Origin of the sequence: Paenibacillus cremeus (assembly GCF_007786445.1) — a bacterium.
Lineage (GTDB): Bacteria > Bacillota > Bacilli > Paenibacillales > NBRC-103111 > Paenibacillus_G > Paenibacillus_G cremeus.
This window is the reverse complement of the sequence record NZ_VNJI01000025.1, coordinates 1-55,624: the sequence shown is the minus strand read 5'-3', so window position 1 is coordinate 55,624 and position 55,624 is coordinate 1. Positions and strand designations below refer to the sequence as shown.

The 55,624-nt window shown below is 52.8% G+C and carries 59 protein-coding genes and 1 other RNA gene (1 of these 60 cut by a window edge); 21 read left to right on the top strand and 39 right to left on the bottom strand.

Annotated features, from left to right (window positions below; translation table 11 throughout):
- The 3 genes in view from queC to queD are tightly spaced (at most 30 nt apart) and all read right to left on the bottom strand, a layout consistent with a single transcriptional unit that may run on beyond the window.
- A protein-coding gene (gene queC / locus FPZ49_RS19580) for a 7-cyano-7-deazaguanine synthase QueC (protein ID WP_144850053.1) crosses the window boundary here: on the bottom strand, positions 1-87 show its 5' portion. Its footprint begins 600 nt before the window's first position; the window shows 87 of its 687 coding nt (coding positions 1-87); its start codon is at positions 85-87; the stop codon falls past the left edge of the window.
- 30 nt (positions 88-117) lie between these two features.
- Positions 118-807: a 7-carboxy-7-deazaguanine synthase QueE gene (locus FPZ49_RS19575; protein ID WP_144850051.1), complete on the bottom strand. Its 690-nt coding sequence runs from the start codon at positions 805-807 to the stop codon at positions 118-120.
- A complete protein-coding gene (queD, locus tag FPZ49_RS19570; protein WP_144850050.1) occupies positions 804-1,280 on the bottom strand; it encodes a 6-carboxytetrahydropterin synthase QueD in 477 nt (158 codons plus the stop codon). Before queD ends, FPZ49_RS19575 begins: the two co-directional genes overlap by 4 nt.
- A gap of 142 nt (positions 1,281-1,422) precedes the next feature.
- On the opposite strand from queD, the gene FPZ49_RS19565 reads away from it, so the two are divergent.
- The gene (locus FPZ49_RS19565) at positions 1,423-2,808 is read left to right on the top strand and encodes an RsmF rRNA methyltransferase first C-terminal domain-containing protein (protein ID WP_144850048.1); all 1,386 of its coding nucleotides are present in this window, start codon (positions 1,423-1,425) and stop codon (positions 2,806-2,808) included.
- Positions 2,809-2,858: 50 nt separating this feature from the next.
- Here the strand turns inward: FPZ49_RS19565 and FPZ49_RS19560 are convergent, their stop codons facing one another.
- On the bottom strand, positions 2,859-3,899 hold the full coding sequence (locus FPZ49_RS19560; RefSeq protein WP_144850047.1) for a hypothetical protein: 1,041 nt from the start codon (positions 3,897-3,899) through the stop codon (positions 2,859-2,861).
- 188 nt (positions 3,900-4,087) lie between these two features.
- Between FPZ49_RS19560 and FPZ49_RS36900 the strand changes: the two genes are divergently transcribed.
- Positions 4,088-4,183, top strand: coding sequence for a sporulation protein YjcZ (locus tag FPZ49_RS36900; protein WP_144850046.1), 96 nt, complete (start codon positions 4,088-4,090; stop codon positions 4,181-4,183).
- 72 nt (positions 4,184-4,255) lie between these two features.
- Here the strand turns inward: FPZ49_RS36900 and FPZ49_RS19550 are convergent, their stop codons facing one another.
- From FPZ49_RS19550 to FPZ49_RS19535, 4 genes are all read right to left on the bottom strand, one after another.
- Positions 4,256-5,062: a Cof-type HAD-IIB family hydrolase gene (locus tag FPZ49_RS19550; protein ID WP_261381500.1), complete on the bottom strand. Its 807-nt coding sequence runs from the start codon at positions 5,060-5,062 to the stop codon at positions 4,256-4,258.
- A gap of 79 nt (positions 5,063-5,141) precedes the next feature.
- Positions 5,142-5,885, bottom strand: a complete 744-nt coding sequence (locus FPZ49_RS19545) for a pseudouridine synthase (protein WP_144850045.1) — start codon at positions 5,883-5,885, stop codon at positions 5,142-5,144.
- 2 nt (positions 5,886-5,887) lie between these two features.
- The gene (locus FPZ49_RS19540) at positions 5,888-7,369 is read right to left on the bottom strand and encodes an RsmB/NOP family class I SAM-dependent RNA methyltransferase (RefSeq protein WP_144850044.1); all 1,482 of its coding nucleotides are present in this window, start codon (positions 7,367-7,369) and stop codon (positions 5,888-5,890) included.
- Positions 7,370-7,385: 16 nt separating this feature from the next.
- Positions 7,386-9,029, bottom strand: coding sequence for a hypothetical protein (locus FPZ49_RS19535; protein ID WP_144850043.1), 1,644 nt, complete (start codon positions 9,027-9,029; stop codon positions 7,386-7,388).
- A gap of 130 nt (positions 9,030-9,159) precedes the next feature.
- On the opposite strand from FPZ49_RS19535, the gene FPZ49_RS19530 reads away from it, so the two are divergent.
- Positions 9,160-9,642 carry a thioredoxin family protein gene (locus FPZ49_RS19530; protein WP_144850042.1) on the top strand — a complete coding sequence of 161 codons (483 nt, stop codon included), beginning with the start codon at positions 9,160-9,162 and terminating at the stop codon, positions 9,640-9,642.
- A 65-nt stretch (positions 9,643-9,707) separates the two neighbouring features.
- Here FPZ49_RS19530 and FPZ49_RS19525 read toward each other — a convergent pair whose 3' ends face one another.
- Genes FPZ49_RS19525 through FPZ49_RS19500 form a run of 6 tightly spaced genes read right to left on the bottom strand, consistent with a single transcriptional unit; the run spans position 9,708 to position 14,777 of the window.
- Positions 9,708-10,496 carry an ABC transporter permease gene (locus tag FPZ49_RS19525; protein ID WP_144850040.1) on the bottom strand — a complete coding sequence of 263 codons (789 nt, stop codon included), beginning with the start codon at positions 10,494-10,496 and terminating at the stop codon, positions 9,708-9,710.
- Positions 10,497-10,501: 5 nt separating this feature from the next.
- On the bottom strand, positions 10,502-11,323 hold the full coding sequence (locus tag FPZ49_RS19520; protein ID WP_144850038.1) for an ABC transporter permease: 822 nt from the start codon (positions 11,321-11,323) through the stop codon (positions 10,502-10,504).
- On the bottom strand, positions 11,320-12,333 hold the full coding sequence (locus tag FPZ49_RS19515) for an ABC transporter ATP-binding protein (protein WP_144850036.1): 1,014 nt from the start codon (positions 12,331-12,333) through the stop codon (positions 11,320-11,322). Before FPZ49_RS19515 ends, FPZ49_RS19520 begins: the two co-directional genes overlap by 4 nt.
- Positions 12,330-12,755 carry a DUF309 domain-containing protein gene (locus FPZ49_RS19510; protein ID WP_144850034.1) on the bottom strand — a complete coding sequence of 142 codons (426 nt, stop codon included), beginning with the start codon at positions 12,753-12,755 and terminating at the stop codon, positions 12,330-12,332. Before FPZ49_RS19510 ends, FPZ49_RS19515 begins: the two co-directional genes overlap by 4 nt.
- A 28-nt stretch (positions 12,756-12,783) precedes the next feature.
- Positions 12,784-13,587, bottom strand: a complete 804-nt coding sequence (locus FPZ49_RS19505) for a GTP pyrophosphokinase (RefSeq protein ID WP_144850032.1) — start codon at positions 13,585-13,587, stop codon at positions 12,784-12,786.
- Positions 13,588-13,646: 59 nt separating this feature from the next.
- A complete protein-coding gene (locus FPZ49_RS19500) occupies positions 13,647-14,777 on the bottom strand; it encodes a quinone-dependent dihydroorotate dehydrogenase (protein ID WP_144850030.1) in 1,131 nt (376 codons plus the stop codon).
- A 173-nt stretch (positions 14,778-14,950) separates the two neighbouring features.
- On the opposite strand from FPZ49_RS19500, the gene FPZ49_RS36895 reads away from it, so the two are divergent.
- On the top strand, positions 14,951-15,085 hold the full coding sequence (locus FPZ49_RS36895) for a hypothetical protein (RefSeq protein WP_261381499.1): 135 nt from the start codon (positions 14,951-14,953) through the stop codon (positions 15,083-15,085).
- 140 nt (positions 15,086-15,225) lie between these two features.
- Here the strand turns inward: FPZ49_RS36895 and FPZ49_RS19495 are convergent, their stop codons facing one another.
- From FPZ49_RS19495 to FPZ49_RS19465, 7 genes are all read right to left on the bottom strand, one after another.
- On the bottom strand, positions 15,226-16,659 hold the full coding sequence (locus FPZ49_RS19495; protein ID WP_261381498.1) for a L,D-transpeptidase family protein: 1,434 nt from the start codon (positions 16,657-16,659) through the stop codon (positions 15,226-15,228).
- A gap of 124 nt (positions 16,660-16,783) precedes the next feature.
- Entirely contained in the window at positions 16,784-18,388 is a 1,605-nt protein-coding gene (locus tag FPZ49_RS19490; RefSeq protein WP_144850028.1) for a stalk domain-containing protein, read from the bottom strand.
- A 32-nt stretch (positions 18,389-18,420) separates the two neighbouring features.
- Positions 18,421-20,535, bottom strand: a complete 2,115-nt coding sequence (locus FPZ49_RS19485; protein ID WP_144850026.1) for a FecR domain-containing protein — start codon at positions 20,533-20,535, stop codon at positions 18,421-18,423.
- Between the two features lie 34 nt (positions 20,536-20,569).
- On the bottom strand, positions 20,570-22,405 hold the full coding sequence (locus FPZ49_RS19480; protein WP_261381497.1) for a CHASE2 domain-containing protein: 1,836 nt from the start codon (positions 22,403-22,405) through the stop codon (positions 20,570-20,572).
- 163 nt (positions 22,406-22,568) lie between these two features.
- Positions 22,569-22,805 carry a ferredoxin gene (locus FPZ49_RS19475; protein ID WP_144850022.1) on the bottom strand — a complete coding sequence of 79 codons (237 nt, stop codon included), beginning with the start codon at positions 22,803-22,805 and terminating at the stop codon, positions 22,569-22,571.
- A 103-nt stretch (positions 22,806-22,908) separates the two neighbouring features.
- The gene (gene mobB, locus FPZ49_RS19470) at positions 22,909-23,424 is read right to left on the bottom strand and encodes a molybdopterin-guanine dinucleotide biosynthesis protein B (RefSeq protein ID WP_144850020.1); all 516 of its coding nucleotides are present in this window, start codon (positions 23,422-23,424) and stop codon (positions 22,909-22,911) included.
- Positions 23,421-24,728 (bottom strand): DNA polymerase IV, encoded by a 1,308-nt coding sequence (locus FPZ49_RS19465; RefSeq protein ID WP_144850018.1) that lies wholly within the window; start codon positions 24,726-24,728, stop codon positions 23,421-23,423. The genes mobB and FPZ49_RS19465 overlap by 4 nt, the downstream gene beginning before the upstream one ends.
- A 173-nt stretch (positions 24,729-24,901) precedes the next feature.
- On the opposite strand from FPZ49_RS19465, the gene cimA reads away from it, so the two are divergent.
- Positions 24,902-26,521 (top strand): citramalate synthase, encoded by a 1,620-nt coding sequence (gene cimA, locus FPZ49_RS19460; RefSeq protein ID WP_144850016.1) that lies wholly within the window; start codon positions 24,902-24,904, stop codon positions 26,519-26,521.
- 59 nt (positions 26,522-26,580) lie between these two features.
- Here cimA and FPZ49_RS19455 read toward each other — a convergent pair whose 3' ends face one another.
- Entirely contained in the window at positions 26,581-27,120 is a 540-nt protein-coding gene (locus FPZ49_RS19455) for a TlpA family protein disulfide reductase (protein WP_261381496.1), read from the bottom strand.
- Positions 27,121-27,308: 188 nt separating this feature from the next.
- On the opposite strand from FPZ49_RS19455, the gene FPZ49_RS19450 reads away from it, so the two are divergent.
- Both FPZ49_RS19450 and FPZ49_RS19445 read left to right on the top strand, forming a co-directional pair.
- Positions 27,309-28,613: an MFS transporter gene (locus tag FPZ49_RS19450; protein ID WP_144850014.1), complete on the top strand. Its 1,305-nt coding sequence runs from the start codon at positions 27,309-27,311 to the stop codon at positions 28,611-28,613.
- Between the two features lie 67 nt (positions 28,614-28,680).
- The gene (locus FPZ49_RS19445; protein WP_144850012.1) at positions 28,681-29,121 is read left to right on the top strand and encodes a Mov34/MPN/PAD-1 family protein; all 441 of its coding nucleotides are present in this window, start codon (positions 28,681-28,683) and stop codon (positions 29,119-29,121) included.
- Between the two features lie 58 nt (positions 29,122-29,179).
- Here the strand turns inward: FPZ49_RS19445 and FPZ49_RS19440 are convergent, their stop codons facing one another.
- From FPZ49_RS19440 to FPZ49_RS19430, 3 genes are read right to left on the bottom strand one after another with little or no spacing between them, the layout of a single operon-like run.
- The gene (locus FPZ49_RS19440; RefSeq protein ID WP_144850010.1) at positions 29,180-29,914 is read right to left on the bottom strand and encodes an exonuclease domain-containing protein; all 735 of its coding nucleotides are present in this window, start codon (positions 29,912-29,914) and stop codon (positions 29,180-29,182) included.
- A gap of 5 nt (positions 29,915-29,919) precedes the next feature.
- Positions 29,920-31,023: a DUF294 nucleotidyltransferase-like domain-containing protein gene (locus FPZ49_RS19435; RefSeq protein WP_261381495.1), complete on the bottom strand. Its 1,104-nt coding sequence runs from the start codon at positions 31,021-31,023 to the stop codon at positions 29,920-29,922.
- 14 nt (positions 31,024-31,037) lie between these two features.
- Positions 31,038-32,432 carry an ammonium transporter gene (locus FPZ49_RS19430; protein WP_144850008.1) on the bottom strand — a complete coding sequence of 465 codons (1,395 nt, stop codon included), beginning with the start codon at positions 32,430-32,432 and terminating at the stop codon, positions 31,038-31,040.
- Between the two features lie 340 nt (positions 32,433-32,772).
- Here FPZ49_RS19430 and FPZ49_RS19425 point away from each other — a divergent pair, with 340 nt between their 5' ends.
- The 3 genes from FPZ49_RS19425 (at position 32,773) to FPZ49_RS35840 (ending at position 34,285) form a co-directional block, all read left to right on the top strand.
- On the top strand, positions 32,773-33,204 hold the full coding sequence (locus tag FPZ49_RS19425; protein WP_144850006.1) for a helix-turn-helix domain-containing protein: 432 nt from the start codon (positions 32,773-32,775) through the stop codon (positions 33,202-33,204).
- A 28-nt stretch (positions 33,205-33,232) separates the two neighbouring features.
- Positions 33,233-33,919 carry a zinc metallopeptidase gene (locus tag FPZ49_RS19420; protein ID WP_144850004.1) on the top strand — a complete coding sequence of 229 codons (687 nt, stop codon included), beginning with the start codon at positions 33,233-33,235 and terminating at the stop codon, positions 33,917-33,919.
- Positions 33,920-34,141: 222 nt separating this feature from the next.
- Entirely contained in the window at positions 34,142-34,285 is a 144-nt protein-coding gene (locus FPZ49_RS35840; RefSeq protein WP_186445925.1) for a hypothetical protein, read from the top strand.
- 22 nt (positions 34,286-34,307) lie between these two features.
- Here the strand turns inward: FPZ49_RS35840 and FPZ49_RS19415 are convergent, their stop codons facing one another.
- Positions 34,308-35,198 carry a LysR family transcriptional regulator gene (locus tag FPZ49_RS19415; protein ID WP_144849996.1) on the bottom strand — a complete coding sequence of 297 codons (891 nt, stop codon included), beginning with the start codon at positions 35,196-35,198 and terminating at the stop codon, positions 34,308-34,310.
- A gap of 299 nt (positions 35,199-35,497) precedes the next feature.
- Here FPZ49_RS19415 and tpx point away from each other — a divergent pair, with 299 nt between their 5' ends.
- The gene (tpx, locus tag FPZ49_RS19410; RefSeq protein ID WP_144849993.1) at positions 35,498-36,001 is read left to right on the top strand and encodes a thiol peroxidase; all 504 of its coding nucleotides are present in this window, start codon (positions 35,498-35,500) and stop codon (positions 35,999-36,001) included.
- A 51-nt stretch (positions 36,002-36,052) separates the two neighbouring features.
- On the opposite strand, the gene FPZ49_RS19405 is transcribed toward tpx, so the two are convergent.
- The gene (locus FPZ49_RS19405; protein WP_144849991.1) at positions 36,053-36,442 is read right to left on the bottom strand and encodes a DUF1499 domain-containing protein; all 390 of its coding nucleotides are present in this window, start codon (positions 36,440-36,442) and stop codon (positions 36,053-36,055) included.
- Positions 36,443-36,713: 271 nt separating this feature from the next.
- Between FPZ49_RS19405 and xylB the strand changes: the two genes are divergently transcribed.
- Positions 36,714-38,246 (top strand): xylulokinase, encoded by a 1,533-nt coding sequence (xylB, locus tag FPZ49_RS19400; RefSeq protein WP_144849989.1) that lies wholly within the window; start codon positions 36,714-36,716, stop codon positions 38,244-38,246.
- Positions 38,247-38,342: 96 nt separating this feature from the next.
- Here the strand turns inward: xylB and fsa are convergent, their stop codons facing one another.
- From fsa to FPZ49_RS19385, 3 genes are all read right to left on the bottom strand, one after another.
- Positions 38,343-38,999 (bottom strand): fructose-6-phosphate aldolase, encoded by a 657-nt coding sequence (gene fsa, locus FPZ49_RS19395; RefSeq protein WP_144849987.1) that lies wholly within the window; start codon positions 38,997-38,999, stop codon positions 38,343-38,345.
- A 42-nt stretch (positions 39,000-39,041) separates the two neighbouring features.
- Positions 39,042-39,221: non-coding RNA, 6S RNA (gene ssrS, locus FPZ49_RS19390), on the bottom strand.
- An 84-nt stretch (positions 39,222-39,305) separates the two neighbouring features.
- Positions 39,306-40,139: a YesL family protein gene (locus FPZ49_RS19385; RefSeq protein WP_144849985.1), complete on the bottom strand. Its 834-nt coding sequence runs from the start codon at positions 40,137-40,139 to the stop codon at positions 39,306-39,308.
- Between the two features lie 281 nt (positions 40,140-40,420).
- Between FPZ49_RS19385 and FPZ49_RS36425 the strand changes: the two genes are divergently transcribed.
- On the top strand, positions 40,421-40,519 hold the full coding sequence (locus FPZ49_RS36425; RefSeq protein ID WP_222429931.1) for a sporulation protein YjcZ: 99 nt from the start codon (positions 40,421-40,423) through the stop codon (positions 40,517-40,519).
- A gap of 73 nt (positions 40,520-40,592) precedes the next feature.
- On the opposite strand, the gene FPZ49_RS19380 is transcribed toward FPZ49_RS36425, so the two are convergent.
- Complete coding sequence (locus tag FPZ49_RS19380; RefSeq protein WP_144849983.1) at positions 40,593-42,170, bottom strand: DEAD/DEAH box helicase; 1,578 nt, start codon at positions 42,168-42,170, stop codon at positions 40,593-40,595.
- Positions 42,171-42,466: 296 nt separating this feature from the next.
- Between FPZ49_RS19380 and FPZ49_RS19375 the strand changes: the two genes are divergently transcribed.
- The 5 genes from FPZ49_RS19375 (at position 42,467) to tatA (ending at position 45,463) form a co-directional block, all read left to right on the top strand.
- Complete coding sequence (locus FPZ49_RS19375; RefSeq protein WP_144849981.1) at positions 42,467-43,003, top strand: DUF4178 domain-containing protein; 537 nt, start codon at positions 42,467-42,469, stop codon at positions 43,001-43,003.
- 42 nt (positions 43,004-43,045) lie between these two features.
- On the top strand, positions 43,046-43,789 hold the full coding sequence (locus FPZ49_RS19370) for a DUF4247 domain-containing protein (RefSeq protein WP_144849979.1): 744 nt from the start codon (positions 43,046-43,048) through the stop codon (positions 43,787-43,789).
- A gap of 135 nt (positions 43,790-43,924) precedes the next feature.
- Positions 43,925-44,764 (top strand): YitT family protein, encoded by an 840-nt coding sequence (locus FPZ49_RS19365; RefSeq protein WP_144849977.1) that lies wholly within the window; start codon positions 43,925-43,927, stop codon positions 44,762-44,764.
- A 149-nt stretch (positions 44,765-44,913) separates the two neighbouring features.
- Complete coding sequence (locus tag FPZ49_RS19360; RefSeq protein ID WP_144849975.1) at positions 44,914-45,108, top strand: hypothetical protein; 195 nt, start codon at positions 44,914-44,916, stop codon at positions 45,106-45,108.
- A 91-nt stretch (positions 45,109-45,199) separates the two neighbouring features.
- The gene (tatA, locus tag FPZ49_RS19355; protein WP_391563842.1) at positions 45,200-45,463 is read left to right on the top strand and encodes a twin-arginine translocase TatA/TatE family subunit; all 264 of its coding nucleotides are present in this window, start codon (positions 45,200-45,202) and stop codon (positions 45,461-45,463) included.
- Between the two features lie 20 nt (positions 45,464-45,483).
- Here tatA and FPZ49_RS19350 read toward each other — a convergent pair whose 3' ends face one another.
- Positions 45,484-46,641, bottom strand: coding sequence for an MFS transporter (locus FPZ49_RS19350; RefSeq protein ID WP_144849973.1), 1,158 nt, complete (start codon positions 46,639-46,641; stop codon positions 45,484-45,486).
- 130 nt (positions 46,642-46,771) lie between these two features.
- On the opposite strand from FPZ49_RS19350, the gene FPZ49_RS19345 reads away from it, so the two are divergent.
- Positions 46,772-47,956 carry a putative glycoside hydrolase gene (locus tag FPZ49_RS19345; protein ID WP_144849971.1) on the top strand — a complete coding sequence of 395 codons (1,185 nt, stop codon included), beginning with the start codon at positions 46,772-46,774 and terminating at the stop codon, positions 47,954-47,956.
- Positions 47,957-48,005: 49 nt separating this feature from the next.
- On the opposite strand, the gene FPZ49_RS19340 is transcribed toward FPZ49_RS19345, so the two are convergent.
- The 7 genes from FPZ49_RS19340 to FPZ49_RS19310 all read right to left on the bottom strand — a co-directional run bounded on the left by FPZ49_RS19340 (position 48,006) and on the right by FPZ49_RS19310 (position 52,727).
- Positions 48,006-48,686 carry a uracil-DNA glycosylase gene (locus tag FPZ49_RS19340; protein WP_144849969.1) on the bottom strand — a complete coding sequence of 227 codons (681 nt, stop codon included), beginning with the start codon at positions 48,684-48,686 and terminating at the stop codon, positions 48,006-48,008.
- A gap of 28 nt (positions 48,687-48,714) precedes the next feature.
- Entirely contained in the window at positions 48,715-49,257 is a 543-nt protein-coding gene (locus tag FPZ49_RS19335; RefSeq protein ID WP_144849967.1) for an NADPH-dependent FMN reductase, read from the bottom strand.
- Between the two features lie 94 nt (positions 49,258-49,351).
- Positions 49,352-49,558: a DUF3906 family protein gene (locus FPZ49_RS19330; RefSeq protein WP_144849965.1), complete on the bottom strand. Its 207-nt coding sequence runs from the start codon at positions 49,556-49,558 to the stop codon at positions 49,352-49,354.
- 125 nt (positions 49,559-49,683) lie between these two features.
- Positions 49,684-50,649, bottom strand: a complete 966-nt coding sequence (gene pfkA / locus FPZ49_RS19325; protein ID WP_144849963.1) for a 6-phosphofructokinase — start codon at positions 50,647-50,649, stop codon at positions 49,684-49,686.
- Positions 50,650-50,693: 44 nt separating this feature from the next.
- Positions 50,694-51,719 carry a tetraprenyl-beta-curcumene synthase family protein gene (locus tag FPZ49_RS19320; RefSeq protein WP_144850121.1) on the bottom strand — a complete coding sequence of 342 codons (1,026 nt, stop codon included), beginning with the start codon at positions 51,717-51,719 and terminating at the stop codon, positions 50,694-50,696.
- 43 nt (positions 51,720-51,762) lie between these two features.
- Positions 51,763-52,362: a hypothetical protein gene (locus FPZ49_RS19315; RefSeq protein ID WP_144849961.1), complete on the bottom strand. Its 600-nt coding sequence runs from the start codon at positions 52,360-52,362 to the stop codon at positions 51,763-51,765.
- 47 nt (positions 52,363-52,409) lie between these two features.
- Positions 52,410-52,727 (bottom strand): hypothetical protein, encoded by a 318-nt coding sequence (locus FPZ49_RS19310; protein WP_144849959.1) that lies wholly within the window; start codon positions 52,725-52,727, stop codon positions 52,410-52,412.
- A gap of 150 nt (positions 52,728-52,877) precedes the next feature.
- On the opposite strand from FPZ49_RS19310, the gene FPZ49_RS19305 reads away from it, so the two are divergent.
- Together FPZ49_RS19305 and FPZ49_RS19300 are read left to right on the top strand one after the other, a co-directional pair.
- The gene (locus FPZ49_RS19305; protein ID WP_144849957.1) at positions 52,878-54,218 is read left to right on the top strand and encodes a multi antimicrobial extrusion protein MatE; all 1,341 of its coding nucleotides are present in this window, start codon (positions 52,878-52,880) and stop codon (positions 54,216-54,218) included.
- A gap of 26 nt (positions 54,219-54,244) precedes the next feature.
- Complete coding sequence (locus FPZ49_RS19300) at positions 54,245-55,429, top strand: MFS transporter (RefSeq protein WP_144849955.1); 1,185 nt, start codon at positions 54,245-54,247, stop codon at positions 55,427-55,429.
- The last annotated feature ends 195 nt before the right edge of the window (positions 55,430-55,624 follow it).

Below are 55,624 nucleotides of genomic sequence, written 5' to 3'. Positions count from 1 at the left end.
GTATAGCTCGTACCCTTGATCCTGGGCCATACCCATACATGTTGTACTATCTAATCCGCCGCTCAAAATGACGACCGCTTTTTTCATTCGATCAAGCACCTTCTTTTCTTCTATATGTTACACGCCGCGAGCGGCCGGGTCCCAAATGATCTTGTGCATCTGCAGGTTCAGCTTCACTTGGGATAAGCCATGCTCTAGCATTAAAGCGACCAGCTTAGCCGGAGGCATGGTTTCCCACACCGGGCTAAACAACGGGAGCGCCTCCGTCGGATGCGCCTTCAGCAATGCTGTAGCTGCCTCAAAATCACGCTCGCTGCCGATTACAAATTTAAGTTCATCCTGCGGCCGCAGCAGGGGCAGGTTGGATAGAATCATTTTGTCCGTTTCGCCCGAGTCAGGAAGCTTGTAATCCATAATGTACCGCACTTCCGGGGCATCGATACGCTCCATGAACATCGCGAGATCGATTGCGCCATTGGTTTCAATATGGATGTCGGTAAACTTCCCGGTCGCTGACAACGCTTCAATAAGCGCTGCAGATTTATCGCCGTACATCAGCGGCTCACCGCCGGTCAGGCAAAGATGCTTTGCGCGATATTTTGTCGCTTCTTGGACGATCTCATCAATCGTCATCACAAACTCCGATTCCGCCGGAGGATAGCTGTATTTGGTATCGCACCAGGTGCACCGCAAATTACAGCCAAAAAGACGAACAAACACGGTCGGAAATCCCGCCCGCGTTCCTTCACCCTCTACCGTTTCGAAGATTTCGACCATCGGAAGCTTGATATTACGAGATTCGCTCATGATTGGTCATCTCCCATCATTGCTGCGGTCACCGCAGCAAAGCTCGTCGGCGTCTCCCAGAGACGAACCTCTTCGATCCGAATCGCCGGCATCAGCTTCTCCTCTTGCAGTGCTGCAAATAGCTGCTCGTACATCCAAACGACCATGTTCTCCGCTGTTGTATTCATCGGAGGGAGCACTTCGTTCAAATAGCGGTGATCCAGCTTGTCGATGATCCGCTCTTTGGCAATTCGTTTGATGTCGGCAAAATCGATCGTGATCCCCCGCTCATCCACTTTGCCCCGCATGATCACTTGAAGCTTGTAGGTATGTCCGTGCAGGCTTTTGCATTTTCCTTCGTAGCAATGCAAATGATGAGCACTGTCGAAAGTAAACTCCTTGGATACCAGCACTTCTCTATCGTGGTATTTCAGATCGCTTTTTTGTATATCTTGTCCAATGGTTTGTATGCGTTTAGGAATTTCGTATTCCATCGTTTATTTCACCTCTCAATTTACAACCCAATAATTATAGCATTGTGAATCACTTCTCACAATATGGTGAAACTTGTATAATAGATGTCGGTTTACGTTTGCAAGTTAGTATGGATAAAAAAAGGAGCTCGAGCATTCAACCATGATTCAATTACCTGAAGCGTTTATTCGCCAAATGAAAGCGCAGCTGCCTACTGCCGCGGAATCGGAGGCCTTTTTACATAGCTATTCGCTGCCAAGGACCCAGGGATTACGGGTTCATCCCGATAAAGTGAATATTTCCAACAAAAATGTCATGCAGTCTTTGCAGCAGTTGTTTTCTTTGGAGCAGGTGCCGTGGTGCGAAACCGGCTTTTATTACGAGGAGGAAACTAAGCCAGGTAAGCATCCCTACCACGCCGCTGGGCTGTACTACATTCAAGAGCCTTCGGCCATGTCAGCTGTCGAGCTGCTTGCTCCCGAGCCGGGAGACGTCGTACTCGATCTAGCGGCCGCACCAGGCGGAAAATCAACGCACATTGCAGGAAAGCTTGCGGGCAAGGGACTTTTGATCAGCAATGAAATTCAATCCGCCCGGGCCAAAATCCTCTCGGAAAATATCGAGCGGATGGGCGTGCGAAATGCCGTTGTCGTCAGCGCCACGCCGCAGCAATTGGCCGAACGGTTTCCACAGTTTTTCGATAAAATGATGGTTGATGCTCCTTGCTCCGGAGAGGGCATGTTTCGTAAAGATCCCGATGCGATCTCGGAGTGGTCGCCGGCCCATGTGGACATGTGTGCAGCGAGACAGCTCGATATATTGGAGTCCGCCATCGTCATGCTGAAGCCCGGAGGACGAATTGCTTATTCCACCTGCACCTTCAATGAGCTCGAAAATGAGCGCATGGTGGACACGATGCTTGAACGTTTTCCACAGCTAAAGCTGGAGCGTACGGAGCGGATATGGCCGCATTTGCATCGGGGTGAGGGCCATTTTGTCGCAGTGCTGCGGCTGGAAGACGCGGTTGATGAAGCTTCATCACCTGCGGGCGGAGCATCGGCTCGCGGACGCTCCAAAGGAAAGCGTGGAGCCTCGCGACCGGAGGATGACGCCCTGCGGATTTATAGCTCTTTTGCAGCGGAGACGCTTCAGGTGGATGCATTGCCACTGGAGAACGGTGAGCCCCTTTTATTCGGCGAGCAGCTGTACTGGCTTCCAGTCGTTCCGGGCGGTTTATTCAGCAGCGCATCGCTGCAAGGCTTAAAGGTACTGCGTCCTGGACTGCACCTATCAGAGATAAAAAAAGGCCGCGCCGAGCCCTCACACGCGCTTGCATTAGCATTAAATAGCGATTCGGATGCTCAACAATCGATCCGGTTGGAGTCCGCCGGTGAACAGGTTACGCGATACCTGCGAGGCGAGACACTGGAGAGCACGGAAGCTTTTCAAGGGTGGGTGCTGGTCACCGTAGATGGATATCCGCTAGGCTGGGGCAAGCAGTCCGCGGGTCAAGTAAAAAATCATTACCCCAAAGGTTTGCGGAGATAACCGCATGCGAACAACCGCCCGGCACATGGCGTCCGGACGGTTGTTTTTCATTAATGGAAGGGCTCTGTTTCGAAGAGAACTTCTTCGATCAGCTGGTTTCGGTGCATCATGCTAAGGTTGATAAGGTTGTAATCTTTTTCTTTATCGAGCTCCTGCATTAGCATCATGGCAATCGCCTCCCGGTCATCCGAGCTGCCCGCCTCGCGGAAATCAATAAATCCGGTCAGTTGACGTTGACTAATATCGACTGTTGCCGTCCCGATCGGCAGCCCGCCACGCGATTGCTGATAGATTTCATACGTCAGCACTCCTCCGTCGTCCCGAGCCAATACGATGTTGTAATCGTTTATATCGTACTCCTCAGCCCAGACGATGTCGTCTGCTTCATCCTCATCTTCAAGCATATCCTCATGGGTTAATTCGATCGTCTCAATAATTTCATCATTAAACTTCATATCTATTACAAAAATGTCCACCTGATCATCGTCAAACTCCAGCACCAGCAGATCGGCGATGACATCCAGCTCTGGCTCCGTCGGTTCAATCAGCCAATTCACCATTCCGCTCACTTCTCGATCCTCGATTTGCAGAATAGCTTCGGCAACCCAATCCTCATTTTGATCATAAATGTGGTATTCAATCGCATCCTCCGACTCGCCGACCACCACCAGCTCAAAATCAGCCGTCGTCATCATACCGTTATCGAAGATGTCCGGGTCTGCCAGATCGATCTCATCATCGCTGTCCCAATCGAGGTCGTAGTCCAATTCGTCAGCCAGATCCAAGTCCAAGTTGGCCGCAGCACTTTCTGTCACGATCACATGGTCATAGCTGCTGTAGGTCACCATGATCTCGCATTCCCGGGCGCGCACCGCATCTACGAACGCTTGAACATAGAGGTGCACGGTGTCAAACACTTCGTCTTTCGCCGACTCCGGCAGTACCTCCTGCTCCAATTGGAGTGTGCCTGCCACCCGGTCATTTTCCCGATAGACCAAGGAAAGCGTCCCTACAAACCGCTGCTGATACAAAATATCGTGGACCTCTCCGCCTGCCGTTTTTAAATCCGGCCTGAGCATCACAGATGACATATGGTTCCCTCCAAATTAGGCAGTTGATGGTTTTCCTGTTTTTTGCGACTTAGATAGGATGTCCTTGTATGCCCAAAATCTATACGCTCCCGGGCATCCGTCCAAACGCAAACGGGCATCCATCATACAATAAAGTAAACCGATACCCTCTAAACCATCGGTTACTTACACGAAGGGGAGGAATTTCAATGTCTCATGCTGGCGGTTTCTTCACATCTACAGGTACCATTCTCGTGTTGTTCATTCTTTTGGTTATCGTCCTTCAGTCCGGATTGTTCATTTAATCGCATCTAAAACGCGCGCTCCAGCGCAAAAAAGGGCTCGGACATCGGTCCGGGCCCTCGTTATGCTGTTCGTTAATTGCTCATCACGTGCTTTAGCAGCGCCAAGTGAACGCCATCTTCATTGTTGGATGCGGTGACGAAATCCGCCGCCTGCTTCACTTCCTCCGGCGAATTCATCATGGCGATCCCAAGGCCGGCAAAACGAATCATGTCGACGTCATTGTAGTAATTGCCCATCGCGACAATTGCTTCCGGCTCGATCTGCCATTGACGCGCCAGTGCCCTGAGGGCGTTTCCTTTGGAGACAGCTTTGCTCATAACGTCAATGAAATAAACGCCGCTGCGAATCCAGGTAAGCGACTCCGGCAGTGTAAGCCGGGCTAACTCGCGTTCCGCCTCATCCATCTGCTGCTCGGAGCCAAACATCGTCAGCTTCACGATCGGCTCGGACATCGTCAGCACATCCGTTACGATCTCGGGTGACACCATATATTTGTTGTACATCTTCGCTTCTTGTTCCCCTACGGTCTCCACATACATGTCCAGTGCCGTACATACGTCAAAATGCACCTGATGTTCCCTGCAGTGGCGGACAATCGCAGTCACTTCATCTACGGTGAAGCTGTACTGGTGCAGCAGCTTCGGTCCCGGTGTTTCAATGGTGGCTGCGCCGTTATGCGTAATCAACACGCCCTCCATCTCCAGCTGCTCCAAAATCGGCACCGCATTGGCCGGTCCTCGGCCCGTACACAGCACGATTTTGACCCCCGCCTCCTGCAGTTGGCGCAGCGTTTGTTTGGTGACCGCTGTTAGCTCATAGTCGTCGTTCAGCAGGGTGCCGTCCACATCCAGCGCAATCAATCGATACTTCAGCTCCAAGCGACTCTCCCTCCTGTTGCAACTGTTATAGCGGTTTCATCGATATCAGTTGTCAACTTATTGCAACTTGGTTGTCTATTTATTCGTGCACATGGATCAGTGCCTGCAGCTCGTCCTCGGTCAGCTCCCGGGTGTTCCCCTTGGGCAGCTCCGGGTCCAACGTTAACGGACCCATGGAAATGCGTTTAAGAAACACGACTTTTTTACCTACGGCTTCGAACATTCGTTTCACCTGATGGAACTTTCCTTCCATAATGGTCAACTCAATTCGAGACAGTTCATTTTGTTCCGGCTTGCCGGTATGCAGCACGTTTAATTGCGCCGGCATGGTTTCATAGCCGTCATCCAGCGTAACGCCCGCCGCAAAGGCCTGCACATCGTCCGATCCGACGGCCCCGTCTACTTCGGCGAAGTAAGTTTTTGGCACGTGCTTGCGGGGCGACAGCAGGTTATGCGCCAGCTTCCCATCGTTGGTCAGCAGCAGCAGGCCTTCCGTATCTTTGTCGAGCCTTCCTACCGGGAACAGCTCGAAATGAGCATACTCGTCTCCCAGCAGGTCCAGCACCGTACGATCCCGGGTGTCTTCCGTCGCTGAAATGACCCCTTGAGGCTTATTCAGCATTAGATAGACGAATTCGCGGTAGCTCACCGGGTCGCCATCCACCGTAATGCGGTCGCGATCGGGATTCACCTGCATTCCGCTGTCTTTGACCGGCTTCTCGTTTACAGTGACCGCGCCGCGTTTCACCAACAGCTTGATCTCGCTGCGGGTACCAAAGCCTGAATGCGCCAGCAGCTTGTCCAGGCGTAATGTTGTTTTCATCTTTATGTCCACCTCCAGCCGGGGGGATATTCGTTCTTCAGCAAGCCGTCCTGCCATTTGCCCCAGCCGACGGGACAGCCGTCGACGCAGACGAGGCAGTAGCCTTTGGCCGGCACACCGTCATCGGTGTGCAGCTCTTCGGGGGCGAGCTCGAGCGTCTCGCCCTTGAGGTACCGCACGGCCCGAGGGTCCTCGGCCGTGAAATGGATGCGGCGCAGCGCGTCCTCCGCGCGTAGCCCCATCGCCAGCGCGTGCGAAGGCACGAAGCGCTGCTTGGCTGTGCCGCCGAGGTACCATCCGGGTCGGATGACCCGAATGCCGTCCAACGGCGGCAGCCCCTCCGGCGCGGCGTACGCGTGCTCGCCGCGCCAAGCTATGGCCGCGGGCAGCGCCGCGGCCAAGTGCTCGCGCGCCCAGCGCGCCAGCGCCTCGCGCGGCTCGGCCGCAGCCGCCGCAGCGCGGCCGGCGCCGCGAGCGCTGCGCGCGGGCCGCGCAGGCGCCGCTGCTACGGCGCGCAGCGGCGCTGGCGCCGGCGCGGCGGCCGCGCCCCGGTGGCGCAGCACCGCGGCATAGTGGCCCTCGCCCTGCAGGCGATGGGGCCACAGCCGCGCCGTGCCGGCCACCTCGCTCGCGCGCGCGAACCCCTCGGCCAGCCAGTCCGGCCGGCCGGGGGCAAACCCGGTGCCCGCTTCCGCAGTCGCGGGCACCACCTCAAACGCCGGATGCTCGTCCAAGAATCCGGCGATCATAGCCTCGTTCTCCTCGGGCGAGAACGTGCAGGTCGAATACACCAGCCGCCCGCCGGGCTTCAGCATCTGGGCGGCCTGGCGCAGCAAAACCCGCTGCATGGCGGCGTACTTGTCCACCCAATCGGGCTGCCACGCCTTCGCCATGTCCTCCTCCTTGCGGAACATCCCCTCTCCGGAGCAGGGGGCATCGATGAGGATTTTATCAAAAAAGCCCGCAAACGGTCCGGTCAGCCGCTCCGGGTCCTCGTTCAAAACCACCGCGTTGCGGATGCCACACAGCTCAATATTCTTAACCAGCGCCTTCACCCGGTCGGGATGCACATCGTTGGCTACGATGACGCCCTGTCCCTGCAGCTTCGCCGCCAGCTGGGTCGTCTTGCCGCCGGGCGCCGCGCACAAATCGAGCACGGCCTCTCCCGGCTGCACCTCCAGCAGCTCTGCCGGAGCCATGGCGCTCGGCTCTTGAATATAGTACAAGCCCGCATGATAATGCGGATGCTTGCCCGGCCGGTTCGTTTCGTCATACTCATAATAAAAGCCGGTATCCGTCCACGGCACCGGATTAAGCTTGAGCCGGGTCAGCTCCAGGAAGCGCTCTACCGGCAGCTTCAGCGTGTTCACGCGCAGCCCGTACAGGCGCTCCTCCCCGTAAGACGCCAGAAAGGCCGAATACTCGGCCCCCAGCAAACATTCCATGCGTTGTAAAAAAGCATCAGGCGCAACGGGCCCTGTCATGAACATTCAACTCGTTTCAGTTAATCTGGAAGGCATACAGCTTGTCTCCGTCAGGCTGGGTATGAAAGCGGGTCACCCACCGCCCTTTGAGCCAAGCAAAATCATGGTTATCCCAATTGTACTTCTTATAATTCGTCATCGCAACGATCAGGTCCGGCCGGGTCAACGAGCTGACAAATACACGCTTGCTCGTCTCGTCTGCGAACATCACCGTATCCTCCTCCGGCAGCAGCATCACCTGCTTCGTCTTCCAGCGGGTCATGACGTAGGTTTGATCCGTTGGGTTCACAAACACCTGCTCCGCTGCCAAGTCGTTGCTAACGTCCGTAAACACGCTGCCAAACAGAACATCCTTGCGATCCCAGCTGTCTGGGACGTCCGTTTTTTGCAGTGGGGTCATCGCTCCCGTCGCGAGATCGCCCAGAAGCCAGCCGGACGTTTTTTTCACTGGCACCCCTTTGGCGTTGGGCCCAATCGTAAATTTATGGAGCAGCACTGTCTTTTTCTCTTCGTTGTACCCCCCGAATTCCAGACGCTCGTTCGAATCTTTAGGGAGACTGAATCGTTTCAGAGGTGCTCCCTTCAAATCAGTGATCTGGACGCCGAATGGAAAAAGCATCGCCTTAGAGTCGGCATGGGCGATCAGCTCCGGATTCCGATCATACGTAAAATTATAATAAACGATGCTGTGATTCAGATCCATTCCCGCATCGATCCAGCCTTTTTCTTCGGAAAAAGGCTGTTTGGCTGTGCCCGCATTCATATCGATCAGATACTCGTCGCTCTGGAAGCGAGTGGCTGCGTAGAGGCTAATGCCCGCCTTATTGGACACTTGAAGCGCATCGTCCGCCTGGTGGATGCCCGAGGCCGGAACGATGATTTGGCGGCTGCCGGTTTTGAGATCGTAGCTGGCTAAGCCGCTGCGCTCATCCCGTACCAGCATATGCTGCCGGTCAGGCGCAATATCGGCGGCCGTAATGCCGGGCAGCAGCTTCGCGTCTGCCTCCGAGAACCGGTACAGCTCCATCACCGGCGTGACCGTCCGCTGGGTCAGCGAAAAGCGATTGACGCGGTAAACCAGCTCTCCCGCTTCATTTTTCAACGTCGTATATAAAAATTCATCCGAATTGACAAATCCGATCAATTGCGTTGCGCCGCGCACCTTCTCCGGGGATACACCGTACGTGAACCCAATCGGCTCGTTCGTTACCGACTGCGTTTGCGGATCGACGGTCAGCATGTCCACCTGACTCCATACATCCTCTTCCTTCTGTTCGGTGCGGATAACAAAATAGAGCGTTTTCTCATTGCCCGGCACACTGTACTGCTCCATTACATGCGCGTCTTGCTTGAGGGTATATTGAAATCCTCGCGCCGCTTTGGCTTTTACAGCTTGCAGTGCTGGAAACGTCGTTTGCGGCAGGTCCGCGTTATCCTTTTGGAAGGCGTCCGCAACCTTATAGCTAGCGGCTCCGGCCAGAAGCCGGACCTGATCGATGCCCTTCGCGTCCAGTGCGGTCGCTTGAGAGCGCTGCCACGGCACGAAAGTAACATACAAGCAAGTGATCAGCAGCACCAGCGCGCTAAACCCCAGCATATACCAAACATAGATATTAACTTTGGATAGTCCTTCCAACTGCAGCCGATTCCGCATGTTCATTCCCCGCTGTTCCTCGTGATGTTCGCAAATCTGTCCTTTTTAACTTCCACACGCGGGTCGAAATTCCTTCCTTGATAGTGTATTCTATGGAAGAAGCCATTTTCGCGGAAAGAGGGGGCAGTATGGCAATATGAAGAAGCTATCCATCTATCTAGGGCTCGTCATCGTGTTATTCGGCGCACTGTACTATGTGAATCACCAGTCCTCGCAAGCCAAGTACGGCAAATATGCCAATAATGTCTACGGCATCGCACCGGACAAGCTGAATCCCGAGACGCTGAAGCAGCTGGACGACCCGAATTATCAAAATATCATTTTACCGGACGCGCTGGACAAAAAAATTGCCGCCAAGGAAGATTTCTTCCTCTATTATTTCGCCTCCACCTGCGTGCATTGTAAAGCGACGACTCCTGTACTCATGCCGATCGCCAAAAGCTTGAATACCGATATTAAGCAGTTTAACCTCGAAGAGTTCAAGAACGGCTGGCAGCAGTACAATATTCAATTTACGCCGACGCTCATTTATTACAAGGGCGGCAAAGAGGCGGAGCGCCTGGAAGGCGAGCAAACCGCGGATGCGTTCAAAGCATTTTTAACCAAGTACAAGAAATAGGCATTGAAAAAAGGGTACTGCGTTCCGCCGGACATGCTCCTCGGTCGCAAGTACCCTTTGTGTTATCAGCTGCTGGCGCTGGTATAGTGCGCTAAAGCAAATTTCCAAAACTGCCGCGAAATCCATAGGCACAGCGCCGCCACGGCCAAGCTCCCCGCCCCCTCGGTCCATCCCAGCCGACCAACGATGGCTGCTGCCGGGTACGTCGTAATGAACGCGACCGGAAACACGTACGTCAGCGCAAAGCGCAGCGCCCCCTTGTACACTGATACTGGAAAGCGTGCCGTCTCGAAAAACGACGTGAACAGGAACGATAAATTATCCACCTTCACCGCCCAAAACGAAACGGTCATCATCCCCATCCACAGCGAGTACACGACCGCCAAAGCCGAGGCAAAAATAAGCACAAACAGCACCATAGACTTCGTATTCGGCGTAATGCCCAGCTCCATCAGAGCAAAAGCGATCATCCCCAGCCCCAGTGCCACGTCAGCCAGACGCCAAAAGACCAGATGCCGAAAGCTGACATAAAATTGGCTGTCGATCGGCTTGGTGAGCACATAATCCAGTGTCCCTTGCCGGATATGCGTCACCAGTCGGCTCATGTTCGGCTGCAGAAAAAACTCGATAAAGCCATGAATCGCCGTAAATACGCCGAGCAGAGCCAGCACCTCGTAGTAGCTCCATCCCCCAACCGACGGTGTCCGGAAAAAATACAGCTGCACCGTAAACACCGCCATCGCCAGCCAAAAGACGGTAGACATCAAATTCGCGGCAAAATTCGCGCGATGCTCCAGCTCCTCTACCAGACAGGCCCGCAAAAATTCACGAAAACAGTTCACGTATTTGCTCATCGGCCTTATCCTCCTGCCGAGCTGTACTTGCGCAGCCCCTGCTTCCACTCCCAGCCGAACACGGCGGCCAGAATTACGATCCAGATCAGCTGCCCTGCAAAGCCTTGCCGGATCAGCTCCGGATGGCCGGCCAGCTTCCCTGTCAGCAGATCTACGGGGAATCCGACCGTAACATAAAACGGCAGCCATTCCGCGAGCCTCGCTATCGCCTCCGGAAACATGGACAGCGGTGCGATCCGGCCGGCCAGGAACAGATGAATCCCTTCGTACAGCGCAAACATCGCACTGGCCCGATTCGTCCAGAAGGCTAGCAGACCGAACTCGTAGCCGATCAAAAAGCGCAGAGCGCCGGCGCCAAAAATCGATAGGATGGCGGCCATGAGCATGCCTATGCTTGCCGTTTCCAAGCGAAACACCGGCCAAATCCAAGCTAGTACCGCCCAGGACGGTATCAAGAGCAAAGCGAAAAACGTTTTGTACACCACATTCTGCGCAATGCTCCAATGCACCGGATGGAGCGGTCGCATCAGCTTGGCGGACAATGTGCCTTGCCGGATGTCATTTTCCAGCTCCCATACATCCCAAGAGCGCGTCAGCCGATCCACCAGCAGCACGCCTAGAAAATAGACGATGTAATCTTTCGCATTATACCCTGCCAGTGTGCCGCTGCCTGTGATGGATAGCCAGACTGACAAGCTGACCAGCGGCTGAGCGAACGAGCCGACCATCCAGATCAAGCTTTCACTGCGGTACGCGAACAAGACCGCCCACTCGATCCGGCACAGCATGGCATACTGATGCCACAAAGCGCGCAAGCGGCGTATCATTCTCTCGCCCCCTGTGACGTGTACGCCTGCCCGATGATCGACTCCACGCTCGGATCCTCAATCGTGAGATCGACCACCGGAAACTGGGACAGCAGCATGGCCGAGATCGTAGACACCTGCTCACGCGGCACCTCCAGCTCGACCTGCAGCTCCTCGCCCGCGTCGACGATCTCCGCTCCGTCTACCCGCTGGATCGCCTGCCTCAGCTGCTGCTTCAGCTCCTGATCAGGCAGCTCCGGGGCAAACTGCAGCTTGATCCGCTTCAGCCGCGAATAGCGCTCGATCAGCTGTGCGATGCCGCCGTCGTACAGCAGCTGACCCTGTGCGATCACCATGACCCGCTCGCAGAGTGCCGTCACGTCAGCCATATAATGGCTCGTCAGCAGAATCGTCGCTTTATAGCTCCGGTTATAATCCGCGATAAACCGCCGCATCACTTCTTGCATGTGGACATCCAAGCCGATCGTCGGTTCATCCAGAAACAAAATGTCCGGCCGGTGCAGCAGCGCCGCCGCCAGCTCGCACTTCATCCGCTCGCCGAGCGAGAGTTGGCGTACCGGCTTGTGCAGGATCGCGCCCAAATCCAGCAGCTCCACAAGCGTTTCCAGTGTAGCTTGATACTCCTTATGCTCGATCTCGTAGATCGCCTTATTTACCAAAAAGCTCTCGATGGCGGGCACATCCCAGATGAGTTGGCTCTTTTGCCCCATCACCATGCTGATGCGGCGCTTGAAGGCATTCTTGTGCTCAAACGGCACATAACCGCCCACCTTCACCTGCCCGCTGGTTGGATGCAGCAAGCCGGTCAGCACCTTCATCGTCGTTGTTTTGCCGGCCCCGTTCGGACCGAGAAAGCCGACGATTTGCCCTTCGGGAATGTGGAAGCTGATATCGTCAACCGCTTTCACAGTACGGTACTTCCGGTGAAACAAGCTGCCAAGGGAAGCCAGGAAGCCGCCTTCGCGTTCATGCACCTGGTAATGCTTCGTCAAATGTTCGACTTCGATCATTCCGCTTCTCCTTCATGTGCGGAAGGCGGATGCAGGCGCAGCCTCTCCACCAGCTCAGCCAGCTCCGGATCGATGACGCGGATCGTCAGATCGTAGAAGGCGAACGGCTCCTCCGGCAAGCGATGCAGCTTCGTCAGATACGCTTCGCTTTCGCTGACCACCTGGGCCAGATCAATCCCCAGCGTCTCCGGCGGATGCCCCTGCAGCTTCTCCAGGGCGGCCGTGAACAGCTTCACCGAACCGCTCGGATTGCCGTTCTGATAATGGTAAAGGCCTACCGCTACCTGCAGCAGGCCTTGATATAGGGGGTCGCGGCCCTCCTCGAGCCACAACTCCTCCATCACTTCATGACACTCAAAATAATCGCGTTCGATGTTGAAATAATACACAAACTGCACATACAACGGGTCATACGTCCGCATACTCCGTGTTCTCCCCTTGCGCGCTTCGTTATTTGGAAGGGCCTTTCTTCGCTCTGGCGATCGCTTCCTCCACCTCGCCGAGCAGCTCCTTCAGATGCCAAACATCATCCGTATCCCACAGCTCGTTGAACCGGATTTGAAATTGCGCCGCCTCGCGGACCCGATGGAAAAAGTACAGCTCTTGAATCCCGTTGAGCACCTTGGCGATAATGTTCGATTTATCCTCAAATAGCTTCTGCGCTTCCATTATTTCCACGCGGATGCTGCTCATTTCCTGATCCAGCAAATACGCCGCTTCCGCCGCCTTGCTCAGTCGGTTCAGCACTTCCACTGGAAGCTTCTCGCGGTATTTATAGTTAAGCGAGTGTTCAATCGTCGCCCAAAAATTCATCGCCAGCGTGCGCAGCTGAATTTCCGCCAGAACCCGCTTCATGCCGAGCGCCGTTTGCACCGGATATTCAACAATAATGTGATAGCTGCGGTACCCGCTCGGCTTTTTATTTAAAATGTAGTCCTTCACATAGACTACGCTCATGTCCTCGCGAAGACGGATCTGCTCTGCCAGCCGATCAATATCTTCTACGAATTGACACATGATCCGAATGCCGGCGATATCCTCAATACCGGTTTCGATCTGCTCCATCGGGACGCTCAGCCGCTTCGCTTTTTCCAGCACGCTCGAAATTCGCTTCACCCGTCCGGTGACAAATTCGATCGGTGAATATTCTTCCCGGCTCTTCAGCTCCGTGCGCAGCGTCTTGAATTTTACTTTCAGTTCTTCTACCGCTTGCTCGTAGGGCAGAAGAAATTTTTTCCAATCGCGTCCATCCATCGTCCCAACCTCCTACGTTGCACCTGCTGCCTAATCCGCAGCCTGAATCCGTCCCGGCTTTATCTTAAGCTCAACGCTTCTTTGGCCGGTGTATTGCGATGCGCCGAGCCGACCGCCTCCGAGATGTGGGTAAATCCATCCTGCTTCAGAAGCTTGCGCAGCCCTTCATTGATCTGTCTCAGCAGCTCCGGACCTTCATAGATCAGCGCAGTGTATACCTCTACAAGACTAGCTCCGGCCTTAATTTTCGCATAAGCGTCCTCAGCGGTAAAAATCCCACCCGAGCCGATGATCGGAAGCTTGCCCTCGGTGAGCCTATAGATCGTATGGATCAGCTCCGTGGAACGCGTTGTCAGCGGCCTGCCGCTTAAGCCACCCGTTTCCTTCCGGTTCGGATGCCCTAACCCTTCGCGCGAAATTGTCGTATTCGATGCGATAATGCCCGACACACCGCTTCTCAGGATCGTCTCGACGGTTACTTCCACCTCTTCTGGCGACAAATCGGGCGCGATCTTCACCAGCACCGGCTTCTCGCGTCCCGCGAACTTGGCATGCTGCGTCCGGATTTCATCCTTTACGGCCGCCAGCAAGCGGGTCAAATCGTCGCCATGCTGAAGATTCCGCAGATCCGGCGTATTCGGCGAGCTGATGTTGACGACAAAAAAGTCGCCATACCCATACAGCGCCTGAATGCACTCGCGATAATCGTTTTCCGCCTGCTCGTTCGGCGTTGTTTTATTCTTACCGATATTGATGGCCAGAGGAATCGTCCGCTGTCCCTGGTTGCGCAAATTCCGCTTCATGCCCTCGATACCGACATTGTTGAAGCCCATCCGGTTAATCAGCGCCGCATCCTCCGGCAAACGGAACAACCGCGGCAGCTCGTTGCCTGCTTGTGGCTTCGGAGTCACCGTGCCGACCTCCATAAAGCCAAATCCAATATTGGAGAAGCCGGGAACGGCCTTCGCATTTTTGTCCAGCCCGGCAGCCAGTCCCACCGGATTGTCGAAGCGGATGCCCCATAGCTCGGTAGCCAGCTCCGGGTAGGCTTTGACCCCATACATGGCACGCAGCAGCCTGCGTCCTCCAGGCAATTTACCGACCATGTGAAGCCCGTCGATCGTCAGATGGTGTGCTTTTTCCGGATCCATGTTAAACAGCACCGGCTTGGCGAATTTCTTGTACATCATGCAGTATATTCTCTCCCTTAAGCTGTGTTTCCTGTTCTTGCCTCACTTTTTCTTTCCAGTGTATCGTTTTATGAGTTAAAAATAAAGTAGGCCGCTCATAAAACTCCATCTGTAAAAACGTTTACATTATGATAAAATAGATTTAATTCTATGAAAAGGCGGGGCTGGTCGCTATGAAAAAAGAAAAAACCTCCTATTTGCAGCGCAAACAGAAGGACGAGCCAAATAAAAAACTGATCATCTGGGTGTGCTCCATCTTTGGAGTCATTATTCTAGCGATGGCTGCGCTGCTGATTTTCAACCCCTAGACCTAAAACTGTACGAAGTGGCAACAATGTACATTCGTCGACAACCGACAGCGAGCGCATTCGCAGTAACGGTTGCGATCCGAAGCTGGGCTGCCTCACGCTCTGTGAGCCGTAGCGCCAGCTTTTTTTAGCGTGTGTGATTAATTCAGCCAATGATATACCTTCCCCGGATTGGTCTCGTCGCTTGCCACCGGCAGCTGGAACGGCTTCCCGCTTCGCACCACGTCCGATGGCAGCATCCCTTTGCCGATCGTCACCGGCGTTCCGAGAGGCACCATATCAAACAGCTCCTCCACGTCCTCCTTCAGCATCCGAACACAGCCGGCCGATTGATCCTTGCCAACGCTGGACGGCTGATTCGTGCCGTGAATCGCGTATTGCGTATCGGATAACGTCATGCCGCGGCTGCCGAAATCCCCGTTGGATTTGCCGTTCGGATTGCGGACCTTCTCCGTGATGGCAAACGTCCCTTCCGGGGTGCGCGGTCCGCCCAGACCGACCGGGTAGCTCCGCACCACGATGCTGCCACTGACCACCGCCAATCGGTGAGCCGTCTTGTCGACGATGATCCGCAGCGGCTCGTTCAGCGGCTTCGTCAATCCGGCCGCCCCGGGACCAGGTCCCGGAGACCCCGGCGTCGCTTGGCTCACCTGCTGCGGCGGCTGTGGCGTCTGCTGCACCCAAGCCGCCAGCTCCGTTCCCATCGCCGCCTTCTCCTTCTCGTACAGCTCCTGCATATAAGGCGTCAACCCGGGCAGCGAATTGTTCGGATACGCCGCCGTCAGCTGAGCGCTTTGCTCCGGCGCCTGGCCTTTGAGCCGGATCGATGCAGCGACTGCCGAACGGAGCACCAGCTCCTGCTCCTGCTTCGTCATCCAAGCGCTCACAATGCCGGCCGCCGGAGCCGGATCGCTGGGAAGGCAATTGCAGCTGGCCGCGTCGTGGTACACGATCTGCTGCTGCGAGGCATCCTGCTTCGCCTCCACGGTCAGCAGCAGCTCCGGCTTCTTCAGCCAGCCGATCCACGACGTCTCGCCGAGCGGAATGCCGCGGGCCAAGATCGCGAAGCTTGCGACCCGCTCTTTAAGCAGCATCTCTTGAAGCGCCGTGCTGACCTTCTCCGGGCTCTTTCGTTCGGCAAGATAATACACCTTCGTCGCCTGCACCTGAGCCGACGTGACGCCTTGCGGCAGCGGTGGCGCCTCCGCTTCCTCCACTGCATCAGGCCTGGAGGCTGAAGAAAACAGCAGCCCCGCAATCAAGAGGAGCAGCATAGCCACCGCTCTAGCGTACCTTGGCAGCCGTCTGCGCCGCTTGCCCTCGACCCAGGATTGGATCGGTTCCAGCTCTTCGGGCGGCAAAGTTACCTTTTGATTCTCATAGGCTTCATATATTTCACCGGCTTGCGCATAGCAATACAGCGCCTTGCCCTGCTTTCCTTGTGCCTCGTAGTCCCGTCCAAGTAAATACCAGGCCATTTTATTGTCCGGATGTGCTTTCACGTATTTTTTTAAATACTGGGGATCCTGCTTGAAAAACAGCGTCAGCTGATCTTCCGTTTCCTTCGCCTTCACGCGCCGAACCCTCCTTGTTCGTGTACTTCCACTTATATCGGCTAATCCTTGCCGTCGTGTGACAAAAACCTTCCCATGCGCACTCGCAGCACGGGAAGGTTTGGTTTAAAAGCTTTCAACTTTATTACTTAGTTTCTGTAGTCTTTGGGCGTAAAATCGCCGTGCGCGCGCTATCGTTCCACTGCACATCCAGACCGATCTCTTCTGCAAAAAATCGTACCGGCACATACGTCCGATCCTCTTTGATGTACGGCTCGGCGTCGGTCTCTTTGATCTCGGCCACTTTGCCCTGCTCGATCCGCTTCACGCCGGTCCGATCGATGTACAGCTCGACTGTGACGCCGTCTTTGCTGAGCTGGACCGCACGATTCGCATCATCGTACGTGACTTTGTAGCCGAGCGCTTCCGTAATCGCTCGCACAGGAACCATCGTCCGGCCGCCTACGATTTCAGGCTGCGCATCGAATGCGATCGGCTTTGGGCCCAGCACGACCTTAACGTGATCGTCCTTCGGCAAATCAGCCGGCAGCTGATACAAGCTGAGCTGCCGGAGCTGGTTGTTAAACGCATCGGCGACCATAATGCTGCCGTCCTGCAGCACCGCGACATCGGTCGGCCGCTGAAACTCGGCACCGCTTTCCGTTCCGTCCTGCTTGCCCGGGGTTTGATTAGCGGCTCCAGCTAGCGTCGTTACTTTGCCGTTCAGCAAATACCGGATCGAGTGATTCTGGCTGTCCGCGATCACTAGACCTCCTTCGGCCGTCAGCTCGAGGCCCATCGGGAAATTAAACCGCGCCTCCGCCGCATTGCCGTCCGCGTAATCTCCAGGCACGTACAGCTCCTTCTTGGCGTTGGCCGTACCGCCGCCGGCGACCGTCGTCACTTGGCCCTGCTGCAAATCGATATACCGAATCCGCTGATTGCCGGAATCGCTCACGTACAGATTGCCCTTGGCATCGAGGACTAGCCCGGAGGGCTCATTAAACTTGGCCGCAGCCAAGCTGCCATCGGCAAAATCACCGGCCGTGGACACCTGCCCCGGCGATACCTCTACGACCCGATTCGAGGCCGCATTCAGCGTAGTCACCACACCCGCAGGCGAAATGCTGCGGATCAAGTGATTCAGCGTATCCGCAACGTACACCGTTCCGTCCGCCGCCACCGCTACGTCTGAGGGCTGCTGGAACGAGGCGCTTTTCCCTGTCCCGTCCTTGCTTCCAAGCAATCCGCTGCCGGCTAGCGTACTAACCTGCTGCGTCGACGCGTCGACTTTTCGGATCGCATGATTGGCAGAGTCAGCGATATATAAGTTACCTTTGCTGTCGAACGCCATGCCCATCGGCTCTTGGAACATCGACAGGCTTGCCTCGCCGTCCAACATCGCTCCAACTGGGAAGCCTTTGACATCCTTCTTAAAAAGAACACCGGCATACGTGCTCACTTGTCCGCCCGCCAGCTTGCGAATCATTTGATTGCGCGTATCGGCGATCAGAACGGAGCCGTCAGGAGCAACCGCGACTCCGGATGGGCTGCGGAATGTAGTGGAGAGAGCCGCACCATTTTGGCTGCCGAGAGTTCCGTTTCCTGCTGCGGTGGTGATATCAAGCAAAATTTGATTGTTCGCGCCCTTCAATCCATCTGCCGCAGGTGATGCTCCATAAGCCGCCGCACTCGTGAAAACGACGGAGGACAGAATGGCTGCAGCACAAAGTTTAATCGTATTATTCACAGGGTTTCACCTTCCATTACTTTGCATTTGTGCTAGGGAGACGTCGGAAGCTGGAAGACCACGTTCCCCGTTTTATCGGCCACTTTGATAGAGACCAGCTGCGCGCTGGCATTCCCTGTGCCTGGCGTCACGGTATTAACAACATCTAATGTAAATTCCACGGCGGTCTTGCTGCCCGACAGCCTAATATTGCTAGTTGGGTTGCTTGTACTGGCCTCAAAGAAGGTCGCAGCATAAATCAGCTCGTTCTTCGTCTGCCCTTGAACTTGGCGCAGCGTTTCAGCGATATTGCTGCCGTCGAATACTGTATTCGGAGCATCCGGCAGGTCACTGCTCGTCCCTGCTGGGGCATAATTCAAAGCGCCGGCGTCATACGTCATATGGGCCTGCACAGCATAGAGCGCTGGAACGTTCGACAGCTCCAAGCGGTACTTCACTGAAGTGGCGCTTCGGCTCACTTCACTTAACACAGCTTGAGGCGCTTTGTTGCTCAAGGCCGGGACAGACACGGCGCTGCCGCGAACCCCGTTCTTTTCCGATACGAGGGTCAGTCCGGTGTACGACTTGTCGGGCAGCGAGAGTTCAACCGGCTGATCGCCGTTACCTTGCGCATAAGCTACAGTCTCGGTGCCGTTCATCAGCAAAATCTTGGTGTCTGCCGGTGCCTTCGCTGTAATTTTGATTGTGCCCAAATCATATTCCCCTGCGGCTGACGGGCTCACCAGCTGAACCGGATCAGGCGCAGTGACCGGCGGCGTTGTATTAGTACTGTTGTTATTCGATGAAGACGATGACGACGACGGTGTTGTTGGAGCCGTTGGCTGTGCAGCTGGATTGATGCCGCTGGTCTCGTTTTTCTGCTTATTCGTCTCAAATTCTTTCTTCGCAGCAGCGTCCAGGGAGGACGCATATTGCTCGGACGCCTTCTGATCGGCTGCCTTAATGGCTTCCTTGTTCTGCTCATCCGTCCGCTGCTTGTCTGCTTCTAGCTGCCGCACCAAGGAAGCCAGCTGCTGCTGATTTTGCTGAAGCTCTACCAGCTCGTGGAGGAGTTGGTTAAAATACTCGCCTGCCTGCTCCTTGATCTTTTGGATCTCTGGATCCAAGCCGGCGCTTTTATCAATAGGAGTAACATGATTCAAATCAATCTTCTGATTCGGATCCGGAATCGAAGCATTCGCTTTATCGATCACGCTGGTATCGATTTTCTTGCCATCTACTGCTTGTTTAGCCAGGTTAGGCAGCAGTGCATCGAAATTGCCTTTGATCTTGTTCAGATCCGTATCGTCCTGGAACTTGAGCGTGGACTGCTCGTCCGGCTTCGTCTTCCCCTGCTGCAAATCTTTGTTCAGCTTGTCCTTCTGCTCTTTGAGCTCGGCTTGAATATCCGCCGCATTTTTGATCAATGCCTCGAGCACCTTCGGCGGCGCTACGATGACGATCTTGTTCGGATCGGCGTAATCGACCTTGCTCTTTAAATCGGTGGACTTGGTGCTCTGATCCAAATTCAGCTGCTGCGACGGGTATACTTTGACCTCCTGCGACTTGGAGCCGCTGCCAGGGCCCCCGCTGCTTGAGCCGGATGTGCTGGACGCGGTGGTCGCACCGACGACACCTGCGGCGACGACCAGCGTCGTCTCGCCCGTTTGCGGATTGTAATAGGTAAGGAAGTGAGTTCCGCGAACCCCCATCACCGCCGTCGGCGTTTCGACTTCAAATTCGTCCTCGGAGCTGACCAGCGATTTCACCTTGCTCCATAACGTACCCGCCCACGATTTGACCTTGGACGTTTTTCCGTTGCCCGAATCGAGCAGCTCGGATATGTATACCTCGGAATTTTCCCCAATGGTCAGCTCATCGCCATGATCCACAATTTTCAGCGTTAAGGATGAAGAAGGACCGACGGAAATATAATCGCCTTGATTCAATTTCAAATCCTGATACACATAGTTGGACTTGGACCCGCCGGACTTTTTGTAGGTCACATTTCCCGTAACCTCCACGACTTGCGCCGCTCTGGACGAGCTGGCTGCTTGCGCATACGGAGCCGCCGCGCCCGAGATCATCGTTAACATCACCGTATACATCGCGACCTTAGAAGCCGCGGACCTGCCTTTGCCTCTCCTGTCTTGCTTGCCTTGACCCATCGTCGAACTCCTCTCCCTGTACAACCCCTATGTTTTAAGAAACGCGATGCTTCGACTCCTGAACCGACGACGGAGCCCCTTTGACACTTAGCACCTCAAACAGCTTCAAAGGCATGCTTTTCCCCTTCATCAGCTTCTCGCCGGCAAAATGATATCCGAAGTATTCCTTCGTCAATTCATAGGTCGCTTCCGACACGAGAATCTGATTGGGCTGCGTGTTCGATTCGATCCGTGCCGCCGTATTCACGTTATCTCCGATGGCTGTATAATCGACGCGCAGGTAAGAACCGATATTGCCGACAACGACCTCACCGGTATTGATCCCTATTCCCACGCTGATGGTGACTCCGTATTTTTGCAGCACATCTGCCCGGACCTGCTCCATGCCGAGCTGAATCTCGTAGGCAGTCTTCACGGCGTAATAAGGATGATCGGGTACATCGAGCGGTGCGTTGAACAGAATCATGGCGGCATCCCCGATGAACTTATCGATCGTCCCGTGGTTGGCCAGCACACGCTCAGTGATCAGATTGAACATCATGTTCAGAAAATCAACGACTTCCTCCGGCTTCAGCTTCTCGGACAACGGCGTAAACCCGCGTACGTCGAGGAACAGCACCGACAGCTCCTTACTGATCCCGCCCAGCTGGATTTCCTGCTCGCTGCTCGCGATCTCTTTCACCAGATCAGGCGAAATATACCGGCCGAATTGCTTGGTTATGTACATCTTTTGCTTCGTTTCAAAATAGGTTTTCATCGCCAAATTGCCTAAGTACGCAATCCATCCGCAAGCCAGCGCCCCAATGACGTCCAGAAAATGCAGGTTTGCTGAGAACAACACATATTGACCCGCCAAAATTACCAGCGTGCTGCACAGCGCCATAATCACGCCTGTGATCGCTTTGACCCGCCAGGTCAGCAGACCGAACAGCAAGGCTACCACAAACGCCAGGGTGAGATCCACCGTTTTGGAAACCGGCTGAATCACCTGCTGCTTCAAAATTTGATTCAAAATGTTCGCATGTGCATACACCAGATGCATGTGTTTCTCGATCGGGGTGATGCCTTCATCGTAGCCGGGAGCGGTGTAGCCGACCAGGACAAGCCGATCCTTGAACGTTTGCGCCGGTACGGCCCCTTTTAGCACCTTGGCGAACGGAATCGTTTCGAAGTCGTACTCCCCGGCATCCCAGCGAATAAGCATCTCCGCCTTCGGACGATCCTCCAGCTGCGGCAGTGCCTGGAAGCGACGGACATCCGCTCCGCCGAGCTGTGCCATCTTGTAGCCCATGGACGGGAACACGCCCTGCGGCGAGCTCAGCTCCAGCCAGTTCGAACGGATCACACCGTCCGTATCAAAAGCTGCGTTGACATGCGCTGGTTGAACGGATTTACGGAATGCGGCGATCGGCTCTGTGACGGACCGGGCCATCAGCAATTCGCCTGCCTTGGTCTTCGTGGCCCGTTTGAAATCATCCTCCAGCATGGCATGCGAAGGGATGATGATGTTGGAATGCTTCGCCAGCTCATCCGCGAGCACCTTATCGCTCTCCGGGAAATTGCTCTCCGAGTCAAACTCCACATCGAAGCCGATCGCCCTCACGCCGGCGCCTTCCAGCTGATTGATCAGCTTCGCATAGACCTTCCGGTCCCATGGGTAAGGCCCTACTTCCTTAATCGACTCCTCGTCGATGCCGATGACGATAATGTCCTCATGCGGTGCTCCGGACATCGTTTGCTTCATATTAAAATCGTACAGCTGATCGGACAGTACCTTCAGTGCCCCCAAGCTCAGCAGTAGAATACAAAGCACTACAATGCCAAGATTGACTACGGTTACCGTCCCGAGCTTGCCCAAGCCATTCCTCACAATAACGCCCCCTCTACTTCTACTCATCTTTTTCTAATATTATCATAGAATCCCGAGATTTAGGCGCGAATAATGTAAAATTCATAAGAAGAAAGGCCTATTTTGTAGAAACGCGAAAAGAGCCCGCTCCCCCTAGGGAACAGGCTCTTCATGGGCCATACGATTATTTATTGAAAGGAGCGTCGGCTACTTTAATGGAATCTGTAGGGCAGCCGTCTTGTGCATCCTGCAAATCGTCGTAAAGGTCTTCAGGAATTTCAGTATTCCCTTTGTTTCCGTCGCCGTCGAAGATTACTTCAGCAAGGCCCTCATCGTCGTAGTCGTAAATGTCTGGAGCTGTTGCGCCGCATGCGCCACAGGCGATACAGGTGTCTTTCTCAACCCATGTGTATTTAGCCATGTCTAATCTTCCTCCTCAAATGTGTAACCTCATCCTAAAATATAATATAAATAACCGGAAAGTTCAAATAGAAAGATGTGAACGTTATGATAACGTATCGTTATTAATAATGATTCCCATCCTCATTCACAAGGCCGAGAATGAAACCTCCGACCTCCTCTACCGCCTCCGGGTGAAACACCGGTACACTCCCTTGCGCCTCCGCAGCGTCCTCTGCGTTCGCCGTCACCCAAGCGATGGGCGGCATAGCCGTCCGTCGAATAATGTCCGCCTGCTCCTTCGTATGGAACACGGCGATCTTGGGGTGAGGCTCCCGTTTGAAGCCTTCAACTAAGATGATGTCCGTGCTCGGCTCCATTCGCTTTACAACATCCTCGAGCTGTACCGGCTTGCGCTCAAACCACCGGACTTCCTCCGGCGAGACGACGGCTACGCAGGAAGCGCCCGACTCGATGAATTGCGTCGAATCCGCACCTTCTACCTCACTATAATGCCCATGCGCATCATGCTTTATAACCCCTACACGGTACCCGTGCGACTCAAACCAAGGCACCAGCTTGGTTATTAGCGTCGTCTTCCCGCTGTTCGAATATCCGGCGATGCCGATCACCTTCGTCATTCGTCCTCCTCCAGCCCCTTCAGCCTTAAGTGGTCCATCTGCAGCGAGGTGCCGCGGACCTTGCTGTTGCGGATCAGCGTCGACGGATCATCCCCCAGCATACCAGCTGTCAAAATCACGCTCTCCCCGTACTTATCCCGCAATGCATCCATGGCTTTGATCAGCTTCTCCTTAACCGGCTGCTTCTGATAATCGAACAAATCGAGCTGCACCGCCGCCTCCTGTTTTGCCTCCAGGCTTTGCAGCGTCACCCCAAGCAGCCGGACAGGCTGCTCCTCTTTCCAATGTACATCAAACAACCGGCACGCCGTGCGGTAAAAATCGTCCGCATTCTCCGACGCCCGAGGAAGCTTGGAAGCCCTGGTAATCGTCTTCATTTCCGGGTCGCGAATCGTAATCTGCACCGTTTGAGCCAGCAAGCCCTGTCGGCGAAGACGCCGCCCCACTTGATCCGCCAAATTCAAGAAAACGCGATGAACCTCGCTCCGATTCGTAACATTTTTGGGCAGTGTCGTCGTATGTCCGATCGATTTGCTCTGCTCCCGCTCCGGATTGACCGGCGAGTGATCTTCTCCGTTTGCCGCGCGCTTCAACACCCCGCCCATAATGCCGAACTGGTCGTTCAGCAGCTTCTCATCCGCTTTGGCCAATTGACCTAGCGTGTGAATCTGCAGCCGCTTCAGCTTCTCCGCTGTCTTCTTGCCGATCCCGAACAGCTCGGCACACGGCTTGGGCCAAAGAATCTCCGACACGTCCCGTTTGCGCAGCACGGAAATCCCGTTGGGCTTCTTCATATCGGACGCCATCTTGGCGAGCAGCTTATTCGGCGCAACGCCGATGGAGCAAGGCAGGTGCAGCTCCTCTCGAATCCGCTCTTGTATCCTATGCGCAATTTCAAGCGGTGTCCCGAACACCTTCGAGCCCGTAATATCCACATAGCATTCATCGATCGACATCGCTTCAACGAGCGGCGAGTATTCATAGACGATTTTCATAAAACGGCGGGAGAACTGACGATACAGGTCAAAATTCGGCTTGATAAAAATAATTTCCGGACAAAGCCTCTGCGCTTCTCTAACCTGCATGCCTGTTTTCACGCCTAATCCCCTTGCTTTATAAGAGCAGGTGACGATGATGCCTCTGCGCAGCTCGACACTGCCGGCCACCGCTATCGGCTTATCTTTGTATTGCTCGGGGTCCACCGCTTCATGCACGGAGCAATAAAATGCATTCATGTCGATATGCAAAATGACTCTGCCGTTTACCGGATATCCGTTCGCCGGGGTTTGGTGATTCGCAGTCATGAGCGGAGGCCCTCCTTTCTTTTTTCATCGCACATTCTTTCTACCTTTTCAGCATATCTTTGGCTAGTAGCAAGGTCAAGAAGCGGTGCCCGATTTTGAAAAAGGATATCTTTCTCTGGGAAGATTGTGCTATAATTGTGAATTATACTTTGCGCCTGCAGGAGGACAAGTTCATGGAGACCACGGTTAAAATTTTCGATACCACGCTAAGAGACGGCACCCAAGGGGAAGGTGTAAGCCTTTCCGTTGAAGACAAATTGAAAATCGCCCAAAAGCTGGATTCCCTGGGCGTTTCCTATATTGAAGGCGGCTGGCCGGGAAGCAACAACAAAGATATTGAATTTTTTATCCGGGTGAAAGAGCTGAAGCTGTCCAATGCGAAGATTACAGCCTTCGGCAGCACAAGACGCAAGGACTCCCTGGCGGAGAACGATCCGAACCTGAACCGGATTTTGGAGGTCGGTGTACAAGCGGCCGCGATTTTCGGAAAATCATGGGACTTCCAGGTACATACCGCCATCCAAACGACATTGGAAGAAAATTTGAACATGATCTACGATTCTGTCCGCTATTTGAAAAGTAAGGGACTGGAAGTAATCTACGACGCCGAGCATTTCTTCGACGGCTATAAGAGCAACCCGGAATATGCCCTGGCCACAATTAGAAAAGCGGAAGCCGCAGGCGCCGACTGGATTGCGCTGTGCGATACGAACGGCGGCTCGCTGCCGCATGAAGTATCGAAGATTGTCACTGCGGTACGCGAAAGCGTTAATACCCCCATCGGGATTCATGCGCATAACGACTGTGAGCTCGGCGTTGCCAACAGCATCGCGGCTGTAATGGCTGGCGCTTCTCAAGTGCAAGGCACCATTAATGGATACGGCGAACGATGTGGTAACGCGAATCTGGTGTCCATTATCCCGAATCTGCAGCTCAAGCTGAAATACCATTTGATCAGCAGCGAGCAGCTGGCAAGCCTGTCCAGCGTAGCTCGATATGTCAGCGAAATCGCCAATATGCACATGCCGGTGAACCAGCCTTATGTCGGTTCGGCAGCGTTCGCCCACAAGGGTGGCATTCACGTTTCTGCGATCTTGCGTGATTCCAGCACCTATGAGCATATTACGCCTGAGCTGGTGGGGAACAAGCAGCGCGTCCTCGTATCGGAGCTCGCCGGCCAGAGTAATCTGGTGTTTAAAGCGCAGGAGCTTGGTCTGGATTTTGACACCACCAACAGCCAGACGAAGCAGCTGATCGAGCAGATTAAGCAGATGGAGCACCAAGGGTACCAGTTCGAGGGAGCCGATGCAACGCTGGAGCTGCTCATGCGCAATGCCTACGGCAAGCTGGAAGAGATTTTCTCGCTGGAATCCTTCAAAATCATGGTCGCCAAATCCGTGAATCAGCCAGTCTCCACCGAGGCGATCGTCAAAGTAAAGGTGCATGGAGAAACGATTTACAATGCTGCTGAAGGCAACGGACCTGTCAATGCGCTCGACAATGCGCTGCGCAAATGCTTGCTGCAGTATTACCCAGGTATTCAAGACATGCACTTGTCCGATTACAAAGTCCGCGTGCTGGATGATAAAGATGCAACAGCCGGCAAAGTCCGCGTATTGATCGAATCGTCTGATTTCGACTCTAGCTGGAGCACGGTAGGCGTATCCGAGAATATTATCGAAGCGAGCTGGCACGCGCTGGTCGACAGTATGCGCTACGCGTTGCTGACTCAAACCCGCGCAGCCCATCAGCCGGAAGAGCATCGTGAGCGTATTGGTCTCGTGAATCACTAATAATAAGAAGCTGCAGCATCCAAGCGAGAATAGCCCCTTGGACCTGCAGCTTTTTTCATTCACTCTTCGATCAGCTGCTTGATCCGCTTCTCCAGCTCATCACGAGGCAGCACATGAATAACTTCTTTCAAATTCCCCTTCTTATCAATCAAGAAGCTCGTCGGCACGAACAAAATCCGATAAGCCGACGCCGCGGCCCCGCTGGTATCAAGCAGCACAGGAAATGGGTAATCGTACTGTCTGGCGAAGCTTTGCGCCTCCTTCAGCCCATCCCCTTTAGTAACATTGACCGCATACAGATCAAACTGCCCTTTATAGCGTTCATAGACCTGCTTAAGGTCCGGAGCCTCTTCATGGCAAGGCCCGCACCACGATGCCCAAAAGTTGATCATAAGCGGCCTTTCTCGAGGCCCTCCCACTTCGTACTCTGCCCCGTCCAACGCCTTCAATTTGAACGGCGGAATCGCTTGTCCGAGCTTTAGCTCCGTTTTGGTGGCAGCAGCAGCCACTACACTCGTCTTCGAGAGCATCCCGCTCTGATATATGCCGAGCAGCGCCAGCACAAGCGCAACAACGATCAGTAAAGTGATTCTTTTCAACGCTTTACGCCCCCTTCCTACGAATCCGGTAGTTCACCAGCTCAGTATCCCCATTTTGCAGCAAAATGTTACCTTCGACCGTCCGCTGCTCAACTGGAATAAGCCTACAGCATGACCGATCCGCAGCCCGGGTACATTAAGGCATACAATAACTATGACTGAATTCTCCAGAGGAGCACAATGACGTAATGGAAAAAACGAAAGATAAGAAGCTCAATATTACGTTTGAAAGCGACATCGAATGGACCGGGCGACGATCCAAATCTGAAGATAAATCAAGCGGCGGCGCCTCCAAGGGCAAGGGCTCCCTGTTGGAATTTATCGCTTTGGCGACTGTACCGCTCGTCTTGGTGCTTGGAAACTCCATGCTGGTGCCGATTTTACCGGATATGCAGGAGCGGCTGGGCATCTCGCAATTTCAAAGCAGCTTGATCATCACGTTGTTTTCCGTCACCGCTGGTCTGGTCATCCCGGTTTCCGGCTATTTATCTGATCGCTTTTCCCGAAAGGCTATCATTATACCTTCCTTGATCATCTATGGCGCAGCAGGTGTTCTGGCAGGCTTCGGAGCGATATGGAACTCCTACACGATCATAATTATTGCCCGGGCAATTCAAGGCTTAGGCGCGGCCGGTACGGCTCCGATCGCCATGGCGCTCGCAGGAGATTTATATAAGGAAGGAACGGAGAGCAAAGCGCTCGGACTAATCGAGGCAGCCAACGGCACAGGCAAAGTCGTCAGTCCGATCATCGGCTCGCTGCTTGCTATAATTGTGTGGTATGCCGCCTTTTTCGCGTTTCCGATTTTTTGCGCGCTGGCACTGCTCGCCATCATGTTTCTGATCAAAGAGCCGAAGAAAACCAAAGCACCTCCCAAGCTTGGGGCTTACCTGAAAAGCATCGGGAAAATTCTTAAGGAAAAGGGGAGATGGCTCATTACCTCCTTTTTCGCAGGCTCACTCGCTTTGTTCGTGCTGTTTGGTGTCTTGTTCTACCTGTCGGACATCTTGGAGGTCGAGCCTTACAATATCGATGGAGTGAAAAAGGGGCTTGTGCTCGCTATCCCGCTGCTGGGACAAGTCGTTACGGCGTACACTACAGGGGCGCTCATTAAGAAAAACGGCAAACTAATGCGCTGGCTCATGAATATCGGTCTTACACTAATGACGGTCTCCCTTGGTCTGTGTATCCTTTTCTTCAATAAAAGCATCTACTTGTTTATCGGTCTTTTAACGCTCAGTAGTATCGGTACGGGACTGCTTCTTCCTTGCTTGAACACGATGATCACCGGGTCGGTGAAACGGGAGCAGCGCGGCATGATCACATCGATCTACAACAGTCTGCGATTTCTCGGGGTAGCCGCCGGGCCGCCGCTGTTTGGCTGGATGATGGAAAAGTCACATCAGATTGTATTCATTACGGTTACTTCGTTAGCCTTCTTAACGTTAGTACTCGTCTTCTTTCTCATCAAGCCGCCGGCCAAGGTTGGCTGAGCCTCCTGTCGCGCTGTATAATAGCAGCATACCAGGCGCTCGGTTTCGCCAGAGGAAGTGGACATGAATGAGATTTCACATCGCCCCAGTTGAATTGCAGCGCATCATTTTCTACTGCAGGGAGCAGCTGCCGCACGAAGCATGCGGATTTCTTATGGGCTCGGAAGCTTCGGATAAGCCCGGACAGTGGCAGGTTCACAGCTTCGTACCGGCAGCCAACCGATCGCCTCGGCCGGAGCATCATTTTGACATGGAGCCGCGCGACCTTATTCCTTGGCTGTTGCACACCGCTTCCGGCGGTTCCGATCAGCTGGTTGGGCTTGTGCATTCCCATCCTCAGGCGCCACCACTCCCTTCCAGTGAGGATCTCCGCACACCTTGGTATCAGGTGCCCAGCCATTGGATTGTCTCGTTCACTGATCCTCGGCAGCCACAAGTGATGGCTTATTCTTATCAAAAAGACAAGGACGGGCAAATTCGCTATCATTCGCTGCTTGTCCAGCACTGACCCACCAGAATACAAAAAAATCTTCAGCTTGCCCTTTTTCGCAAGAACTGAAGATTTTTTAATGCTGGCTTAAATGCGCATACAAATCGCCTAAGGTTTGCACATCCCTGGATTTGATTTCAATCATCAAGTTCGACCACAGCCTAGCGGTCATCCGGGCGTCCTCCAGCGCGTGATGACGTACAGTCACTTCCACGCCGTATACATCCAGCAGCGTATCCAAATCATACGTATTCAGCTTCGGATTCAGCCACTTGGCGATCATCATTGTATCCAGCATGCGATGAGACAAGTTAACTTTGGACGTTTTCCACAGCGCTGAATTCAAAAAATGCTTATCATGGCCGGTGCCATGCGCAACCAATATTTTTTGCTGCACAAACTCCAGAAATCCCCGCAGCACATGGATTAGATCCGGTGCCTCTGCCGCCATTTCCGTCGAAATGCCCGTTAGCTCCTCGACCGTATTCGGAATCGCCCTCTTCGGATTGACCAAACTGTAGAAGGTCTCCTCTTCCGTCACCTGGTCCCCATGGACGTTAACCGCTCCGAAGGAAATGATTTCATCCCCATTGTAAGGCGAAAAACCGGTCGTTTCCAGATCGAAAACAACCAGCTCCGCGCTTTCCAAAGGAATTTCATATAATGAATTTTTACGCTGCTCCTTCATGATGGACCGGATAAAAGCCATTTGCTGGGCACTCTGAGCGTCGAACATCGAGGTAAGGGCGGGGGTCAAGCCTCCCATTTTATACAGATGCCACATTCGTCCTGCAGGCCTCATATCCTTCATACCGTTTATTCACCTTTTTCCATCTCTTTCTGTACGCTCTTTTTCACATACCGCTGCAAATCCATCCCGATCCGAAGGCACAGCTTGAGCTCGGTCATCCGCTCCTTCGTAAGTTGCTCCGCCGACAGCTTGCCGCGGGTGGAATAATGTCCGGCTTCCAGCTGATACGGCGTGAGTGACCTCAATCGCATGGCAATCGTGAGCGCTTCTAAAAAATCGTTTCCGATCTCGTCCTCAACCTTGCTATCCGATATTAATCTTTGTAATCGCTCTTCCGTGGAGGTACTGCGAATACCGGCCTCCACCGCCAGCAGCCGTACCCCGTTTACAATCGGAATATAAGCGCCGTATTTGATCTCCACGCCTCCGGCATCCTCGCCGTAGCGCTCCTTGATGAGCTGCCCGAATACACCGATGGATACCTTATGATGCAGCGTGTTGTGCAGCATATGCTCCAGCATCCCCGGATGAGCGGCCACATAGGAGTAGAGCACATCCAGCACCTCGCGCCCAAGCGCTTCATCCCCGTATACCGTGCGTAAATCCGCCGCAATGAGCAAATACCTTACATGCTCCCAATTCGGATCTGCAAGCCAGCCCATCAGCATCTGCTTATAGCCGCTGATCGACTGCATCCACTGATGATTCGTACAAATGACGCCGCCGCTGCAAGGGGGATACCCCGCCGCTTCCAAGTGAGCCGTGATTTTCTGAGCCAGGATTGGAAAATAGGCTTCCGCTGCGAGCTTCTCTTCTTCCGAGCTAGGATCAGCATAAATAATTCCGTTATCTTGATCGCTCCACAGCGTCTGCTCTCCTCGCCCTCCGCTGCCGAACAGGACGAAAGCAAACGGCACAGGTGCAGCTCCATGACCTTCCTCACACAAATCCGCTTCTGCCCATTCGACGATCCGCCAGATCATGCTGTCATGCCACGCATTCACCTGACGGCTCCATTCGAGCGGCTGGGTAAAAAGGAGACGCCGCTGGAACTCTCCGTGCGCCCGATCCCGGAAGCCCCTCAGCTCCGCAACATTCCGGGCATCGGCTACTTCCTGCATCATTTTCACGAATGGCTCCATATTCACGGCATCCCCTTCACTTTTCATTCAAGTTTCTTCTATTATATCACTTGCGCTGCACCGCCTTGAGCCGCTTTCTTCATTTGCTCAGGATAGCCGTAGGTGCCATGCTCGGAAAGGTCCAAACCGATAATTTCTTCTTCTTCCGTGACACGCAGCCCGATCGTCAGCTTGATGACATAGAGGATGATGAAGGACAGCACCAGGACGAACAGGAAGGCACCAACTACACCCAGCGCTTGAACGCCCAACTGCTCCAAGCCACCGCCGTACAGAAGACCAGGTTTACCAACACCTACTTTAGATGCGAGCTCAGGTGTTGCGAAAATCCCCGTGGACAGCGTTCCCCAAATCCCTGCAATCCCGTGTACGGAGAAGGCGAAAATCGGATCATCCAAGCCAGCTTTCTCAAACCATTGCGAAGTGAAGAAGGTCAAGATTCCGGAAACGGCACCAATGATGATGGCATCGCGCGGGGTTACGAATGCGCAAGCTGCAGTAATAGCTACGAGAGCGGCGAGCACACCGTTAAGCATACTAGGAATATCGGATTTGCCGAAGTACATCCAAGACACAACCAGCGCGGCTACGGCACCAGCAGCTGCAGCCAGATTCGTTGTCAGAGCGATGTAACCGAAGAAGCCGTCGCCCATTGCGCTCAGCGTGGAGCCTGGGTTGAAGCCGAACCAGCCGATCCAGAGAATGATAACGCCGAGAACCGAAAGCACTTGGTTATGACCAGGAATCAGGTTAGGCGTTTTGTCTTTGTTGAATTTACCGATACGTGGTTTAAGAAGCAATGTAGCTACAAGCGCTGCGGTTGCACCTTGCAAGTGAACGACCGTGGAGCCTGCGAAGTCCTGCATCCCGATTTTGGACAACCAGCCGCCGCCCCATACCCAGTGAGCAACGATCGGATAGATCAGAACGGTGAACAAAATCCCGAAGATGAAGTAAACCGGAAGCTTACCGCGTTCTGCAAAGCCGCCCCAAGCGATCGCCAGCGATACACCGGCAAAAGCCAGCTGGAACAAAAACTTAATGGCTATCGGTACATCGGAGAAGGAGAGGGAGCTGAATGCTGATGCCGCTTGTTCTTCCGATCCGTCTACGAAGAAGCCCGTTGTACCAAAAAATCCGTTGCCGTCGCCGAAAGCAAAGCCAAACCCGATGGCCCAGAAGGCAATGGCGCAAATCCCGAACGTCAATACCGTTTTCCCTGCTACGTGACCTGCGTTCTTCATTCGCGTAGAGCCCGCTTCGAGCAGTGCGAACCCTGCTTGCATGAAAATGACCAAGATGGCAGCTAACATGACCCACACGGCATCAATAGCGCTTTGCAGCTGCGTAGGTGTCGCATCGTCTGCTGCGAACGCGAGCGTCGCTGGCACCAATACTGACATAAGACCGGTTGATAAGAGCAATTTCTTTAACATCGTGACCACTTCCTTCTTAATGTTAGTTTTTATAACATTGTTTGATATTCTTAATGTCATTATATACACCGCCCCACCTTTTGGCAATAGGTTTTTCAATAATAAATGGTCAAAAACGAAAAATAACCTGACATGAAATATGCATAATTCGGTTTTCGCACCAATAAACTTAGTAGCTAACTCAATTTAGGTAATAAAACATAACAATAATGCCTGTCCAAGCCGCGATTTACGCCAATAAAAGCATAACGTTTGACTGTATGGTTTGGATTCAGTTATCATTACTATAAGAGCATTGCATTACATATTAATAAGTAATGAGGTGATGGGACATGGGGATATGAAGCTATATCGAATCGGTGAGCTCTCTCGCTTATCGGAGGTCAGCCCCAGAACGATCGACTATTATACGAAGCTCGGTTTGATTCAGCCGGAGTCCAGATCCGACACAAACTACCGCTTGTACAGCGATGAAACCTTAAGCCGTTTGAAACGTATTGAGAATATGAAGAGGGAGAAATACAGCCTGGAGGAAATCAAGGCAAGCCTGCAGCGTCTCACTAAGGTTAGCCAGGATGAGATCGTGACAGATAAGCTCACATCTCTCCAGCTCTTATTGAACCAGTTGGAGAAAGAAGCAAAGGAAGTAGGCCCGCTGCTCGAGAAGATGAAGCCGACACAGATGAAGAATCTGCACAAGTTTCTGACGCCGCCTGCCGCCGCTTGCATCGAAGCTTTGCTACTGCTGCTGGGCAAAGGTCCCCTTTCTTAAATTTCTTGATTAATGGAGGAATGGATGCATGTTTTTTCATCCGATGGATTTCTTGATCATCATCGCCTTTGGCCTTTCGCTATGGGCACAATTTCGCGTTAAAGGCACGTTTAATAAATGGTCCGATGTCCCAGTACAGTCGGGTATGACGGGCTACGAAGCCGCCCGCCGCATGCTGGATGCCAACGGCTTGTATGATATTCCGGTGGAAGCCGTTCCCGGAGCGCTCACAGACCATTACGATCCGGTTGCCCGCGCCGTAAGACTTTCCGAGCCTGTATATTATGAAAGCACGATTGCCGCAGTGTCGGTTGCTTGTCACGAGGTGGGTCACGCGATCCAGCATAAAGTGCATTATCCGATGCTGGTGATGCGCCATCACATGTTCCCTGTGGTCAACTTCTCGTCCGGCGTCGCTCCACTGCTCATTATCGCCGGTCTCATTTTCCAACAGTTTAACTTCTTGCTAGGTCTGGGGATTCTCTTCTTCTCTGCAGCTGTAGCGTTTCAATTGATCACTCTGCCGGTTGAATTCAACGCCAGTAACCGGGCAAGGGACTTGATGGTCGCAGAGGGCTTCATTTCGAACCAGGAAGAACGCGGGGTAGCGAAGGTTCTGAACGCCGCGGCACTTACTTATGTGGCAGCAGCGCTGATCTCCCTTTTGGAGCTCCTCAAATACATTATGATTTTTACGAACCGCAACGACGATTAATCGATTAACCAAACCAAAAACCTCTCTTGGAGAAATGGATGCGAAACGCCGCCATCCTCCAATGAGAGGTTTTTCATTGTCTTGCCCTGCCCCCTCCTATGAAAAGGTGAAGAAAACGAGATACATCCTACACTTTTTGTTCTTTTCTGACCCGCTATAATAAAACTCAGATAGAGAACAACACGCTGACGCGGACATCCGTCCGCCATAGGAGGAGTAACCATGATGAACCTATACGAGCTTGAAATGCAAATGAAAGACTTCAGAACGAATCTGGATAAACAAATAAGCGGCACCCGGTACGCACAGGCCCCGCTTTTCGACTGGATCCTCGGCGCCGCGGCCGTTAGCATCCTTTTCTTCTAATATGATCTATGTCATCTGTCCGCTACTTGTCCTTAAAAAAATCGTTCAAAAACCTTCGGAACCCATCCGCTACGAGCGGAAGCTTTTCCCCGCTTCGATGGATCAGACCCACGCTGCGCGTGACCTCAGGCTCTGCCACGCGCACCTTCACCGGCTGCAGCTCGCTGATCTCCATCAGCGCCATCTCCGGGAGCAGACTGACCCCCATGCCCGCTGCTACAAGCCCGCGAATGGTATCCGTTTCCTCTCCCTCAAACCCGATCTGCGGAACGAATCCCGCCTTCGCACACGCCGCCAGCACAATGGCACGCAACGAATATTCTTCACTGAACATGACGAACGAATCGTCCTTTAGCTGCTCTAGCCGGATGTGCTGCTCCTCGGCCAGCGGATGCCCCTTCGGCACAATCGCGTACAGCTCCTCCCGCAGCAGCAGCTCTCCGCTCACATGCTCATGCTTCTCTGGAAAAGGTGAAATGAACGCCAGGTCGATTTCGCCTTTCATGACATCTCGAATCAAGCTGTTATATGTCCCCTGCCGAAGCCGGAATTTAACTCCCGGATGATCCTTGCGAAAATGTGCTACTACCGTCGGCAGCAGATAGATGCCTAAGCTATGTGGAAACCCGATCCGAATCTCGCCCCGCTCCGGGTCCAGGTATTCGTGAATTTCATTCACGGCCCTCTCCAAATCCGTCAAGATCCCTTCCACCCGGCTTAAAAAAAGCTTGCCCACCGACGTCAGCTGCAGATTTCGCCCCTTTTGCACGAACAGCTGAACTCCGAGCTCCTCCTCCAGCTGGTGGATTTGTCGGCTCACCGCCGACTGCGCCACGTGAAGCTCTTCAGCGGCCTGCGTCACATGCTGTTTCCGTGCTACCTTTACAAAATATTGCAGCTGTCTGAATTCCACTATCGCTTTCTTCCTTTCAAATTTCACCTAAGTACGACCGCGCCTTACGCGCCTAATATGAAGATTCTGTTGAAACATTAGAAACCTAATCAGTAAGCTTTGATTAGTTGTTGTTTCTAATGTTATAACAGAATCTCTTTCGATGTAATTCACAGATGAACGACCGCGCCTTATATGAAGATTCTGTTGAAACATTAGAAACCTAATCAGTAAGCTTTGATTAGTTGTTGTTTCTAATGTTATAATACATTTTGGTGAAATACCAACATCATTGTCATTTTAAGGAGGCCCTCGTACATATGGCACAAGCAACATTCAAAGGCAACCCGATTACACTGATCGGACCTGAACTGAAAGCTGGAGACAAAGCTCCTGACTTCACAGTAAACAAAAACCTGTTGGAAAACGCTAGCCTGGCAGATTACGCCGGCAAAGTAAAGCTGATAAGCGTGGTTCCTTCCCTGGACACTGGCGTTTGCGATGCGCAAACTCGCCGTTTCAACGAAGAAGCTGCTAAACTCGGCGACAATGTTGTCGTGCTGACGATCAGCGTTGACCTTCCTTTCGCACAAGCCCGCTGGTGCGGCGCTGCTGGCATCGACAAAGTCATCACTTTGTCCGACTACAAAACGCGTTCCTTCGGTAAAGCTTACGGCGTTCTGATCGACGAATTCCAGCTGGATATGAGAGCGATCTTCGTCATCGACGCTAACGATACGATCCAATACGTAGAAGTACTGCCAGAAATGACTAACCACCCGAACTACGAAGCAGCTGTAGAAGCGGTTAAAAAATTGGTTTAAGATTCGGCATACAAAAACAGCGGGGAGCTGCTAAGCATCCTCGCTGTTTTTTTAATCATTTATTTTGTAAGCGGCCAGCCGCTTATCGATGTGCTTGTACAGATCAAGGATCGTACGGTAGTTGGAGCCGAGATCACCCAAGGACCCACGGGATGCCGAGTAAATATCCACTGCCGTCTTCAGAGGATTGATCCCAAATAAAGTCAACGTAATATCTTGCGTCCGGCCTGTGATCGTTCTCTTCTCGATGACGATTTCCCCTACATTTTTCACTTCGTGAAGCAGCTTATACCCACTCAGCTTTTTCAGCATGTTCGTAATTTCTTCCCAAGCCTGATCCTTGGAAATCTTATAATAGCGGGTTTTCAGTTGAGGATCCCTTGCTTTCTCTCCAGTGGTTTCATGGCTGCGAATGAGTCCGACTAAAGTTCGCTTCAACAAAGCTTTCCCTCCTATATGTTCTGCGCCCCAGCAAAAAAATTGCGCCGTAGGCTAATCTATGAAGTGCGTGAATCCCGTTAACACTATCTTCAATCATAACACTGTTTGCAAGGAAGAGAAAGAGGAATTGGTAAATTCGTTCAACTTTTGTACAAAATTGAATGGAAAAGAAGGATTATTGAAATCCGTTACGAATATATTAGTTAATTAGTTTATTAAATAAACTAAGTCTCGTGCAGCGATTCTATATATTCTTTCGAGGTGAGATCTGTTGGCATATTTTTTGGGTATTGATTTGGGCACGTCGGCGGTAAAATGCATTCTGGTCGATGAAGCAGGCAGTGTAAAAGCCAGTTACAGTGTGGAGTATCCTCTCCTTCAGCCGCAGCCCGGATGGGCCGAGCAGCAGCCGGAGGCGTGGTGGGATGGTACGACAGCTTGCATTCGTACCCTTCTTGATAAAGCCGGCATTGGCGGCGCGGACATCGCTGGCATAGGACTTTCCGGTCAAATGCACGGCTCGGTGTTCTTGGACGCGGAGCTGCAGGTCGTTCGTCCCGCACTGCTCTGGTGCGACCAGCGGACCGCAGCTGAATGCGATTGGATTGAGCAAGCCGTAGGACGGGAAGAGCTGGGCCGCCTGACAGGAAATCAGGCGCTAACCGGCTTCACCGCCCCGAAGGTCGTTTGGCTGCGGAACCACGAGCCGGCCAATTACGAGCGTACGGCGCATCTCATGCTGCCGAAGGATTATGTGCGCCTCAAGCTGACCGGCGCGCTGGGCATGGATTTAGCAGACGCCAGCGGCACGCTGCTGCTGGATGTGGCGAACCGTCGCTGGTCGCCAGAGGTGCTAGAGCGGCTGAACATTCCGCAGGAATGGCTTCCACCGCTCTATGAAAGCAACGCCGTAGCCGGCCATGTGCTGGCGGAAGCCGCAGGGCTCACCGGCCTCCAGCCGGGTACGCCGGTCGTAGCCGGCGGCGGCGACCAAGCCTGCGGCGCTGTCGGCGTCGGCGTCGTCACCAGCGGCATCGCCTCGGTCGCGCTGGGCACCTCCGGTGTCGTCTTCGTCCACGACGACACGTATCAGGCCGATCCCGAGTGCCGGCTGCACTCCTTCTGCCACGGCGTGCCCGGCATGTGGCACCGGATGGGCGTCATGCTGGCGGCTGGCGGCTCATTCCAGTGGTGGAAAAACCACTTTGCTTTCGAAGAGCTGCAGGAAGCACAAGCGGATGGCCGTGATGTGTATGAGCATTTAACCTCCCTGGCCTCCAAGGCGCCTCTAGGCAGCGAAGGACTGCTGTTCCTGCCCTACCTGACGGGCGAACGGACGCCGCACCCGGACCCGAAGGCGCGGGGTGGCTTTATCGGGCTGAACCTGCGCCATACGAAGGCGCATTTGACCCGTGCGGTGCTCGAAGGCATCACCTTCGGCCTTCGCGACTCGCTGGAGCTGGTGAAAGCCTCCGGCATCGAAATCAAAGAGCTCCGCGTCAACGGCGGAGGTGCAAGAAGCCTATTCTGGCGGCAGATGATCGCCGATATCTTCGGTTACCCTGTGGTCACCGTCAACTCCACGGACGGACCGGCGTACGGCGCAGCCATCATGGCCGCCTCCGGCGTGCTGCAGAAGGATATCCCTTCGCTTTGTGAAGACTGGATCCGGGTCGTCGATCGGGTGGAGCCAAATCCTGCTCATCAGGAGCGCTATGAGGCATACTATTCGATCTATCGCACATTGTACGGCACGCTGAGAGATACATTCCATCAGCTCAGCGATCTGGTCCAAGAGGGCTAAACCCGCTCTTCGTCAGATCGCATCAACTAAAAAAGCAGCGCCCACCCCAGCTCTTGGCTAAGGTGAGTCGCTGCTTTTTCTTTATCCCCTTCCTAATTAGAAGACGGACTGATTAGCGCCCTCCCAATCGGCGAGGAAGCGCTGAATGCCCGCATCCGTAAGAGGATGCTTGGTCATTTGTTGAATAACCTTATATGGTACCGTCGCGATATCCGCACCTAAAAGCGCCGCATCGATAACATGCGTTGTAGTTCGTACGCTTGCAGTGATGATCTCCGACGTAATGTTATGTACTTTAAAGATTTGGCTAATCTCTTTAATCAAGTTCATCCCGACCTGGTTAATATCATCCAGACGGCCTACGAATGGCGACACATACGTCGCGCCAGCCCTTGCTGCAAGCAGCGCCTGCGGCGAGCTGAAAATCAAGGTTACGTTCGTCTTAATGCCGAGCTCAGTGAAGCGTTTGGTGGCTTTCAAGCCTTCTTCGGTCATCGGCACCTTCACGACAATGCCCTCTCCGAGGTCAGCAAGCTTTCGACCCTGCTCCACCATTTCATCCGCTTGCAAGCTGATGACTTCGGCGCTAATCGGCATGTTACCGACGATCGAGACGATTTCTTTAACTGTGGCGAAAAAGTCTCTTCCTTCTTTGGCAATGAGTGATGGATTGGTTGTTACTCCCGCAATAACGCCGAGATCATGTGCTTTACGAATCTCTTCTACGTTCGCTGTGTCGATAAAAAGCTTCATCCCCAACATCCTTTCAGCCTCTACCCGATTTTGAACATACAAAAAAACCCCACAATGCCGTCCGATTTTGTGTTTCAAACCCGCTCTCGCAGGTGGGTGTCCGCAGAATCGTTTTAGAAGTCCCTTTTCGAGGGCATGTCAGCCGCGATTCAATGTAGGTCTCCCAAGAAACAGTCATTGGTTCAAAACAACTTAAAACCGAAACGCACATCGCAGGATTTTGTTGTATTTACATTATAGTGTACTCCGTAACGAAAGTAAACCTCCCGCGCGCCCTTATCTTATGGTATCGCCGGAAAATATAGCTTACTCCTTCTTAGTATGTCCGAACTCACGAGAATCATGCTCCGGCTCCTCGAGGGCCTGTACAGCTGCCTTGTCTCCATCTCCACTTTCATCCGAGCCTTCTTGCTCCGCCAAAGCTTCCGCTTCTTTGTTGGCAAGTTCCTGCTGCTTTTCTTGCAGCTTACCGAAGATCAGATTAAAGTGCCAGAACGAGATCACTGCAATCAAGCTGCCCATAAAGAACGGGATCAAGAACGTGAACTTGGTAAAGCTGACGTAAATCACTACGCCGTTCAAGACGATCATAGAAAGCGAACGGATCGGGTTGCCGATGGTGATCAACAGCGCATTCTTCACAATTTGAAAGAGCTTCATATGCAAATGCGACATGATCGAGAAAAAATGGAACATCGAGATCATCAGCAGCACCGTTAAGGACATCACCAAAAATCGCAGGATGCCGAACGTACCGGTTTGGCTGCCGTAAAAACGGAAGTTTGTATAGAGAATGACGCCGAGCAGCGCATAAATCAGGCCGCCGACCATACTTTGCACGAAGTTCTCTTTATACCCGCGGAAAAACGTTTTAAACAGCGGTGCATCCTCTTCCCCTGTCAACCATTTGCGTGCTACCGTAAACATCGCGGCCGTGGAAGGAAACAATGTAAACGGAGCCAAAATCGCCAATAACAAAAACGATTGCAGCACTTGATCCGTGGATTGAGCCTGGAGCAATAATAAGCCAACCAGGAAAAACGGAAAGGCGCAGATCACCCATAATACGTTGATGACCGAAAGCCGCATGATCCATTCAGAAATACGGTAAAACCCACCCATAATGCCACGAAACTCCAATGTTGTAGCCCTCCTTCTATAGTGCAACGGTTGGACAAACCGTGATGGCATGTCTCCTCCCCGTCGTTAATCAAATCTATGTTACATTATAGCCTATTTCCTCCATTCTAGGTAGCCGTCTATAACCAAATGACCCACTAGGCATAGGATATATCAGCAACAGGCAAGATCAGTCAATTGACAACTGCTCCGACAGTGTAACGTTGACAGCAGTTGCAATCAAAGTTGACAACTTTTCTTGTTAAAACTCAATAAAAGTTGCAACAAAGGAGGGAATCACGATGGGTTATCCTGATGGAGGACTTTGGACTTCTACCGGTACGATTCTCGTTCTTTTCATTCTGCTGGTTATCGTCAGCTGCTCTCTGTTGTTCATCTAATCGAGATGAACTCTAAAGGCCATATGGAAGAAAAAAGCAAGCACGCCCAGCGTGCTTGCTTTTTTCACATGATTTATACGAGTGTTTCTTCATTCGAGCGGCTGGTTCCACGCGAATAACCATCACGCTCACGGCTGTCCGAGCGACCGCGGTTGTCGCGGTAGCCGCCGCCATCGCGACGAGGACGATCTCCGCCGCGGCCATAGCCGCCACGGTCGCCGCCGCGATCACGATCGTATGGACGATCGTTACGGCGAGCGCCGCCTGCAGTACCGTAAGGGCCCGAAGGACGACGTCCGGAGTTGCGGACATCCGGTCTTCTCTTCTTAGCGCGAAGCGGATCTTCCGGTGTCAACTCGATCTCGACTTCTTTCTTATCGCCAGTCAGCAGCTTCAAAGCAGCAGCGAGCAGGTGCACCGAATCGTGCTGCTCCAACAGCGAAATCGCCAGGCCGCGATATTCGTTATGCTCATCCTTCTCCAAAATTTCGAGCACGCGCTCAGCGGTCATCTTTTGCTTGCCTTCAATAGCTTCCGCCAAGCTAGGCATAGGCTTACGAGCAATTTTGTGACGCGTAATTTTCTCGATAAAGTGAAGGTGATCGATCTCACGCGGCGTTACGAAGGTGTATGCTGCGCCTTCTTTCCCTGCGCGGCCCGTACGGCCGATCCGGTGAACGTAGCTCTCAGGATCCTGCGGCAGGTCAAAGTTGATAACGTGCGTTACGCCGGAAACGTCCAAGCCGCGCGCTGCCACGTCAGTAGCCACCAACACGTCGATGCTGCCGTCACGGAACTTACGCATCACATTGTCGCGCTGATTTTGGGACAGGTCGCCATGCAGGCCTTCTGCCGTATAGCCACGCTTTTGGAGCGCTTCGGAAAGCTCATCTACCCGGCGCTTCGTGCGGCCGAAGATGATCGCCAGCTCGGGTGCTTCCATATCGATCAGGCGGCATAACGCTTCGAATTTTTGACGCTCGTGCAGCTCGATATATGCTTGATCGATCAGCGGTGCGCTGACTTGCTTCGGAATGACGGACACATGCTCTGGATTTTTCAAGAACTGCTGTGCCAGCTTCTGAATGTTGACCGGCATCGTCGCGGAGAACAGCATCGTTTGGCGCTCATCCGGAACCAGCTTTAGGATTGATTGGATATCATCCATGAAGCCCATATCCAGCATTTCATCCGCTTCGTCCAAGATGACGGTTTGTACATCGTCCAGCTTGATCGTCTTACGATTGATGTGGTCGAGCAAGCGGCCTGGCGTACCGATAATGATTTGCGGCTTTTTGCGAAGACCGCGGATTTGCTTCACGATATCTTGACCACCGTAGATCGGCAGGGAGCGGATGCCCTTAAAGCGGCCCAGCTTCTCGATCTCTTCGGCTACTTGAATAGCAAGTTCACGGGTAGGACACATAATGAGTGCTACGATCCGCTCTTCTTTAATATCGATTTTGTTGATCAGCGGAATCCCGAAAGCCGCGGTTTTCCCTGTTCCTGTTTGTGCTTGACCAATGAGGTCGCGGCCTTCCATCGCTACCGGGATCGCCTTGTCTTGAATCGGGGTCGATTCTTCAAAGCCCATCTCTGTAATGGCGCGCAGAACCTTTGGCTCTAAGCCAAATTCACTAAATGTTTTCAAATGATTTCAATCTCCTTTTTTCCTAGGGGTTCTCATTTTATCTATACCCTTAAGTGCGACTCCTATCTTGATCTATTTCTCTCTTCATAAACACTTACCGACGTGTCAGAATGACAGTTAAAGGCCGTACTTAAGAATATCTTTAGTATTATACCACAATCGATATCCATATTCCATAACCATTCAAAATGAAACCCACAAAACATCTGATTCGTATATAATAGGAGTAGTGAGCAAGCAAGCCTCCTCATACGAATACATTATCAATGAACAGGTACAAAAGGAGCGATTCGCCCATGTCCATATGGAAAAGAGTAGGAGCCATCATCAAAAGCAACAAAGAAGAGCCTCAAACGAAGCCAGCAGCCAATCCACTCGAAGACACGAAGGTCGGAGATATTATTAGCGTGGATCTGGAGGAATATATCGTATCCGGCAAGCTGGTTTATTTTGACCGCGGCTTTGCCCCACACCGCTTCGCTTATTATTTGCGAAACGGCCAACAGATTTCGTGCCTCTTGGTGGAAAAGGGACGCACTTACGAATGCTTTATATGTGAATTCGTCGAGGGCTCGCTGGACGATCCGAACGATGTCCCTACACAACTGGACGTCGGCAAAGATTTTACCTATGAGCTGGAGCATCACCGCAGCGATCTGGTACTCACAGAAGGCAATACGGATTACCGTGCTAACGATCCCGTGCTGTTCTGGCGATACTTTGGCGCCGATAACCAGTATTTTTTCCTTCAATGGCAGGATGGGAAATATGTGGCTATGGAAGGGACACGAACCCCTGCGGGGCAAATTAAAATCATGAAGGCATCCCAATAATACATTGTAAGACAGCTAGTCGCAGGAGGTGACTACAGCATCATGAACAAAGTTTATAAATGGCTCGCTATTGTCCTGGTTTTTGCACTCCTGGTCGGATGCGGCGACGCCGGAAATTATATTAAAGATAATTATTCCTTAATCGACGTTCAAGGTACGGGTAAGAGCACCGCTAAAATTTATTCGGTAGAAGGCAAGGACGTTCCGACGGTAGCCCATGAGCTGGCGGCGAACGAAAAGCCAAAGGAAACAAGTAAAGAATCCACGGACAAGATGTTCTTGGTCTATGACAATAAAATTATTCAGGTACAAAAGGACCCGAATAACGAAGCCAACACGCTGGTGGAGCTGGATTCCGTCCAATATGCCAAGGACAATTACGACTCTTCGTTCCTTCAAGGCTATTTGACCGCCTCCATCCTTCAATCGATCTTCGGCGGCAGCTGGTTTAACAACCACCGCGGCGGCGGGTACGATTACCGGGGATACACGTCGTCCCCAAGATACGATGATTATGGCAGGTACCAAACGGCACCGTCCAGTGGGACAAAGCCAACGCCAGCGCCAACGACGCAGCAGCCGTCGACTTCGGACCGTAAGGGCAGCTTTACCACAACGCCGTCCAACCCGAATACATCAACACCGTCTACATCGCCAAGCACATCGAAGACACCGGACACAAACACGAGAAAAAGTGACGGCTCAACACCCACCTATAAGTCGCCGTCGTCCAGCTCGAGCAAGCCGAGTACGAGCACCCGTTCCGGTTCCTTTAAGCGAAAATAAAAGGTAATATATAGAAGAAAGCGTTCAAGCTTTCCGGCTCACAGCCGGGAAGCTTTTTCTTCTTTTATTTATTTTAAAAAGAGTGAGCGCCGGAAAAAAAACTCATACTATGACAAGCATCAGGAGGTGTTATCCATGCTACACTTTCAGCGCTCCCTATTCGGATCCGTACTCAGTGTCGTGCTTGGATCTGCGCTAGTAGCCGCCAGCTTCAACTTATTTTTGATTCCGCACCAGCTGCTCAGCGGGGGCATCTCGGGGATCTCCATGATTATCGGGTATTTCACTAACTGGAGCATCTCCCTGTTATTCTTGGTGTTCAACCTCCCTCTTCTTATTTGGGGTTTATTGACCATCGGACGAAAATTTATTATTTTAAGCGTCGTCTCCGTTATTTTGACCACTTGGTTTATGCAGCTGATTCCTACCCTTTCCGTCAGCCAAGATTTGATCATGTCCTCGGTTACCGGCGGCGTACTCATCGGCATCGGGACAGGGTTATCTATGAGAGCCGGAGGCTCCACAGGCGGTTTCGATATCATCGCGTCGATTATTACGCGCAAACGTGATTTTTCCCTGGGGACGTTCTTATTTGCGATCAACGGCTTTGTTATTTTGGCGCTAGGGTACTTTAAAAACAATTGGGATCTCGCGCTCTACTCTATGCTGTCCATGTTCATTACCGGCAAAATCATCGATACGATTCATATCCGCCATTTGAAGGTCACCGTGTTCATCGTCACGAAGAAGAAGGACCTGCTGCTGAAAAAAATGCATCGGCTTCACCGCGGCGTCACCGTTATTGAAACGGAAGGGGCATATACGAAGCAATCGCAGCATATGCTTATGACGGTGACAACTCGTTATGAACTAAACGATCTTCAAAGCCTGGTTCGCCAATGGGATCCTCAGGCCTTCGTGAACATCACCGAGACGGTGGGCGTGATGGGATTATTCCGCCGCACCGATAAATGAGGTAAAGAACCATACATAATTGAACAAAATATGATATAATGAGTGTAGTTTTACGTATTTATTTCATTTCAAATCGATTCCTATGGCTTTACCTCTGTTACTCGTATTTCGCTCCGAATTCTGTGCACCAGATGACGACGGGAAGGGTGATGCTTGTGGAAACAGTCCGATTGGCAACGATTGTTATGAAATTAACACCGCAAATGTATCCTTTTCTGAAACCAACTGAACTGGAATCAGAGATCGTTTTGCGGAACGGTTTGGCCGCCTTAGAGGCCGAGGATGCGATGGAAATTATCCAATACAGCATTTCGAAACATCAAAAAGACGCCTTCCTTCATTAGAAGGGGGCGTTTTCATGCCTTTACAAGAAATTGTTATGGAATCGTAATAATTATGTGTTATAGTAAATTTATAAAGATGGTATGATAGTTCGTGACCAAAGATGGAGGTGTCAACACGATGGGTGCCTTAACGCCTATGCATATTATTTTGATCGCATTAGTCGCGCTGCTGCTGTTCGGACCAAACAAGCTGCCTGAGCTGGGACGCGGCTTCGGAAAGATGTTCCGCGAATTCAAGGATGCGACGTCTGGAAACGGCGGACATTCGAACGATGATGCGCCGCGTGAGCCGGAAGCGCCTAAGAAAGAATTAACTTCCGCGAACGACGCTGCTCAGCAGCAATCTCATAAATAAGCTAAAACCATCCGTCTGACTTAGACCGGATGGTTTTTTTTACGATAATAAGCATGTGTTCCGAGCAGGAGCACAGCTGCAAGCAGCGACATGATCGACCCGAGGTAATACATATAGTGCCCCCCCAGATGATCCTTTACCCAGCCGCCAACGAATCCCCCTGTTATTCCTGCCAAGCCCAGAAACACCATTGCGAGCATCGATTGTCCAGTCGATTGGAGCTCCAGCGGGACCAGCCGAACGACATACTGCACGGCTGCGATCCAGAATACAGCGAACGTTACGCTATGTGTGGCCTGAAGAAACATCAGCAAGGTCGGATCGGTGATCCACCCGTACAGCAGCCACCGGATCGTGTAGAGCAAGGCCACGCAGCCCAGCAACGCCAGCTCATGGAATCGATGCATGTACCTGCCCAGCAGCGCAAAGGTCGGGACCTCACTAGCCGATGCCAGCGCCCAAGCCCATCCGGCCATCGAATCGGACGCCCCCAAATCCTTGAGATAGAGCACAAACAGCCCGTCATTCATCCGATGCGGAACGGTCAGCAGAAAGATGAGCAGCAGAAACCACAAGAAATGCTTGTTTCGAAGCATGCTGCCAAACGATGAAAGCTTGATGCGCGCCCCGCTTCCCTTCTCATCCTTCAAGAACAGCAGCAGCACCATCGGCAAAATCCAAATCGACCAATACAGGTATGGGATGTTGTCCAAGCCCCCCAGCGCCTTCAGCACCGAGCCCGAGGAAACCGCCAGCAGCGTAAACCCGATGGAACCCCACATTCGAATGGAACCGTAACTGACCGCCCCCCGCAGCGCGGACTTGATCGTGATCGTGTCCAAGAGCGGCACCGAAGACAGCATGAAAAAGTAAAGCAGCAGCATAAATACCAAAGCCGACGTAAAGCTGCTCGTTTGAAAAATGCCGACGCTGGACAGCACCGTCATCAGCCAAAGTCCAAAGATGATCAGCTTCAGCGTTTGATACCGATCGCTCAAATACCCCCAAATGGGCTGCGCGAAGATCGTCACAAACGATCCGATCATCATCAATAGACCGATCTGCGCGGAAGAGTAGCCACGGCCTTCGAAATAGATCGGCAGAAATGGCATTAACACGGCGGTGGTGGCATAGTATGAAAAATTCAGGCCACGCAGCGTCCAAATTTGTTTGTTCATGAAGTTATCGGTCCTTTTTGTCAAAATCTCTTATATTTCACCAAAATGCATCCATGTTCCCTATCCTTACGATTAACCATTCTATTATAATATATTCTATCAAAGGCGCAAGGAGAGAGAGAAACATACCATGGAACTATTGTTAGCTGCGCTGCTGATGGCCTGGGGAGGCGTTAGCGCGGATCATCCCGACATGACGTTTGAACAATATGCCCAAGCGGCGATGGACTCGAAAACCGCGGTCGTACAGCAGGCTCCGCCACCCGCCGTCAACCCGGGAGATAGCCTGAAGCCGGTCAACAAGCGGGATCCGCAGCCGGCCGCCCCGAAGGTGAAAGGTATCTACGTAACGGCTCACAGCGCCGGAGGCTCGAGGCTGGAATCGCTGCTCAAGCTGACCGATGACACCGAATTGAATGCGATGGTCATCGATGTGAAGGACGACTGGGGCTATATCACCTACGATACCGGCAATCCGGAGCTGCAGGCGATGGACACGACGCAAAAAATCATTCGTGACATGCCTGGTTTAATGAACACGCTGAAAGCCCATGATGTATTCCCAATTGCCCGTGTCGTTGTGTTTAAGGATACGGTGCTAGCGAAGAAACGGCCTGATCTTTCTTATCTTAATGAAGACGGCACCTTATGGGGCAACGGGAAAAACCCGCCGGACAGCTTTGTGAATCCGTACAAAAAGGAAGTTTGGGACTACAATGTCTCCATCGCCAAGGAGGCTGCAAAAGCAGGCTTCAAGGAAATCCAGTTTGACTACGTGCGATTTCCGGAAGGCTTTGAGAAACGGGCGGATACGCTGAAGTACGACAAGGATGATCGTTCGCGGATCGATGCGGTAGCGGAATTCGTCAAGTATGCCCGCGAGCAGCTGACTCCGCTGGGCGTACGGGTCTCAGTGGATATTTTCGGCTATGCAGCATCCGTTCCGGCCGCCGAAGGCATCGGTCAGGACTTTGAGAAAATCTCGCAGAACGTGGACGTCATCTGCCCGATGATTTACCCGAGTCACTACACGACCGGCTGGTTCGGAGCCAAGGTTCCGGATGCCCAGCCTTATGTGACGATCGATGGTGCAACGAAGGATACGCACAAAAAGCTCGACCCGCTGCAGGAGCTGAAGCCTGCCATCAGGCCATGGATTCAAGATTTTACAGCTTCCTGGGTTCAAGGCTATATTAAGTACGGCAAGAAGGAAGTCGAGGATCAGATCCGAGCGCTGAAGGACAACGGCGTCGATGAATTCCTGCTCTGGAATGCCGGCAATACGTATACGCCCAACGTCGATTATAACCAGTAGGTACAAAAATATGCCCGATTCCCTGTCTTATCAGGGCTTCGGGCTTTCGCTATTTCAAATCGTCGATCTGCCAATCGATCGGTGTGCTGCCGATGCTTTCCAAGAAGCGGTTCGCCTGCGAATACGGCTTGCTGCCGAAAAATCCGCGGTGCGAGGATAGCGGACTCGGGTGAACGGAGCGCAGAATGTGATGCCTGCTGTTCGTAATCAGCTGCGCCTTCTGCTGTGCGTGGCTCCCCCACAGAATGAACACCATCGGCTTCTCCCGCTCATTCAACAGCGCGATGATCCGGTCCGTGAACGATTCCCAGCCTTGACCCTTGTGCGAAGCGGCTTCCCCCTCCCGTACCGTAAGAACCGTGTTCAGCATCAGCACTCCCTGTTCGGACCACTTGACCAGATAGCCGTTGTCGGGTATGCGGCAGCCGAGATCACTCTTCAGCTCTTTGAACATGTTCTGTAAGGAAGGCGGTGCAGGTACGCCCGGCTTCACGGAGAAGCTTAGGCCATGCGCTTGCCCGGGTCCATGGTACGGATCTTGACCCAGAATGACCACCTTCACCTCAGCATAAGGCGTATTATGCAGCGCATTGAAAATATCGTGCATATTCGGATACACCTTGCATGCGGCGTATTCCTCTTTTAAAAATTGCCTCAATCGAATGTAATAAGGCTTCTCGAACTCCCCACCCAGGAGTTCAGCCCAATCGTTGTTCAATACTGCTCCCACGACTGCGCCTCTCTCCCCTCTTGCGAAACTATACTTTCACGCGCCGAAACGTTTGAACCATGGTCATAAAATAACCCACAGTACGCTGCACACGATCCCGCGTTTTCTCATCCTCCGGAACGTCGTCCGGTGAGAAGGTCCGCTGTGTCCCACCGATCGAGATCCACTCCGGACAGTTAATGCCATGTACGTTGCGGACCATTGTTTGCAAATGCGTCAGCGAGCTTACACCAACTGCACCACCAGCCGAGCTGACCGACAGCGTCACTTTCCCATCAAAATGATCTTTGCCGACAAAATCCAGCGCATTCTTGAGCACGCCCGATACACTCCCATGGTACTCAGGCGTAGCCAACACAATGCCGTCTGCCTCCAGCAAGCCTTGCTTGAGCGCCTTCACATTGGCATCCGTCGTTTCTTGGTCCTTGCAATAAAACGGCAGCGGCTTCTCGTAAAGATCGAATAAATTTACTTCAGTCCCTTGATCCTTGAGCATTTGCGCAATATACCGGCACAACGCCGTACTGGATGCATTCTTCCGATTGCTTCCCGCAATAATCATGACCTTCATCTGAAGTTCCCCCCTCATGGTGACTTTACATACATTTTAATATAAAAAGTAAAATAAAGTCAACCCATCTGGGTATTTCCTTCGATGCCAGATCTTACTTGCTCTCGATGACATACCCGGAGCCTTTTACCGCACGTTTCTTCTCGATAATACTGGCTTCGCGCACCTCCGGGTTATGAATGAAATGGCGTACCAGATGCTCTTCCAAATAATCAAAGGCCTGCTCATCCGTCTCCGCCATGATGATTAAGTGCACCAAGCCTTCCTTTTCGAGCTCCACTTCCATTTTGTACATGTACATGCCTTCTTGGCCTCCTTAGCTCCAAAAGCAATCGATAAGTGTAAAAAAACATGCATCTCTTCCGACCGTAGCCTGACTTTCCTGCGCGGAAAGCCGGTTTAGAAGTAAAGATGCATGTTTATCTCTTATTGCGACAGGCGTTTCGCCAGTTCGTACAGCTCCATGTTGAAGTCTTTCTTCGTGTGTACTACTTTGTCGATGTCAGTTGCAACAAGCTCGCCTTTAATAATTCCGCACGCCTTGCCGGACTCGCCTTCGATCAGCTTGCGCACGGCAAAATCGCCGAGGCTGCTGGCCAAGATGCGATCGTTATGTGTTGGCGCTCCGCCGCGTTGAATGTGACCCAGCACGGTGACGCGCGGCTCAATGCCGTTACGACGTGTAATTTCGGCGGCAATGTCCTCGCCTTTGCCCACGCCTTCCGCTACGATGACGATACTGTGGCGCTTGCCTTGGGCGAAGTTGTCAGCCATCCGTTTCGCGATTTCATCCAGGTCGAAGCCCACCTCTGGCACGAGGATCGTCTCTGCCCCGCTCGCCAGCCCCGAATACAAAGCGATGTCGCCGCAGTGGCGGCCCATTACTTCGACAACGGACGAACGCTCATGAGAGCTCATCGTATCGCGAAGCTTGTTGATCGCATCCACTACAATGCTTACCGCGGTATCAAAGCCGATGGTAAAGTCGGTGAATGGAATATCGTTATCGATCGTCCCTGGCAGACCCATCGTTTTAATTCCCAGCTTGCTAAGCTTGTTCGCGCCCTGGTATGAACCGTCTCCTCCAATGACAACGAGACCGTCGATCCCATGCTCGCGCAGGTTGTTCGCTCCGATCTGCTGCCCTTCAGGCGTCATAAACTCCTTACAGCGCGCCGTTTGCAGAATCGTACCGCCCCGCTGAATAATGTCGCCCACGCTGCGCAGGTCCATACGACGAATGTCATTGTTAATGAGTCCGGCATAGCCGCGTTGTACCGCGTAAACTTCCAGACCATGGTACAATCCGCTGCGCACCACGGCGCGAACGGCTGCGTTCATGCCTTGCGAGTCACCGCCGCTTGTAAGTACCGCAATTTTTTTGACTGACATTACAATTCCTCCCTAATCGCTATCCTATATTATTATATTTATTATCAAGAGGTTTTGCGGATCCAGATGCTGTTCACAAAAAAGAACATGCGCATCAGGGGACTGTCCTTCATGAGCTGCCGAGAGATTTGTTTAACTTCCCGCTGTCTGCTGACCTTCGGGTCCGACAAATAAAGCGCAAGCAAGCCCTCGATAATCATTCGATGAAAGGAAGGATGCTCCAGCAATTCAGACTTAACTTTGGCCTCGGCTACAATCAAGGCAATCCGTTCCACGGTCGATTCCAGGCTATCGTAATAGCTGCAGAAATTCAAATCGCCGCCGGCCAGATCCTCCTCTTGGTCAATCAAGTAATCCAGCAATATATGTAGACTGCAAATATACGGAAAATAAGCTTCGTGTATGGCTCTCACCGTGGGCGTGGCCAGCTGCGGGTCGGCTGCGGCCAAGAACAATGTGAATACACCAAGCGTTGAGCCGGTCGCCGCGGCAAATTCATTCCACGTAATGGACGGATATTTGGCTTGATGCAGCTCCCACCAACGGAGCAGCGCATCCTCGCGAAGATCCTTGCGGATATGCTTGTACACCTGAAGATCGCAATATAAGCCGACCAGCTCGTGGACGGACTCAGCCACTAGACTATAAGACGGCAGCTTCCTGATCGCGTCTTGGCACGTTTGGACGAGCCCGGTCAAATATCCGCCGTCCTCCCGCTCCTCGCGAAACGCGTAATAGTCATTCACCGGCCCGGATGAATCCACCGCATCCAGCATCGACTGATGCAGGCACCGAAAATCGTCCGGATCGAGCGAAGTGCTCCGATCGCACAAATTATCGAGATAGTCGCTGATCGTTTGAAACGCGACAATCAGCGGAATCAGCACATGCCGCATAGGCAAATTCGCCGCCGCATACACCGCTCCGCCCTCACAATGAAACTGCTTGCTGGTCATGCTGGCGATTGCCTGCTTCTGCAGCTCGGAATCGGGAATCCGATCCGCCCGCTCCCGCCAGCCGCGAAGCTGTTCGCGCACCTCCGGCAGCACATAGCGATAGACACGAAGCATCAGGGAGAGAGGTCCGCCAGGTACCTGAATGCTGCTTCTCGCGTTAGCCAAGAAGGGAGCCTCCTCCGCCGCTCTGGGTGTAGCTGTATTCAAGCAGCAGCCGCATTTCCAGCCACTGAATGTGCATCAACAGCGCTTCGCCCGCTTCGTCTCTCGCTCTAGTGACCTGCTGCTCGACCAAATCGACGAACAAGTACGGGTCCCATGCCCCCCCCGCACATAGCTTCGCCAGCTGCGCTCTAAGCGCCGAGCTGCGAATTTCGTCCAGATCTGCTTCCTGAATGGCTGCCGCAGCCTGTTCAGCTAACACCGGATAGATCGGGTGGCTGTGAACCATGCGAAACCAGTATTTCGCGTTGCTATAGTCCCCTTCCATCCGATGCATAATGCCGTGCCAGAAGCTCCCGGTCGGGTTATGTATGTCTTGCGATAAGGTATGCGATCGATCCAAGCTTTCATTGAACAGATGCAAACCTGATTTTACAGCTAATGCATAGGTAAGCCCTTCGCCTTGAAAACCGCTGGTGGACAGCTTGCCGATCTTAATGTCGTTCAGATCGTCCAGCTCCTCCGTCGGGTACAGTGAAGGCCTGTGGTCTGTCAGCTGCGCAGCGAGTCTGTGCAGGCTTTCGGTCCAACTCAAAGCCCCCAACCTCCTTATATCCTATATTCATGCGCGAAAGGGCGCCATCAGTGATGCGCTGCGCCCGTCGCCATATCTTGATTCAATCGGAACCATAGGTGAAGCTCGTTGATCGTGCTCGCCAGCTCTGCAATTTCACTGTTGAGCTTGCAGGACAGTACAAAATTATCTTCCACGTTCAGCTGATCCTGCTTGCGTATGATCACCCGTTCGATTTGTTTGATTCGCTCGGGAATCGTTCCCCGGATTTCTTCCCAGCGCAGCAGCATCTCCGCTTGCTCGGACACCGTAAATTCCTCAAAGTCTTTATTCAGCTGAGGCAGCGGGATTCCAAGACGTTCATCGAGTTCAAATGTATAGCTCATCTTAGGCACCCCTTTCGTTCTCATACGGAGCCATATTTATATTAATGTATCACGAACCAAGATCAGCTTCCAGTGGAAAAATAAATTTCTCTCCCCGGCTTCTGGATTCATGCTATAATATTTAGCAATTGTGAAAAGAGGGACGTCATCATGCACCAACCGCAACCGGCACGCATTTCGTTTCGTCAGCTGCTCGCCTTCTTCATCCCGCTCGGAATTTCGGCAAGCTTGGTAACGATTTCGCACGTCATTATCAATAGTACATTAGCACGGTCAGCACATCCAGAGCTCATCATTGCAAGCTACGCCCTCCCGATGAGCATCATGGGGATTACCGAGAGACCTGCCATCCTGCTGCGTCAAACCTGCTCCGCACTCGTCCGCGATCGCATTTCGTTTAGGGCCATGTCCATTGTCGGCGCCTTTGTGCTGGGCGCTATCGTTCTCATAGGCGGATTCATCAGCTACACCCCTGTTGGACCGTGGGTGTTTTTGCATTTATTCGGTGCCGATGAGAAGCTGATCGGTCCAATGGTAAACGTCTACCGGGTGCTGATGACCGTAAGTATCTTTTCTGGTATCCGCTGTATTTTTCACGGAGTCATTATTTTCAACATGCGAACCAAATGGCTGACGATCGGCATGTTCATCCGGCTTATCGGTATGTACTTATTATCACTTTATTTCATCCATACCGGGGTGGGCAGCGGTGTTGTAGGTGCGATTATCTTCCTCACCGGCATGATTATCGAAGCTGCTGTCAGCTTGATCGAAGGTCGGGCACTGATTCGCAAGACGATCCCGGAAAAGAAAACGGGACATACGATCGAGTCGCCGAAGCAAATTTTTCAGTTCTACCGCCCGTTGCTTTACTCCTCGGTCATTGCAGTCATAGCAGGACCGGCAATCAACGCCTTTCTGGGCAAAACGACCGCACTGGAGCTGTCCATTGCCTCCTTCGCCATCGCAGGCAGCTTAACGCAGCTGGTGCAGAGCTTTTTTTCGTACATCCATCAGATTGTGCTAAACTTTTATCGGAAAGACGCCGCCTCCGTGCTGCGCTTTACCTTCATGTTGGCATTCATTCCCAGCATTCTCATTGCCATCCTCGCCTATACACCAGTCGGGCCGTGGTTTATGGCGAATGTTATGGGGGTTAACGAACGGCTGATGCATGCCAGCCTCTCGACGCTGCGCGTATTCATGATCATGACGTTTATATTTCCTTGGCTGGATTTTGGCAACGGGCTCATTATGCTGCGTGGACAGACGCAAATTATGGTCTGGTCCCAAGCCGGAAACGTATGTACAACGCTGATCACTCTTGTGATCTGTGCGTCTTTTGCCCCGGGCTGGAACGGTATGATCGGCGCGCTGGCGCAATCGCTTGGAACGGCAGCAGAAGCATCGGTTGTCCTGTATGTCCTGCGCGCCGCCGCCAAGGCGGAAGGACGGCTCGCAACTCAGCCACGCACGCTGGCAGGCTCTTGAAAATACAACGAATCGAGTGACCATCCATGAGTAAGCTTAAACTCGCCTCCAGTGACACTCTGCTGCGGGGTTTTACCTTTTCCTATTATACGACGATGTCGATCATCGTCTCCTATTTCCCTCTGTTCTTTCAATCCAAGGGCTACTCGACTATTCAGATCGGCCTTCTCTACTCCGTCGGACCGATGATTGGGATCGTGTCCAATCTGTTCTGGGGCTTTATGAGCGACAAATACCGTACAATAAAAAAGATTCTGGTGATCGTCTTCTTCGGGCAGCTGGTGATGGCCTCCTTGGCTTTTCATACCAATATATTTTGGCTGCTGATGGTGGTTATGACTTTGTTTTCCTTTTTTCAGCAGCCCGTGAGCTCGCTGAATGACAGCCAGACGCTGCTTACGGTCAGCGGCACACGAAAAAGCTACGCCTCGTTTCGCGTGTGGGGATCGATCGGCTTTGCCGTTGGGGCCCTTGTCTTTGGCCAATTTCTTAAACACTATGGCGCCGGCTACACGCCCTTGATCAGTTTGACGACGATCACGATCTCCCTTGTGCTCGCAATCCTTATGAAGGATGCGCGGAACTCCGCCTACAAAAAGCCGGACTTTGCCGGACTCGTCCCGATCATTACATCGAAATCGTTCCTGGCCTTCCTGCTGATTATCTTTACCGCCGCTATTTCGACCCGGATGAATGACGGATTTCTAGCGCTGTTCCTTCAACGTCTCGGAGGGGACCAATCGATCGTCGGTGCCGCATGGATGGCTTCGGCTGTCAGTGAAATTCCCGTGTTTATCTATCTAAGCAAGCACGGCCATAAGTATAAAGAGCTGCCGCTTCTGGCCGTCTGCTGCGGAGTGTACGCTTTGCGCTTTCTGCTGATGAGCTTTGTGGACAATCCGCTCTGGGTCATCGCGATCCAGACGATGCACTCGCTTTCCTTCGGCATCTTCCTGTTCACGGCGATCCGCTACATTCAGCGCATCGTGCCGGATCAATTCCGCTCGAGTGGGCAAGCGGTCTTCGCCGTCACCTGGTCCGGCCTCGCCGGCTTAATCAGCGGAACGCTCGGCGGCTGGCTCTTCAACAGCGTCGGCCCCCACGCCGTCTATGCTACAGGCTCAGCGCTGGCGGCGGTGGCGATGATCGGCTTTCTGCTGCTGCATGGCACGCAAAAGGAGACGATGGTCTCGGAGGATGGCGGCAGGTAGCTGCTGTCTCCAACTGGCTGCGGCATAACGATTTTTCATATCGTTAATATCATAATAACTCAACTTTCGCATCTAATAAATCAGCCTAAGACCGTGTGAGTACTGGATTTGTGATCGAAAAGATACCCTACTTGAAAAATAGAAAAACACCGCTTCCTTTGGTAAAGTGAGAGTGTCGAAGTCACACTACTACCA

What these genes read in the sequence shown, in the direction of transcription:
- FPZ49_RS19565 (WP_144850048.1), top strand. Translation starts at nt 1,423, where the DNA reads ATGATTCAATTACCTGAAGCGTTTATTCGCCAAATGAAAGCGCAGCTG.
- FPZ49_RS19330 (WP_144849965.1), bottom strand. Translation starts at nt 49,558, where the DNA reads ATGTACATGTACAAAATGGAAGTGGAGCTCGAAAAGGAAGGCTTGGTG.
- FPZ49_RS36900 (WP_144850046.1), top strand. Translation starts at nt 4,088, where the DNA reads ATGTCTCATGCTGGCGGTTTCTTCACATCTACAGGTACCATTCTCGTG.
- FPZ49_RS19375 (WP_144849981.1), top strand. Translation starts at nt 42,467, where the DNA reads ATGTCCATATGGAAAAGAGTAGGAGCCATCATCAAAAGCAACAAAGAA.
- FPZ49_RS19515 (WP_144850036.1), bottom strand. Translation starts at nt 12,333, where the DNA reads ATGATCGAAGTCGAACATTTGACGAAGCATTACCAGGTGCATGAACGC.
- FPZ49_RS36425 (WP_222429931.1), top strand. Translation starts at nt 40,421, where the DNA reads ATGGGTTATCCTGATGGAGGACTTTGGACTTCTACCGGTACGATTCTC.
- FPZ49_RS19545 (WP_144850045.1), bottom strand. Translation starts at nt 5,885, where the DNA reads ATGAAAACAACATTACGCCTGGACAAGCTGCTGGCGCATTCAGGCTTT.
- FPZ49_RS19445 (WP_144850012.1), top strand. Translation starts at nt 28,681, where the DNA reads ATGAGATTTCACATCGCCCCAGTTGAATTGCAGCGCATCATTTTCTAC.
- FPZ49_RS19335 (WP_144849967.1), bottom strand. Translation starts at nt 49,257, where the DNA reads ATGAAGGTCATGATTATTGCGGGAAGCAATCGGAAGAATGCATCCAGT.
- FPZ49_RS19420 (WP_144850004.1), top strand. Translation starts at nt 33,233, where the DNA reads ATGTTTTTTCATCCGATGGATTTCTTGATCATCATCGCCTTTGGCCTT.
- FPZ49_RS19305 (WP_144849957.1), top strand. Translation starts at nt 52,878, where the DNA reads ATGCACCAACCGCAACCGGCACGCATTTCGTTTCGTCAGCTGCTCGCC.
- FPZ49_RS36895 (WP_261381499.1), top strand. Translation starts at nt 14,951, where the DNA reads ATGAAAAAAGAAAAAACCTCCTATTTGCAGCGCAAACAGAAGGACGAG.
- FPZ49_RS19540 (WP_144850044.1), bottom strand. Translation starts at nt 7,369, where the DNA reads ATGACAGGGCCCGTTGCGCCTGATGCTTTTTTACAACGCATGGAATGT.
- FPZ49_RS19310 (WP_144849959.1), bottom strand. Translation starts at nt 52,727, where the DNA reads ATGAGCTATACATTTGAACTCGATGAACGTCTTGGAATCCCGCTGCCT.
- FPZ49_RS19350 (WP_144849973.1), bottom strand. Translation starts at nt 46,641, where the DNA reads ATGAACAAACAAATTTGGACGCTGCGTGGCCTGAATTTTTCATACTAT.
- FPZ49_RS19575 (WP_144850051.1), bottom strand. Translation starts at nt 807, where the DNA reads ATGAGCGAATCTCGTAATATCAAGCTTCCGATGGTCGAAATCTTCGAA.
- FPZ49_RS19475 (WP_144850022.1), bottom strand. Translation starts at nt 22,805, where the DNA reads ATGGCTAAATACACATGGGTTGAGAAAGACACCTGTATCGCCTGTGGC.
- FPZ49_RS19320 (WP_144850121.1), bottom strand. Translation starts at nt 51,719, where the DNA reads ATGCTTCGTGTCTATCGCTATGTGCTGCCGGAGGTGCGCGAACAGCTT.
- mobB (WP_144850020.1), bottom strand. Translation starts at nt 23,424, where the DNA reads ATGACGAAGGTGATCGGCATCGCCGGATATTCGAACAGCGGGAAGACG.
- FPZ49_RS19450 (WP_144850014.1), top strand. Translation starts at nt 27,309, where the DNA reads ATGGAAAAAACGAAAGATAAGAAGCTCAATATTACGTTTGAAAGCGAC.
- FPZ49_RS19520 (WP_144850038.1), bottom strand. Translation starts at nt 11,323, where the DNA reads ATGATACGCCGCTTGCGCGCTTTGTGGCATCAGTATGCCATGCTGTGC.
- FPZ49_RS19485 (WP_144850026.1), bottom strand. Translation starts at nt 20,535, where the DNA reads ATGGGTCAAGGCAAGCAAGACAGGAGAGGCAAAGGCAGGTCCGCGGCT.
- FPZ49_RS19360 (WP_144849975.1), top strand. Translation starts at nt 44,914, where the DNA reads ATGCTTGTGGAAACAGTCCGATTGGCAACGATTGTTATGAAATTAACA.
- FPZ49_RS19435 (WP_261381495.1), bottom strand. Translation starts at nt 31,023, where the DNA reads ATGAAAAGTGAAGGGGATGCCGTGAATATGGAGCCATTCGTGAAAATG.
- queD (WP_144850050.1), bottom strand. Translation starts at nt 1,280, where the DNA reads ATGGAATACGAAATTCCTAAACGCATACAAACCATTGGACAAGATATA.
- fsa (WP_144849987.1), bottom strand. Translation starts at nt 38,999, where the DNA reads ATGAAGCTTTTTATCGACACAGCGAACGTAGAAGAGATTCGTAAAGCA.
- FPZ49_RS19300 (WP_144849955.1), top strand. Translation starts at nt 54,245, where the DNA reads ATGAGTAAGCTTAAACTCGCCTCCAGTGACACTCTGCTGCGGGGTTTT.
- FPZ49_RS19345 (WP_144849971.1), top strand. Translation starts at nt 46,772, where the DNA reads ATGGAACTATTGTTAGCTGCGCTGCTGATGGCCTGGGGAGGCGTTAGC.
- FPZ49_RS19560 (WP_144850047.1), bottom strand. Translation starts at nt 3,899, where the DNA reads ATGTCATCTGTGATGCTCAGGCCGGATTTAAAAACGGCAGGCGGAGAG.
- FPZ49_RS19370 (WP_144849979.1), top strand. Translation starts at nt 43,046, where the DNA reads ATGAACAAAGTTTATAAATGGCTCGCTATTGTCCTGGTTTTTGCACTC.
- pfkA (WP_144849963.1), bottom strand. Translation starts at nt 50,649, where the DNA reads ATGTCAGTCAAAAAAATTGCGGTACTTACAAGCGGCGGTGACTCGCAA.
- tpx (WP_144849993.1), top strand. Translation starts at nt 35,498, where the DNA reads ATGGCACAAGCAACATTCAAAGGCAACCCGATTACACTGATCGGACCT.
- FPZ49_RS19365 (WP_144849977.1), top strand. Translation starts at nt 43,925, where the DNA reads ATGCTACACTTTCAGCGCTCCCTATTCGGATCCGTACTCAGTGTCGTG.
- FPZ49_RS19505 (WP_144850032.1), bottom strand. Translation starts at nt 13,587, where the DNA reads ATGGATGGACGCGATTGGAAAAAATTTCTTCTGCCCTACGAGCAAGCG.
- FPZ49_RS19465 (WP_144850018.1), bottom strand. Translation starts at nt 24,728, where the DNA reads ATGACTGCGAATCACCAAACCCCGGCGAACGGATATCCGGTAAACGGC.
- FPZ49_RS19510 (WP_144850034.1), bottom strand. Translation starts at nt 12,755, where the DNA reads ATGCGGACGTATGACCCGTTGTATGTGCAGTTTGTGTATTATTTCAAC.
- FPZ49_RS19500 (WP_144850030.1), bottom strand. Translation starts at nt 14,777, where the DNA reads ATGATGTACAAGAAATTCGCCAAGCCGGTGCTGTTTAACATGGATCCG.
- FPZ49_RS19440 (WP_144850010.1), bottom strand. Translation starts at nt 29,914, where the DNA reads ATGAAGGATATGAGGCCTGCAGGACGAATGTGGCATCTGTATAAAATG.
- FPZ49_RS19530 (WP_144850042.1), top strand. Translation starts at nt 9,160, where the DNA reads ATGAAGAAGCTATCCATCTATCTAGGGCTCGTCATCGTGTTATTCGGC.
- cimA (WP_144850016.1), top strand. Translation starts at nt 24,902, where the DNA reads ATGGAGACCACGGTTAAAATTTTCGATACCACGCTAAGAGACGGCACC.
- FPZ49_RS19425 (WP_144850006.1), top strand. Translation starts at nt 32,773, where the DNA reads ATGAAGCTATATCGAATCGGTGAGCTCTCTCGCTTATCGGAGGTCAGC.
- FPZ49_RS19430 (WP_144850008.1), bottom strand. Translation starts at nt 32,432, where the DNA reads ATGTTAAAGAAATTGCTCTTATCAACCGGTCTTATGTCAGTATTGGTG.
- FPZ49_RS19525 (WP_144850040.1), bottom strand. Translation starts at nt 10,496, where the DNA reads ATGAGCAAATACGTGAACTGTTTTCGTGAATTTTTGCGGGCCTGTCTG.
- FPZ49_RS35840 (WP_186445925.1), top strand. Translation starts at nt 34,142, where the DNA reads ATGATGAACCTATACGAGCTTGAAATGCAAATGAAAGACTTCAGAACG.
- FPZ49_RS19535 (WP_144850043.1), bottom strand. Translation starts at nt 9,029, where the DNA reads ATGAACATGCGGAATCGGCTGCAGTTGGAAGGACTATCCAAAGTTAAT.